We start from the raw sequence: 57671 nt of genomic DNA, 5'->3' as shown, positions 1-57671 counted from the left end.
GCGTGTCAAAATCATCCCCTTCGCCAGCACCTGCGGCAGGTGAAGCGGCTGCAGCTTGTGGTGCGCCAGAAGCTTGCTGAGTTTGTCCTTCAGCATCACTGCCGCCATCAGAGCCTTCAGAATCTTGTCCGCCCACACTTTGTGCGCCAGCGCCTGCTCCACCAGCACCACCAGAACCTGCATCGGTTGTGGCTCCACTGTCAGTCATTTGACTATCGACAACGCCTGACTGAGCGCCTTCGGAGGTGGCTGCTTCACTATCTACAGGCTGAGCAGATTGCGCACCACCGGTATCATCACCTTCACTTGACGCACCGGCGCCGCTAGGATCATCTTCCATTGCTTGGTTAGCATCGTCAGCTGCATCGGCAGCATCAGCCCCCGTTGCAATGGTTGTCGCTATCGTGTTTTGTTGGTTCTGCTGAGCCTGCTGCTGCTCCGTACCATCATTACCGGTTTCTACTTGTTCGACCGCATCATTGAGAGGGTTGTTTTCGTTGTTGTCAGCCATGTTGCCTCCGTCGCGTTGTCAGCGCTTTAAATCAGACACTTCCTAGTAACGCAGTAAAGGACAACAAACACGAAAGACAAGGCATTTTTTGCGATAAAAAAGCAAAAAGTTTAGATGAAATATTAGGAATCTGTGAGTGATAAAAATACTTAGTTACGCAACTAAACACAAACTACAGATTAACAAGGATTTTTTTTTGAAAAATGAGCATTGTTATACTTAGCTATTAGTTAAGGTGATTTATGTGCAATCTAAACCTAAGATACTGTTATCACGTATATTTAATACTATAGTTTAGGTTGTTATCCGGGAGGCGGTCGTGAGTAAAAGTAATATCGAACATCACATCAGAAATGCCTTAATTCAAAACACGGATAAATCCGAGTCTGATTATGTTGAAGCGGTTGAAATAAAGAGTGCAATGACTACAGTTCATAAAACCCTACTTTTGACTTTCTTTATCATTCTGATTCTGCTTGGTATTGCGTCTCAAGCTCGTATCGATATTGTGGTTTCGTCTAGAGGTGAGCTTTTACTCGAATCTGATATAGAGAAAGTTCAGCACCTTGAAGGCGGAATACTTGATTCAATGCTCGTTAAGCCGGGTGACATTGTTTACGAAGGCCAGCCAATCGCTAAGCTTAGAGCCATCGAAAGAAACTCACAGCTTTCAACAATGAATGCGGAAATCGCTCAACTTGAACTCGATAGGCTTCGCTACTTAAGCTTAATCGCTCAAAAAGAACCTGACTACACGCCCTATTCCGATTTTCCCGATCTTGTGCTGGTGAATCAGGAGACATGGCTTAAAGAGAACGCTAAAAATGTCTCTGCGGAAGCATTGATCAAACATGATATCGAACACAAAGATCGCCTTATTGCATCAATGAAGAAAAGACGCGTCAGCTCTCTTAACCAGCTTAAGTTAATCCGTAAACAGCTTGAAATTAAGCAAACGCTGTACAACGAAGAAATGGCCTCTTACGTAGACGTACTAAACATGCAGGTTCAAGAGTCTAATATGGTGAGAGAAATCGAAAACCTCGATGAATCTCTCATGAATGAAGATTTTCAGCTGCTAAGGTTAGAAAAACAGCTTAACGATCTGATTGTAAATAGGAACGCGGAGTATCAAGCACAAATAATTCAAGCTAATAAAGATCTCGACATTAAACGAATACAGCAGCCTCAGCATACGGATAAAGTCAATCGTCTCGTAGTTTATTCTCCCGTAGATGGCGTTGTTGATAAAGTGCATTTTAATTTTCGCTCCGCGGTGGTGCCTCCGGGCGAAAGTATTGCCGATATTGCACCTTTAAATAATACCTTACACGGCGAAGCGAAGATCCCTCGTAAAGAGATGGGTTTTGTTGAAGTTGGTCAAGAGGTAAAGCTTAAGTTTGATACCTACAATTTTGCCAAGTACGGTTTTATGCCAGGCAAGATTTCCTCGATCAGTCGCTCCTCTTATGAGGAAGAAGAAACGGAGTACTATTTAGCGAAAATTACGATAGAACATGATTTTCTTGAACGTTCTGGGACTAAGTACAGTCTCTCACCATTTATGGAGTTTACGGCAGATATAAAAACCGGCGATAGACGCGTCATAGAGTACGCTGCGAAACCCGTAATGTCGGCAATTGAAGATGCATTTGACGAGCGTTAAACCATGAAGCCGCGGTACAAAGTATACAGCTTCCCAGTGATCAAATTAGGCATAGTAGTTTTACTGTGCCTTTCGGCTATTGGTCTCTGGTTTGCGTATCAGTACTACACAGCGGCTCCCAAAGAAAGCACATTCACTACGCCATTAATTGCTCAAACCGAGAAGCTAAACACAGCACTCGAATCCACTATCCTTACCCTAGATATGTGCCTTCAAAATACTGAATGTGATGACGTTAGCCAACAAGCTCAGTCATTAATGAATGAAATGACCGCGTTCAAAGCGTTGGCCGCATTGGACAAAAAACAAGTCAGTTTAGTCGGTGCTGTGGAATACAGTAACGTGCAGCTCGCGATCAATCGATATTTCGCCCAAGACTCTCCTAAGAGAGAACACTACCACCTGCTTCGGACAACCCTTAGCAACAATTACGTAGAGATCCGTAACCGGTTTGACGATCTGTTCTTTGTTGAGCACAAACAAGTTGTTGAGGATATTCGATCTTCTGTGAACATTATTATCGTTATTTTTCCGATGCTTGCTATTATTGCCATTGCTGTCGTTCTTGGAGGCTGGAATCGACTAAAGAAAACGGTTCGTGATCGCCGTTCTGTAAATCAGAGTTTTGAGTCTCTCGCTGAGCGTTTGGATGAACTAGACTCATCAAAAATCGAAGAGATACTCAGTACTACAGAGATTGACCCCATTGAGCGTAGCATTTATTCGAAGTTGAGATTGCTCCATGAAAAGGTAGACAAGCAGCAACAAGATGCCGACTTGAATCAACAGCTCTACGGGCTAATTGGTTATGAAATTCGCGGGATAACCAATACCATCAAAGGCGGAATTCATTATCTTGTCCAAGATGCAGATGAGAACACAGCCGTTCTCGCTCAGGACATAACTTCTGCTGCTAATACCCTCTCTGAACTAGCTGAAAACTACAATCGACTCCTCTCTCAAGGTCGGGATAAAAGTAGTAGCGCGTTTTCTTTCTTAGATGTCGTTTCTGAACTGACAATCCATATGAAGTCTAAACTCCAGCGTGAAAACCTAACTCTCGAGTGTGCGTTCATTGGAAGTGTACCTGCTATGGTGCTGGGTCACCAAACTAGCCTGTTTTGGATGCTTTTCCTAAAGCTCTCCAACGCTTTGCAAGTTCAAACCGACAGAAACGTGCTGTTTAAAGTAGAGACTGGTAGTGGTCTAGACGTCGAACGCTCAAGAGTTACGTTGTCACTTACATTTCTCACCAACACAAATGTGAAAATGGCTAAGGTTGATTCGCTACACTGGTCTGAACGTGCAGATTCAATGGGAAGCAATGACGAATGGACAAAATCAATCCTTGGTAATGTTGGTCACTTTAATTCTAAATGGTTCGAATCTGGTAAGCAGCGACGCTTCCAAGTAGAAGTTGATCTTGAAGCTCAAAGCTACTTCGCACCTAACTCAAGTACATTAGAAGGTAAGAATCTCATCGTTTGTAGCTCTGGTATGTTATCGCTGGAGATATTAACCAATGTACTTACGATGAATGGTGCTAAGTTTACCGTCTGTGATGATCCGAATGAGCTTTTCCGTCTTAACCCCTCTGAAAATAAAGTAGATGGCGTCATCATCACAGATGCCATTGAAGGTATCCAAATAGCGCCTTTCAGTAAAACGCTAAGCAAGCGACTAAAACCCACCGGCACTAAGCTGTTTTTGATGTCGAGCACCTCCGAACTGGCTCAGATCACTCATGAGTTCGTCGATAAAGTCTTTTTCAGCCCCATCTTACCCCATGAGTTTATTCCTCACTTACGTGAATCTTTGGAAGCTGAGTCCGTTGAAGAGACCTTAGAAAACAGCTCATTCTTAATTGTTGAAGATGACAAGGTACAGCAGTTCCTACTCAAGCGTATTTTGATGAAACAAGAATACAACGCCGATACCGTGGGTGATGGCTCAGAAGCGGTCGAATGGGTTAAGAAACAGCGCGCTGACATCATCTTTATGGACTGTATTATGCCGGGCATGGGTGGCATACAGGCAACTCGCCTGATACGTGAACACGAAAAAGAAAACGATATTTCCATTCCTTCTACGATCATCGGAGCAACTGCATTGACCAGCGTTGCGGAACATAAAGCATGTATCGAAGCCGGTATGGATTACGTCATTAGCAAGCCTTACAAAAGCGATGAAATTCTCAAGGTGATCAAAAAATATGTGGCCTATCAGAAGATTAGTTAGTTGTGCTTTTATCGTTGTTAGCTTTCCTTCTCAAGCATTAACGTTGCTGGAGGCGGTACAGATCGGTTTGAACAACAATGTGTCGCTTATTGCGAGTCGAAAAGGTGTTGAAGAGAACGCCTACAACATTGATGTCAGCCGTTCAAAATTTCTCCCTACCGTTTCAGCCAATGCGACCAGCACCTGGAGTGGTAACCGTACCGTTCTTAGTAACACCGATGACACCACTAATAGCTACAATGACCACGGTTATAGCGTTTCACTTAGTCAAAGTTTGTTTAATCTTGCGGATATCTACAAGTACGGCACGGCGAAACTGGACTTCAATATTGAAGAGATTAAGAACGAGAATAAAACTCAAGAGATCATTCAAGAGATTGCCGTTCAGTACTTTGAGTACTTAAAAAATGGCGCTCAAACTCGAGCTACGAAAGCAGAGCTTGACTCTTCGCTCGCGAGACTCAAACAAATGCAACGTAATGTGGAGCTTGGAAATGTAGCTGCAAGTGAGCTTTATGAGGTGGTGGCGCAAAAGGAAGGGATTGCCAATCGTTTAAGAACCCTAGGTAAAGACAAGGATGTGATCCTCAATACACTGGAGTTACTCACACAATATCCTGTCATACCAACTCAAGATTTAGAGCGAAGCCTGATATTGTCAGAAATCACGTTTGAACGCAGTGGCGATTTACTTGAGCAAGCGATGCAGTACAACAACGACATTATCGTCTCTGAGAAAACACTTGAGCGAAGCTTCAGATCGCTGAAAGAAACAGGCTCCAATTTTGCACCAAGTCTGTCCGCGAGCGCCAGTTATCGACATGACGACACCAACAACTTCGATCCGATTACCTCACCCGGTGCGACAGGGATTAGCGACTCTAAGTCTCTTGGGCTTACGCTAACCGTTCCAATCACGACCGGTGGCTCTGATTACTATGCTTATAAGAAGAATGAAAAAACAATAGAGCGCAATGAGCTGCTGCTTCTCGACACGCGTAACACTGTCAAAAATGACTTAGAAACCTCCATTCTTAACATCAACGATTTCTCTCAATCGATTTTCACCTTCGAAAATATTATTCGTGCTAATTATTCTTCCTACAATGGAATTAAGAGGGCTTACGACCTGGGCACGCGCACCCTCACCGACTTGCTTGCCGCAGAGAGCAAGTTGTTTAGTGCCATTCGGGATTATGAAAGCGCAAAATACGATTATGTTATTGAATCAATTCGACTTGATAAAACGGTGGGGAATTTATCCCCACTGAGCATAGAAAAAATAATGGCCTTGATGGTCAATGAGTCCAGCATTCGCGATATGGATGTGATACCCGAGCACTTAAAAAACTGACAGTGATAAAGAGTTTTCTTTCAACAACGAGTAGCAACAGGACAGGTCGATGAGTAGCGAGCATTTCTCCCAACGAATCACATTTGCCGATACGGTGTATCTCACCTTTTCGACCGTCATGTCGACTCTGTTTGCTTTGGTCTTACCCTTTTCTATCTTGATCATCTTTGACCGTGTTTTACCCAACCAAGCCAAAGATACCCTCTCCTTACTATTCGCTATCATTCTTGTTGCTATCTATCTGGACTACTTACTCAAGAAACAAGAAGAAGTGATCACGTCGACACTGATGAAGGACTTTGAAAGCGATTTGACCAACCGTGTGTTTAAGTCTGTGTGTTTGGCTGAAATAAACAGGTTTAATCAACTCGAGCCAGGTCAGTACTTAGAGCGTATTTCTACTATTCCTGAGATTAAAAGCTTCTTCGGTGGGGAAACCGTACGAGCTGTCATCAACGCTGTAGTGAGTGTGATAACCATCATCATTATTGGCCTTATCAATGTTGGTGCGGGTCTAACGTTGGTCGTGGCTTCAATCATTCTCTATGTCGCCGCGCTGCGTATTTCTAATCGAAAGATTGTGACGCTTGAAGAGAAATCTGAAATTGAAGGTCTTACCAACTCCAAAATCATAGAGATTGTTTCAAGTCCTCTAGACAATAAAAGCCGCACTATGGAGTACCGTTTAGAGAGCCTAATGACCGATATGGTCAAGGAGCGAGAGAGTAAAAATATTGAGTACGAAAATTTAGAGTCTCAGTTTAACTTGGTACTTGCGCTGATTCAGCAACTGTCTATAGCTTGCGTTGTGGTACTGCTCGCGATGTCAGTGATTAACCTGGCAGCAAGTCAGGGTGTAATGGCGGCCATTATCATGCTAACCAACCGATACTTTGCTCCTTATCAACAAGTTATGCGTACGATTGGCCGCTGGAAGCTTAACAAACTGCACATAGAGAAAGTGTCTGAGTTATTGGAGTTGGAATACAAGCAGCAACGTGATATTGCGTTGGTTGAAAGTCGCGATGAATCACTCCCCGCTCCGATTGACCAAGACATCGGCAATCTCATTGAAGTGAAACTCTCCACGGGACAGCGAATCGAGTTCACATTAGGTAGACCAACGGTTATTCGAGGACTCTCTGGCAGTGGCAAGAGTCACATTACTCGCTGTCTCACACGAGATGTTGAATGTGAAAAATCAGAAATCTACATTAATCACAAGCCTCTTCATGATATTCACTATCATACTTGGCGTGAAGCAGTCCATAGAGTAGATGGAAACAGTACCTTTGTTGAAGGCACCATCATCGATAACCTGACGTGTTTCAGGCCGATCTTAAACAGTGCTGCGTTTACCATTTGCAAGAACCTTGGCATCAAACATGAAATCGATGCGCTTACCGATGGTTTCTACACTCAACTTACCGGAAACAAAAACGCACCTGTTTCGAGGCAGGTTCAGTACGCTCTCTTAATAGTGCGAGCGATGCTAAGCCAAAAAAAATTACTTGTACTGGATGATATCGACGCTGTTTTTGACACCGCTTTTGGCGAACGAGTGGTTTCAACACTAATACCCAAAGCAAACCAACAGTTCCTAATTATTGTAAGTAACAAACTCAACAGCAGAAAGTATGGGCTCAAGTCGATTCGATTGACCGGTGAAGAGGTAGCAGCATGAGTATTCTTGTCGACTTCAACAACATCGGGCAACGACTCTCCGACTTTGAGTCCGAGCAGTTTCAGGAGCGTTACCTAGGCTCCCCTTTGCTTCGAGGGCTAGCTTATACGCTTATCGCTATGGAATGGGAAGGTACGCCCGAACTCCTATCTGATGCGTTTATGCCTGGAGAGTCAGATTCAGACGGTTTTGAGGCAACGTTAACAAGACTCGGCTATCAATGCCGCACCACTAAATATGAAAAAGCCGAGCTTGCTCAGACGCAGGGGTTACATTTACCCTGCTTTATCGAACTAGATAAGCTTGAAGCGATACTTCTTTCTGTGCGCGATGGCGTTGCTACGCTGTTTGATTACAAGAACAATAATAGCGTTACGGTGACATTGGTGGATGCAACATACTCAATTACCGTTATCTCTGAGTATTCTAAGCTGTTCCGAGAGCCGCCACCTGAGTCACAAGATAAGTCCAACTGGATCAAGTATGCGTTCTATCGCTACAACGATGAGTTTAAAAGTCTGATCTTCCTTTCGCTGGTTATCAATATTTTCGGTGCTTTGCAGCCATTCTTTATCATGAGCGTGTATAACTTCGCGCTCGCTTCTAGTTCTGTTTCTACATTGTATTGGCTGACCCTGTTTGCCGTCTTCCTAGGTTTTGCGGAATATGCCGTAAAAAAGGTTAGGATGAATATTCTCGCCACCTCTGGACAAGATTTGGCCGTTCACATCTCCCGGAATGTGATCGCAAAATTATTATGGCTGCCCTATTCGATGACCTCTTCTGCCGGTGTTTCATCTCAGTTGGCACGCTTAAAAGATATCGATCAGTTCAGAAAGCTCGTCACCGCTGAAGCGACACTGAGTTATTTCGATATGCCGTTTATCGTTATTTTCATTTTAGCGGTGACCATTCTCTCTGGATACGCTGCACTTACGGTCTTAGCGGGCATATTCCTAATGATCGTGTTCTGTATCTATTCGCGTTATATCTATTCTCAAGCGACGGCCAACAGCTCTAGAGCAAACGCGATGGTCTCTTATCAATGGAACGAACTACTTCGCGGTATTAATACAATACAGGGACTTCCTCTTCTTCGTGTAATTCAGTCTCGATTCAATGCATCCCACGAACAGAGCTCAAATGATGCTGCGCACGTTGCAATGACTAACAGTAAAATTCAAGCGATTGGTGGCGGCCTAATTCAGGCGATTGGTACGGCCTCGATTGTTACCGCCGTTATTACTGTGATGGATGGCAACTCTGATGCCGGCGCTATGTTAGCCACGGTCATTTTGGTTTGGAAAGCACTCGGTCCAATCATGGGCATATATAACTCTATTACTAAGTTTCAAACCATCAAATCTTCAGCTGCTCAGATCAACGCGCTAATGTCGCTTAACGACGACAAAACGTCTCTAGAGAAAAGTCCGCCTATTCGTAAGTTCGTCGGTGAAGTGGTGGGTAGCGGCATCACACATCGATACCAAGGTGCGCAAACCGGGCTAACTAACTTAGGATTTAAGCTCATGCCCGGGAGTAAAACCGCCATTTCTGGTCCTGCGGGTAGCGGTAAAACAACGCTGCTGATGATCATTGCTGGCCTAGAAGAGCGTTATCAAGGTGCGGTTTATATCGATGGTTACAATATCAAACAGTTCAACAACTATCGCTACAGAAAGGCGATTAATTTCATTCCGTTTGATATGCACCTTTTTGAGGGGTCTATTCGATCGAACTATGTTCTGCACAACGGAGTGATCTCGGAATCGCAAATGAACTACACCTTTAACCTTCTCGCGCTTTCTAAATGGTTTTGTGATGGGCTGGATACTCACTTAAATACCGATGTACTTAAGAATCTCCCCAGTGGCGTCATTCAAAAGCTGAAAATAGCGATCGGTCTCGGCGATATGTCGCAGAACCTATTCATTATTGATGAGCCTTTTGTCGGATGTGAGGCAGAGCACGCTGGGTATTTAAATCAACTCTTCACCGGAGCGTTAAAAGATAAGACCGTGGTGTACACAACGATGGATCCTGCGCTCATCACCAGCTCCACTCATTGCTTATTGTTAGAGCCTGATGGCAACCAGAAGTACTTCGGTCTGCCGGATAAAGTAATGAACGCTATGGGATGATGCCGTAAGCACTTTTCGAAACTAGCGAATAACGACTTGTCTTGATTCACCAGATGACGAAGTTACTGTGATAGTAACCGGCGCCTCAACACCTTCAAGTGTTGATTGTTTGACCGATTTTATTAACACATCATCCATATTCAGAACTTTAAATGTTAAAAGTTCTGATTTTGTGACGTTCAGCACCTTTGTCGAAGAATGATACAAAAATGTGATGTTTTCCTCTCCCACTTTCAGCTCGCACTGTTCGTTAACTGAACAATCTACCGTATTGGTCACATCGTGCGTCATCGTACGGTAACTAAATGCGGTAATGAGCACCAACATCATGATGATTATTTGTACAAGCCTTGCTTTTGTTAGCTTCTGTGCTGCCATTGTGACGAGTTCTCCGTGTAACAAACTTCAAAGTTTTGAAATAAATGGTCATAAACCAGACCAAGTGTAAGGTTACTACCCTGTTCTTGATTTGTTAATTGAAGTATTATTGTCGCTTGAAAATGCTACTTTTTGTTAAATCCGGCAAGAGAAGTAACGTTTTGATTCGACGTTAGTTCTTTTGATGGGTTGGGTAGCATTACGACATGTGTCGTGTTGGAAGTAAAGTGTAGTTAATTAGAAAATTGGAAGCATGTTAATGAGCCAAGAAAAGCAGCTTGAACAAGTCTACAACTATACCGTAGTACGCCAGTTCACATTAGTGACGATTCTCTGGGGTATTGTTGGTATGGCAGTAGGTGTTTTGATTGCCGCTCAATTAGTTTGGCCACAGCTCAACTTTGATACGCCGTGGTTGACGTACAGTCGTTTACGTCCTTTGCATACTAATGCGGTAATCTTTGCGTTTGGTACCAGTGCTCTGTTTGCAACGTCTTATTATGTTGTGCAGCGTACCTGTCAAACGAGATTATTTGGAGGCCCTCTTGTCGCATTCACCTTTTGGGGATGGCAAGCAATTATTTTAGCCGCTGCAATTACTCTGCCGTTAGGTTTTACCTCAGGTAAAGAGTATGCAGAATTAGAATGGCCAATCGATATCGCTATTGCAGTGGTATGGGTGTCTTACGCTATTGTGTTCTTCGGAACGCTCATCAAGCGTAAAACGTCACATATCTATGTAGCGAACTGGTTCTTTGGTGCGTTCATCATCACCGTTGCAGTACTTCACATTGTGAACAGTATGGCAATTCCTGTATCGATGGGTAAATCTTACTCCGTCTATTCAGGGGCCGTCGATGCGATGGTTCAATGGTGGTACGGCCACAACGCGGTAGGTTTCCTTCTTACAGCCGGTTTCTTGGGTATGATGTACTACTTCGTACCAAAGCAAGCTGAACGTCCTGTTTACTCTTACCGTCTATCGATCGTTCACTTCTGGGCGCTTGTCTCTCTGTATATTTGGGCTGGTCCTCACCACCTACACTATACAGCTCTACCAGACTGGACTCAGTCTCTAGGTATGGTGATGTCTTTGGTTCTATTTGCTCCTTCTTGGGGTGGTATGATCAACGGTATCATGACGCTGTCAGGTGCTTGGCACAAGCTGCGTTACGACCCAATTCTTCGTTTCTTGATCGTTTCCCTATCGTTCTACGGTATGTCAACGTTTGAAGGTCCGATGATGTCTATTAAGACGGTTAACGCTCTGTCTCACTACACCGACTGGACAATCGGTCACGTGCACTCAGGTGCTTTAGGTTGGGTTGCGATGGTTTCTATCGGTTCTGTTTACCACCTAGTACCTCGCCTATTCGGTCAAGAGCGTATGTACTCTGTCGGCCTTATTAACACCCACTTCTGGCTAGCAACTATCGGTACAGTTCTGTACATCGTTGCGATGTGGATCTCTGGTGTTATGCAAGGTCTGATGTGGCGTGCAGTTAACTCGGACGGTACGCTAACTTACAGCTTCGTTGAATCTGTACAAGCGTCGTACCCGTTCTACTTCGTTCGTTTTGTTGGCGGCTTCATCTTCTTAGCGGGTATGTTCTTAATGGCATACAACACGTATAAGACAGTAACAGCAGCTAAAGGTAGCTTGAAAGCTGCCCCTCAACCGGCTTAAGGAGATTAAAGATGAGCTCAAACTCTAACAATCGCCATGAAGTCGTTGAACGTAACGTTGGCTTACTGGCTATTTTAATCGTATTCGCAATCAGTTTAGGCGCGCTTGTTGAAATCACTCCGTTGATTTTCCAAAAGCAAACTACTGAACCTGTGAAAAATCTTCGTGCGTACAGTGCACTGGAAATGGAAGGTCGCGATATCTACATTCGTGAAGGTTGTAACGTTTGTCACAGCCAAATGATCCGTCCTTTCCGTTCAGAAACTGAGCGTTACGGTCACTACTCTGTCGCTGGTGAAAGCGTTTGGGAACACCCATTCCTATGGGGTTCTAAGCGTACTGGCCCAGATCTCGCCCGTGTTGGTGGACGTTACTCTGATGAGTGGCACCGAGTTCACCTAATCGATCCTCGCGAATTGGTTCCAGAATCAAACATGCCAGGTTTCCCTTGGCTAGAGGAAAACGTACTGGATGGCAAATTGACACAGAAGAAACTAGAAATCTTCCGTAACCAGTTTGGCGTTCCATACACGGATGAGCAAATCGCAAACGCGGCTAAAGACGTAGAAGGTAAAACAGAGATGGATGCCATCATTGCTTATCTTCAATCTTTAGGCCATGCGATGAAATAAGGAGGGGCTTATGGATATCGGTACTATTCACAGTATTTGGACCATAGTGTTGTTCGCAAGCTTCATTGGTGTTGTGTGGTGGGCCTTTGGCAAAAGCCGCAAAGCACGCTTTGAAGAAGATGCAAACTTAGTGTTCGCGGACGAACAAAAAGCCACCTCCGAAGAAAAAGGAGTGACTAAGTAATGACTACATTCTGGAGTCTATGGATTATTGTCATCACAGTCGGTACGCTGGTTGGTTGTGCAGCGATCCTATATTGGTGTGTTCGCGACAAAATGGGTGTCGAAGAAGGCGAAGATATGGGTCACGAATACGATGGTATTCGTGAGTTGAACAACCCACTGCCTAAGTGGTGGACTTATTTGTTTGTCGGTACGTTCATCTTTGCCGCTATTTACCTTGCTATGTACCCAGGCTTGGGTAACTACAAGGGTCTTCTTGGCTGGCAAAGTTCGGATCAAACCGTACGCTCACTTGAAGAGTCAAAAGCTTCTATTGCCGCTGCTCAAGAAAACAAAACTCTTGTTCAGTACGCAAAAGAGCTTGATGACGCAGATGCCTACTTCGGTGAAGCATTTAACCGCCTAGCAAAAACATCGGATGGTGCGCTACGCCCTATCCCTGAAATTGCTACCGACAGTGAAGCAATTAAAGTAGGTCAACGTTTGTTCCTACAAAACTGTTCACAATGTCACGGTTCGGATGCTCGCGGTCAAACTGGCTTCCCTAACCTAACGGACAATGCATGGCTATACGGCGGTGAGCCTGAGGCTATCGTTACTACTGTTATGCAAGGTCGTATTGGTCAGATGCCAGCGTGGAAAGAAGCGTTGGGCGAAGACGGCGTACGTGAAGTAGTTAGCTACACGTTAAGCCTTTCAGGTCGTAAAGTGAACGCTCGTGAAGCAGAAGCGGGTAAAGCTCGTTTCGTCGTGTGTGCAGCGTGTCATGGTACAGATGGTAAGGGCAACCCTGCTGTCGGAGCGCCAGATCTTACCGACCAAGTATGGTTATTTGGCGATTCTCGCGCGGCTGTAACAGAAACTGTTATGAATGGTCGCTCGGGTGTAATGCCAGCATGGAAAGACATCCTAGGTGAAGAAAAAGTACAGCTAGTATCAGCGTACGTTTGGAGCCTAAGTAATTCCGACAAATAAGTAACATTTCAATAACAGCCCCTTGTAAGGGGCTGTCTTTTCTAGATAAATTATAATTTCTTTCTTAGTCAGCTGTTGAGAACTTTTTTATGGTAAAGCCTTGGTATAAACAATTCTGGCCGTGGTTTCTAATCGCGTTGCCTCTGTCTGTTGTGATCGGAACTGGTTATCGAATCTCGCTGTTAATGGACAACCAAGTCAGCTTAGTTGCCGAGGATTACTATAAAAAAGGAAAAGGGATTAATGTTGATTTAACCAAGATAAACGTTGCTAGAGAGCTTGAACTCAATGCAGCGGTATCGTCAGCAGGCGATACTATTTTGATTAAGTTCCAAAAAGGTCAATTGCCTCACTTCCCTGCTCTTACTGCTACGTTTACCCACCGCACACTGCCGGACCGTGATTTTGAAAAGCTTGTCACTGCAGATGCTAAAGGCACCTACCGACTAACACTTGATCACGATGTTCAAGGTCCTTGGTTTGTAGAGCTACAACCACATGACCAAGCTTGGATGGTTCAAGGCCGAGTAACATTCCCAACTGAAACTGATGTAGTGTTGTTAGATTAAATTATGAGTAAGACGTGTTATCACTGCGGTGAAGATGTACCAGCCAACACGAACTTCAACGTAGAAATTTTAGGTGCAGACCGGGAGATGTGTTGTCCCGGCTGCGAAAGTGTGGCTCAAACGATTGTCGATAGTGGCTTAGTCTCCTATTACCAATATCGCACTACCACAGCAGAGAAGGCTGATTTAGTGCCCGAGCAGCTAAGAGCACTCATTCATTACGACAATGAAGATGTGCAAGCTGAGTTTGTAAGGAATCACGAAGACACCAAAGAAGTGACATTGTCACTTGAGGGGGTTTCCTGTGCAGCCTGTGCTTGGTTAATAGAAAAGCGCATGTCCGTCGAGCCTGGTGTTGTTTCTATTCGGGTTAACACCACGACAAACCGTGCTCTCCTTAAATGGGACAAAACTGCCACCCAACTCAGTCAGTTACTCTCCTCTATCCATACCCTCGGCTACAAAGCTGCACCGTTTGAGGCAGACAAGCAAGAAGCGGCTTATCATGCCACAATGAAGCAATACCTATATCGATTAGGTATTGCTGGCCTTGCGACCATGCAAGTGATGATGCTGGCAGTAGCCCTGTATCTAGAAGTATTTGGTAACCTTGAACCTGAGTTCAAAAGTTATTTCCGTTGGGTTAGCTTGATTTTCGCAACGCCTGTTCTCCTCTACTCTGCTCTTCCGTTCTATATCAATGCTTGGCGAAGTATCAAAGGCCGAACCCTTGGCATGGATGTCCCTGTCTCTATTGCTCTGATATTCGCTTATGTAGCGAGTTTAGTCGCAACAGTAACAGAGCAAGGGGAAGTGTTCTTCGAGTCTATCTCGATGTTTACGTTTTTCTTACTGATTGGCCGTTATTTAGAGATGCGAGCGCGAAGAAAAGCCGCCGCGGCAAGTGGGAACCTTCTAAAGCTTATTCCTGCCATTGCCAATAAACTCAATGGTGAACAAGTCCCGGTTAAGTCGCTTCAAATTGGCGATCAAATAAAAGTATTACCTGGGGAGCACATTCCAGCGGATGGTATCGTACTTAATGGCCGTATTCACATCGATGAATCAATGCTAACGGGTGAATCACTACCGGTTGTAAAAGGCAAAGACGACTTTGTCTATGCCGGTACGCTAAATGGTGATGAAGCCTTTGATCTTGAAGTGCGCTCCACCAAAGCCGACTCAATGATTTCTAGCATTGTTCGATTGCAAGATGAAGCCCAATTGAGCAAGCCTAAAATTGCCGAAATCGCTGACATCGTGGCACGTTACTTTGTTGCTATCATACTCGTAATTGCTGCAGGCACATGGTTGTTCTGGCATCAAACGGAACCTGATGATGCGTTTTGGATCATGCTGTCTGTGCTCGTAGCAACCTGCCCTTGTGCTCTATCATTAGCTACGCCGACCGCAATCACTTGTTCAAGTTCGCGTATGGGGACGTTAGGTATTCTATCTCGACGTGGACACGTATTTGAAACCTTGTGCAAAGTTAACCATCTCGTTGTCGACAAGACGGGTACTCTCACTCATGGGGACATTGAAATTGCTCGTACGCACGCGTTTGAGGAGCAATCTGAAGCGGAATTACTCAGCATTGCTGCATCCCTAGAAAGTCACGCCAACCACCCTATTGCTCGTGCATTCAAACCATACCTGAACCATTCAGTCTTGGTGACAGATGTAGAAAACGTTATCGGCTCAGGTTTGCAAGGTATCATTGATGGTAAGCTGGTTAAAATTGGTAACGCGCACTATGTATTAGGACGTGACGATGCTGCTCTAAACAGCGTTTATATGTCGATAGATGGTCAACATGTAGCAACATTCGAGTATCGTGACCCAATTCGTAAAGAAGCGGTCGAATTTATCAACAAGATGCGTGAAGCCGGTGTGAAAACAACACTACTTACTGGTGATACACTCTCCAACGCCGAACCTGTCGCGAAAGAAGTCGGTATTGATGACGTCATTGCCAGTGCTTCACCTAGCGATAAACTGAATTACCTCAAATCTCTCGATTCTGATGACATTACTATGATGATTGGTGATGGCATTAATGATGCTCCGACTCTAGCCGGCGCTCACCTATCTATAGCTATGGGTGGTGGTACCGATGTTGCCAAGGCTTCTGCTGATCTTGTTTTACTGGGTGACAGGTTGGATAAAATACTCACTGCTCGCGAACTCGCGTTAAGAACTCGCAAGATCATCAGAGAGAACTTAGCTTGGTCTTTAGGGTATAATGTTTTGATTCTACCATTAGCAGTCGCAGGACTCGTCGCGCCTTACATTGCGGTTGTGGGCATGTCAGCAAGCTCCATTATTGTCGTTTCAAACTCGCTACGCTTGCTTAAAGAAGAAGGTAAGTAACATGGAAAGCATCTATATCCTCATTCCCATCGCCATTGTTTTGGTGTGTGTGGCTGTTGCCATCTTCTTATGGGCGGTGAAAAGCGAACAATTTGAAGACCTAGAACGTCAAGGCCACAATATTTTGTTTGACGAAGACACCGACCAAAAAGCTAAAGCAAAACAAGCGAGTCACAAGCCGAAACAGGAAGACTCGCGTGAATCTTGACCTAGTTGGTGCTTTTACCATCGGCCTTTTAGGAGCAGGCCACTGCATGGGAATGTGCGGTGGTATTGCATCCCTTCTTTCCATTGGACAATCGAATAAAACCCCCACCGCACTTATAATCAATTACAACCTTGGCCGTTTGCTAAGTTACACGTTGATCGGTAGTGTTGTGGGTGGAACGATTGCAGGGATTGCATCGCTTTCCCAGTTCAATCAATCGCTTGCGTTTGTTCGTATCATCGCCGCTTTGTTTATGGTGTTGCTCGCTTTCTATGTTGGGCGATGGTGGAATGGACTACTAAAGGTTGAAGCTCTGGGTCAGTCGTTATGGAAGCGTATCTCGCCTCTCGCCAATAAACTACTGCCACTAAAACACAGTTCTCATGCCATACCGTTTGGTTTTTTATGGGGCTGGTTGCCATGCGGCCTTGTCTACTCGGTATTAACCTGGGCAGCCGTATCTGGAAGTGCATTGGGCGGTGGCGCCACCATGTTAGCTTTTGGTCTTGGTACCTTGCCCGCTATGTTGTTGGTAGGCACGAGCGCTACAAAATTAAAATCCCTGCAAAATTCACTTATTTTCCGCAACATCGCCGCAGTTTCGATACTCGTTTATGGACTATATACAGGTTACGAGTCGGTGATGATTTTTAGCGCAAACTAATAGATGATTGTTTTATCATTGATTTTTTAGCTACCCTTTGGGGGTAATGAATGATAAAATCTTGATGTACATCAAATAGTGAAAGGTTGTTATGATTTCTGAAAAGCCTGTAGCAAAACGTGTTCAGTCTGGCGGCTGTGCGATTCATTGCCAAGATTGCAGCATTAGTCAGCTCTGCATCCCCTTTACTCTCAACGAATCTGAGCTTGATCAACTAGACCAAATCATTGAGCGTAAAAAGCCGATCCAAAAAGGCCAAGAGCTATTCAAAGCAGGTGACGAATTGAAGTCACTTTATGCTATCCGCTCAGGGACAATTAAAAGTTACACCATTACCGAACAAGGCGACGAGCAGATCACTGCTTTCCACCTAGCTGGCGACCTAGTGGGTTTTGATGCCATCACCGGTGATGAACACCCAAGTTTTGCGCAAGCTCTTGAAACTTCGATGGTGTGCGAAATTCCTTACGAAATTCTAGATGACCTTTCAGGCAAAATGCCGAAACTTCGCCAGCAAATCATGCGTTTGATGTCGAATGAAATCAAAGGCGATCAAGAAATGATTTTGCTGCTTTCTAAGAAGAATGCTGAAGAGCGTCTTGCTGCTTTCCTATATAACCTATCAACTCGCTTCTCACAACGTGGTTTTAGCCCAAGGGAGTTCCGCCTGACTATGACTCGCGGTGACATCGGTAACTATTTGGGTCTAACGGTTGAGACCATCAGCCGCCTACTTGGCCGCTTCCAAAAAGCAGAAGTACTGAGTGTTAAAGGTAAATACATCACTATCATCGACCATGATGCACTGATGGAAATGGCCGGCGTTTCTAAAGAATAAGCTCGTCAGCTCACTAATTGTCGCAACCTTTCCTAAGTGGCTCTACAATGAGCCACTTCAAATTTTCTTCCCTTTAAAATCCAATTTTTCTAAAAAAATTCATAGATTTGCGCTAAAGTGTTTATAGGTAATGGCCCAATTAGGTAGGGAGTATCTATGAGCATCTACAGTAAAATCCTCGTCGTAGCGAATCTTAATAGCGATGAGCAGCCTGCCCTTGCTCGTGCGGTTCAGCTTGCTAAGAAGAGCAAATCCAGGAGCCACATTCGTTTCTTCTTATCTATCTACGATTTCTCTTACGACATGACTTCTATGTTGTCACATGAAGAACGTGACGCAATGAGGCGTGGTGTAATACACCAACGTGAAGAATGGATGAGAAGTGTCGCTAAACCTCACCTCGATGACAGCTTCGATTTCGACGTTACGGTTGTTTGGCATAACAGACCCTATGTAGCGATCGTGGAGGAAGTTTTTGAGGGACAGCAAGATATTGTCATCAAAGCCACTCGCAAACACGACATTCTCGAGTCGGTGATTTTCACACCAACAGATTGGCACTTACTTCGTAAATGCCCAGTACCTGTTTTGTTAGTTAAGAATGCCGATTGGCCAGAGAAAGCCAATATTATTGCATCGGTTCACGTTGGCTCAGAAAACCCAACCCATATCGATTTGAATGATTGTATGGTGAAGCAACTTGATAGCTTAACCGAACGTCTCGACGCAACGGGCTATCTCGTTAACGCCTACCCGGTTACACCTGCAAACATCACTATTGAGCTTCCAGAGTTCGATCCAGCAACCTACACCGACGCTGTTCGCGGTCACCATTTGACGGCTATGAAAGCGCTGCGTCAAAAACATGGTTATGCCGAAGACCAAACGATCGTTGAGCAAGGATTGCCAGAAGACATCATTCCGGATGTGGCTCGTCAGCTGGATGCTGGCATGGTGATTCTTGGTACTACTGGTCGCACTGGTTTGTCCGCGGTGTTTATTGGTAATACAGCAGAGCATGTGATTGATAAGATCAATTGTGATGTGATGGCGCTTAAGCCAGATGGCTATATTAGCCCTCTAGATCCAAGCCAATCTTAATAATCACATCACATGTCCAGTATTTCGTCACCCCTGCGCAGGCAGGGGTCTACTTAACGCATGCACCAAGCCTCGATTAGATTCCTGCCTGCGCAGGAATGACACGAGTACCCACCAAGCCTTGGATGAATGAGCTTAACTTCTATGTAACCAACATAAAAAAACGCCCCTCAAATAAGGGGCGTTTTCTTCAATCTAGCGGTGTACTAAACATTAGTCACATCAATAAACATAGACTCATCGATGTTTGTCGACGAAACCGTCGCTTCACTAAACTCATACTCTTCACGTGAGCCTTCACGATCCAATGGAAGGTTTACGAAATCAAACAATTCACGGTCAGCCAACTGACTTGGGCTAACGTTTTGAATCGATTTGAAGATAGCTTCAACGCGTCCCGGAGTCTTCTTATCCCAATCAATCAACATCGCCTTAATCGACTGACGTTGTAGGTTCTCCTGAGAACCACACAGGTTACAAGGAATGATTGGGAAATCTTTATGTTCAGCGTATTTGATCAGATCTTTTTCACGGCAATACGTTAGCGGACGAATCACCACGTTACGACCATCATCAGAACGAAGCTTAGGAGGCATCGCTTTTAGGCGAGAGCCGTGGAACATGTTCAAGAACATGGTTTCCACAATGTCATCAAGGTGGTGACCTAGTGCAATTTTAGTCGCGCCAATTTTCTCAGCAAATGAGTAGAGCGTTCCACGACGAAGACGCGAGCATAGACCACAAGTCGTTTTGCCCTCAGGGATCTTCTCTTTAACGACTGAGTACGTATCTTTATCAACGATGTAATAAGGAATGTTCAGTGTTTCAAAGTAATCTGGCAGGATGTGCTCTGGGAAACCTGGCTGTTTCTGATCAAGGTTAACCGCAACCACATCAAACTTGATTGGTGCTGCTTTTTGAAGATTCAATAGGATATCCAGCATCGCAAATGAATCTTTACCACCACTGATACACGCCATCACCACATCATTTTCTTCAATCATGTTGTAGTCGATAATTGCGTTGCCAACATTTCTTCTAAGACGCTTTTGAAGTTTGTTGAACTCTAGGGTTTCTTTTCTTGTATCTGTCTGATTCATCACGTGCTCTCACATTGCCGACAATGTCGACGATAGGATTTCCTACTGGGAATAATCTGGGGCGTGGATTATACGAGCTTTTTGATAAAGATTAAATGGTTGTTTGACCCCCTTTCGATTGGGAGTCAAACAATTCTAGAAAGATGCGCAGGCTTATTTGGCGCCAGGAAGGTAAGGTAGGATACGAAGTGTCTCTCCAGGGAGCGTCATGTACCCCCCCTCACCGATATCACTGAGACGTACTTGAGCTTTACCGTTTTCTAATGCTACCGAGTCACCATTCGAATAAGAAATCACGCCTTCCATATTAGGCGCGAACTCTAGAGTAATACCTTCAACATCCGGAGTGAACCAACTGGCAAACATGCCTCCTAAATCTTCTAGCATCACCTGCATTTGTGGCAGAAGTCTTTCAACCTCTGCATAAGTCACTTTGCCTGACATAGGTTCGGTCGTCATCACCACCATAGAGAAGTCGCAACGCTGATCTTGTGGAGTGTGTACAAACACCAACGGATTCGCTGACTTGAGGTTGTTATCTAGCGGCACTACGAGTTCGTTGATTGGACTCGCTGGCAACTCTTCATAATGCTCCTCTTTTTCCATCCAAGCTTTTTCAATAGGACACAAGCTTTTTGAGTCCGCATCGACAAAGAAGAAACCCACCTTCACATCCTCATGCCCTTCTTTCGCATTGTTCTTCATCTGCGAAAACAGTTTTGAATAGGTGAACATGTACTCTTGGGCAAGAGTGGGAACCGCAAATGTGGCTGCGGCAAAACCTAAAAGGGCTAACTTTACTACTTTCATGTTTAATTCTTTGATTATTATTGTGTTGTCCAGAACTTGTCATTATGTCGAATCATGGCTTGCAGGTCTTTGACGTATGCCTCACCCCGCTCCGAATAACGCAGTAATCCATTAGTGAGTTCCAGTGCAGCCGTCTCTGACAACAAATTTTCACCTCGATCTCTAATACCAGCACGAATATCACGCAATTCTTGGTAAGCGCGGTTGCGATTCACATTCATAAAGTAACCGTGGATAGATTGCTGAGGAGAGCTGAACTTAGCCACTTCATGCGACATTCCTTCGCTACGTTTCAACGGAACAAGGCCGCATCCCTTCGTATAACACCATTGACCAAAATAGTTATTGGCTTCGTTGGCAAAGCGCGATGTTCCCCATGCCGATTCGTTAGCCGCTTGCGTCAGTACCAGTGCTTCAGGCAGAACATCTACCCTTTCAAGCATTGCATTGACCCAATCATAGTTCACCTGTGAAGGCTCTAATGAATAGAGTTTACCAAGGCGCTTTGCCGTAGCTTGTTGTTCACTCGTCAGAGACTGCTCATCCAGCGCTAGTTTAATGCCAAGTAATCGTCTGCGCTCTTTTTCAATTCGCGCGTTTTCAATGGCGATTCCGGGTCTCAAGTAATCAAAAAAAGTCTGCTTCTTCTGATTGGTATCGGTAATGCTCGCGATATCTGGCTTGTCTTCCGCGATGGCAGGCAGCGTGATGGCTTCATCTTCATGGTCATCGGCGGATTTTTCAGAAAGGAACAAAAAAGCGCTCCCAGTCAGGAGCGCAGCTATAGAAAGAAATTTATGCGAACTACGCATCAAATACCTCAGGGTTCTTATTAGGCTTATCGTCGTTTCTTGGTGGTGTATTGTCGTTGTTATCGTCGTTGCTGTCGTTACCAGAGTCGTTTGAGCCATTATCTTCAGTGGCAACAATCTTTAGGGTGATACCAAACATCTCGCGATAAACAATGCCTTTTACATGGAAGAAAAACGGCAATACAAAGATAAGGCCAATACCGTAGAACATCGCGCCGACAATGAACATCAACATCACTAAGGTGTAGATACCTGCCAGAACGAAAATCTTCTTGTTTACCGCACGCAGTGATAAAAGCAAAGACTGGAGTGGTGAAACCTTTTTCTCGCAGATAAGCAATATAGATTGGCTAAACGCAAGAGATAGATACATCGAAAGGAATGGCAAAATCATGCTCACCACGCCTTGCAGCATCAAGCTAAACAGCGTAGCGATAATGACAGGCACGGTAAACTGTAGACCTTTGCCGATGTGTCTGGTTTTTGTTGTAAGACCCGCTGCGTGGCTCATTGCCATAAGTGAGATACCTGCAAATACAGGTGCACTCACTACTTCATAACTAAAATTGGCAACAAAAATAGCCTGAAAAATGCTCTGATCTAGCAAGCTTGGGTCCTGGAACGCTTGCAAGATAACGGATGGATCGCCAAGTTGTAATTGCAGTGCGATATAAAAAATACCCACTTGCACAAAAATGAGGGCAATAATTGCAGGAGAGAAAGACAAAAAATGCTTGATGGTTTGCTGCCACGCTTCTTGGAACACAGCCCCAGCCTTGAGGTCATATTTCCCTGAGATAGCGCGCTCAATTGAGCCACCTAAGTTGAAGTCTCTTTCAAAATCGTTTTTCATATGTTTTCCAAGTGACACTCTATACGAGTACATTTCTTCGTTGAAAAGGCTGCGACATTATAGCGGTAACGAGATTGTATTATCACTGTTATCACCTTGCTTTTCAGTCTTTTTGGGTGATAATTAACCAATTGATAAGGCAAAATATTCAACTCGACGCGCTCTAAACCTAGTATGGTAAATAATGTTTAGTTTTACCTGCGAAATTTTTTCGTTTCGGGATAAGAAAATGCTTTGATTTCACCCAATTGGTGATTATGATGCGCGCCTTAAATGTGTATAGCAACTGGCCGCTAAATTTTCGGCCGAGGTGGAGAAAAACAGACGTTGAACGCTAAACATTCAGAAGGAACACCAGTCGTACAGCTTGCTGGTGTGAGTAAAAGTTTCGATGGTAAGGAAATCATCGCAAATCTTAACTTAAACGTTAATCATGGTGAGTTTCTCACTATTTTGGGTCCTTCGGGCTGCGGTAAGACCACAGTACTAAGAATGATCGCCGGCTTTGAAACCGTCGACAGTGGTAGACTCAATCTCGCTGGCCAAGATGTAACGGAAGTCCCCGCTGAACAGAGACACGTCAATACTGTTTTCCAGAGCTATGCCCTCTTTCCTCATATGACCGTTTTCGAAAACGTGGCATTTGGTTTGCGTATGCAAAAAGTGCCAAATGCTGAGATTGAACCTCGCGTTCTCGAAGCATTGAAAATGGTTCGCCTAGAGAAAATGGCTCAGCGTAAACCGCACCAGCTTTCTGGTGGTCAGCAACAACGTATTGCGATTGCTCGCGCTGTCGTGAACAAGCCAAAGGTTCTACTTCTTGATGAATCACTGTCTGCACTTGACTACAAACTGCGTAAGCAAATGCAGATTGAGCTTAAACAGCTTCAGCGCCAACTAGGTATTACTTTTATTTTCGTTACTCACGATCAAGAAGAAGCATTGTCGATGTCGGATCGTATCATCGTAATGCGCGATGGCGTGATCGAGCAAGATGGTACCCCTCGTGAAATCTACGAAGAGCCGAAAAATCTCTTCGTTGCTCGTTTTATTGGCGAGATCAACGTATTTAACGCAACGGCCATCGACCGCATTGACGATAAACGTATCAATGCCGAAATAGAAGGTCAGAAGAGCATTGTTTACTACGACAAAGCGTTTGAATCTGGTGAAAAGCTTCAAGTATTGCTTCGTCCAGAAGATTTGCGTATCGAAGAGATCAAAGAGTCAGAAAATAGAGGCATCGTTGGTCACGTAGCAGAACGTACCTATAAAGGTATGACGCTAGATTCTGTCGTTGAACTAGAGTCTGGTATGCGTGTAATGGTGAGTGAATTCTTTAACGAAGATGATCCAGATGTCGACCACTCTCTAGGTCAAAAGGTTGCCGTTACTTGGGTTGAAAGCTGGGAAGTGGTGCTAAAAGATGAGCAAGAAGTTTAATCTACAGAACGCCATTATCACTCTGATTGTCGGTTGGTTGGTACTGTTTGTACTGATTCCCAATGTGATGATCATAGGTACAAGCTTCCTAACTCGAGACGAAGCTAACCTGATTGAAATGACGTTCACACTCGAGAACTACGCTCGATTACTCGACCCTCTATACGCTAAGGTCTTATTCCACTCGTTCTACATGGCGATCGTGGCAACCTTTATCTGTTTGGTGGTTGGTTATCCATTTGCGTATATCGTAGCGAAGATGCCAGAAAAATGGCGTCCGTTTATGCTGTTTTTGGTGATAGTTCCGTTCTGGACCAACTCGTTAATCCGTACCTATGGTTTGAAGATTGTTTTAGGTACCCAAGGCATCTTAAACAAGAGCTTAATAGCCTTAGATATTATCGATAAACCTTTGCGCATTATGTACACCGAGACCGCCGTGATGATCGGTTTGGTCTATATTCTGCTGCCTTTCATGATTCTTCCGCTCTACTCAGCGATTGAGAAACTGGACGGTACATATATTGAAGCAGCGCGCGATCTCGGTGCTAACAAATGGCAAACACTAACGAAAGTAATCTTGCCATTAACTATGCCAGGAATTATCGGCGGCTGTCTGCTTGTGCTACTTCCTGCATTAGGTATGTTCTACATCGCTGACCTATTGGGCGGCGCGAAGAACCTTCTAATTGGTAACGTGATTAAGAGTCAGATACTCAATGCTCGTGATTGGCCGTTTGGCGCGGCGACGAGTATCGCCCTAACTGCCGCGATGGCAGTGATGTTGTATGCCTACTACCGTGCAGGCAAGCTCTTAAACCGTAAAGTGGAGCTCGAATAATGGGACGCGCTGTAAGATTTAGCTTTATGACGGTAGTGTACGTGTTCTTGTATCTACCGATCATTGTTTTGATCGCTAACTCATTCAATGCCAACAAATTTGGCATGAAATGGGGGGGCTTTACGACCAAGTGGTACGACGCTCTGGTTAACAACGACAGCTTGATGCAAGCCGCTTGGCACTCGCTCAATGTCGCTGTTTTTTCGGCAACCGCTGCAACCATTATTGGTAGCTTAACCGCGGTTGCGCTGTTCCGTTACCAATTTAAGGGTAAAGGCGCAGTAAGTGGCTTACTCTTTATTGTGATGATGTCACCAGATATTGTGATGGCCATTTCGTTGTTAGCGATTTTCTTGGTGCTTGGTGCCCAACTAGGCTTCTTTAGCTTGTTGATCGCGCATATTACATTCTGTTTGCCGTTCGTGGTTGTGACTGTTTACAGCCGTTTAAAAGGCTTCGATGTAAAAATGCTTGAAGCGGCAAAAGATCTTGGTGCTGGTGAATGGACTATTCTTAAACAAATTATCTTGCCACTCGCTAAACCGGCAGTGGCGGCAGGTTGGTTATTGTCATTTACACTATCGCTAGATGACGTGATTGTGAGTTCGTTTGTGACAGGGCCGACGTACGAGATTTTGCCACTTAAGATTTATTCAATGGTAAAAGTCGGTATTTCACCAGAGGTGAACGCCCTTGCGACCATTATGTTAATTGTCTCTCTTGTCTTGGTTGTGACCTCTCAATTACTGGCTAGAGAAAAGGTCAAGTAAACCGCTATTTTACTAATGGAGCAGAATGGCGTTGTCATTCTGCTCTTTTTCTATCTATGCCTTAAAGGCAGCGTTTGTTTTGGAGCTAACGTCAATGAAAAAATGGGCTACTTTTTTAGCTGGTAGTGCATGCGCACTTTCTCTTCTATCTGGAGCAGCTAGTGCAAAAGAAGATAAAGAATTGGTATTTATGAACTGGGGGCCTTACATCAACAGTAATATCCTCGAGCAATTTACCAAAGAAACTGGCATCAAGGTCATCTACTCAACATACGAGTCAAACGAAACCTTGTATGCAAAGCTAAAAACGCACAATAAAGGCTATGATCTCGTCGTTCCATCGACCTACTTCGTAGCGAAAATGCGTGATGAAGGTATGCTACAAAAAATCGATAAGTCAAAGCTATCGAACTTCAGCAACCTGGATGCAAACTACCTAGACAAACCATACGATCCAAACAACGACTACTCTATCCCGCACGTTGTCGCGATCACCGGTCTTGCTGTAAATACAGACATGTATGATCCTGAAGAATTTACAAGTTGGGCTGACTTGTGGAAGCCAGAGCTTGAAGGCCAGCTAATGATGATGGATGACACGCGTGAAGTGTTCCACATCGCGCTACGTAAATTGGGCTACTCTGGTAACACGACTGACAAAGCACAAATTGACGAAGCTTACGCAGAACTGCAAAAGCTAATGCCAAACGTATTGGTGTTTAACTCAGACAACCCAGGTGCACCATACATGTCTGGTGAAGTTGGCTTAGGTATGCTTTGGAATGGCTCAGCAGCGGCTGCGCAAAATGAAGGTCTACCAATTAAGCTTGTATTCCCGAAAGAAGGCGGTATTGGTTGGGTAGACAACTTCGCGATCAGCTCAGGTGCGAAAAACGTTGATGCAGCACACAAGATGATCGACTTTTTGCTTCGCCCAGAAATCGCAGAGCAAATTTCTCGCGACACTGGCTACCTAACAGCAGTAAAAGCGTCAAACGAGCAGTTTAAAGACAGCCCTGCTCTATTCCCATCTCAAGAAGATTTGGATCGCGTAGAATGGCAAGATGCGGTTGGTGACAGCACGGTAGTTTACGAAGATTATTTCCTAAAACTAAAAGCAGGTCAGTAATCTTTACTCCTTCAGTGTAAAAAGGTGGCAGTAGCCACCTTTTTTTATGGCTAACGTTCTATATCCTTCTAAACGTTTAATTTTTGTAAACTCCAACATAGAGTATTCAATCATTGGCTGATATAATGTTGTGATGCACATCAAATAATGATGGCGTGCAAAGTAGTGTGGGAAGCCCTACTTTCCCATATCGTCATGTCTCTTAGAGACTCTTTGTTTACCAAAACAAACGGAAAAGTAATGAAAAGCAAATTGTATGCAGGCGCACTATGTGCGGCGACTCTCTTCACTACCCCGGCGTTTGCAGCCAACGAAGAACTTTACTTCTACAACTGGTCTGAATACATTCCTAGCGAAGTACTAGAAGACTTTACTAAAGAAACTGGCATTAAAGTCATCTACTCTACTTATGAATCCAATGAGAGCATGTATGCGAAATTAAAAACGCAAGGCTCTGGCTACGACCTCGTGGTTCCTTCTACCTACTTCGTATCTAAGATGCGTAAAGAAGGCATGCTTCAAGAGTTAGACAAAGAAAAGCTAGCTCACTATCAAGATCTGGATCCAAACTATCTAGACAAGCCTTTTGACCCAGACAACAAATTCTCGATTCCTTATATCTGGGGCGCAACCGGTATCGGTATCAATACAGATATGCTAGACCGTTCAGCGGTAAGCTCTTGGGGTGATTTATGGGATCCTCAATGGGACGGTCAGCTGATGATGATGGATGACTCACGTGAAGTATTCCACATCGCACTAACGAAACTTGGTTACTCGCCAAACACCACTAATCCAGATGAAATCAAAGCTGCATACGAAGAGCTTAGAAAGTTGGTACCAAATGTATTGGTGTTCAACTCAGATTTCCCGGCAAACCCATACCTTGCAGGTGAAGTATCACTGGGTATGCTTTGGAATGGTTCAGCATATATGGCTCGCCAAGAAGGCGCTTCTATCGAGATCGTATGGCCTGAAAAAGGCACGATTTTCTGGATGGATAGCCTAGCCATCCCATCAGGTGCGAAAAATACAGAAGCCGCACACAAGATGATTGATTTCCTACTTCGTCCAGAAAATGCTGCGAAAATTGCAGTGGAAATTGGTTACCCAACACCAGTTAAAACAGCTTATCCGCTACTACCAAGAGAATTTGCTGAAGATCCAAACGTGTTCCCACCTCAAAAAGTGATGGACTCGGGTACATGGCAAGATGAAGTTGGCGAAGCTGGCGCGCTTTACGAAGAATACTTCCAAAAGCTAAAAGTCGATAACTAATTTCTAGTATTGACTAAAGACAAAGCCCTCCTACTGGAGGGCTTTGTTATATCTAGTTTTCCTAAAAGTCGTCATCCCCTTTAAAAAGGGGATCTTCTATAGCGCGCTTTAGCCAACTTCAATGACTGTTACCACCCTGCACGCTTCGGGAGCTCCTCGATATCTCGAGGATGACGTAATGGTGGTATAGCACAATACACTACAGGTAATACGTAGTAGGTTTGGTTTTAAGCAGTATTACCTTGAGTCTGCAACTCTAAAATCTCTTTGACCAACTTAGGCACTTCAATACTCGCCTTTCCATATCGCTTCTCTTCAAACTCACTCTGTACTGCGCTTGGCTCTAGATTGATCTCTATGGTGTGAGCGCCATGCATTTTAGCATCATGAACAAAACCCGCAGCTGGATACACTACGCCTGAAGTACCAATGGAAACAAACAGGTCAGCTTTCTCAATAGCGGCGTAAATATCACCCATTCGAAGAGGCATCTCACCAAACCAGACGATATGTGGTCTCATTTGCGAAGGAATTTGGCAACAGTGGCATAAATCTCCAGTAAGGATATCGTCTTTGGTATCGATCACCTGCCCAGACTCTTCACAGCGTGCTTTAAGAAGTTCACCATGCATATGAATGATGTTTTCGCTTCCGCCGCGCTCGTGGAGATTGTCGATATTTTGAGTAATAACAGTAACCGTGCCGTCTAACTCTTTTTCAAGGTTTCCTAACGCGATATGAGCGGCGTTAGGCAAAATAGACTCCTGTTGGAGTTTGCTACGACGCTGATTATAAAAATTTTGGACAAGTTCTGGATTGCGTACAAAACCTTCTGGAGTGGCCACGTCTTCAATTCGGTGGTTTTCCCAAAGTCCGTCTTGTGCACGGAATGTTTGAATACCTGACTCCGCAGAAATACCCGCACCGGTCAAAACAACGACATTTTTGTAGGGAAACTTCATAGACCTTCCTTGTGCTGACTTATTGTTGTACCAACAAGAGTAACATGGAACGAATAACATCAATAGTTTTAGGGATTAGACCATGGTCTAATCCCTACGTGATTTCAGTTACTTAGAAGCAATAAGATAGTATTAATCTTCGTTTGTGGCTGAGATCTTGTGAATCGCCAAGTCCGCGCCTTTGTATTCCTCTTCTTCAGATAAACGCAAGCCAGTGAGCTTATCAAGAATGCCGTACACAAGACCAGCACCAATCACGGCAACAACGATACCAGCAGCTGTGCCAACTAATTGGGAGGCGAAGCTTACACCACCCATACCACCTAGTGCTTGCTGACCAAAAATACCTGCCGCGATACCGCCCCAAGCGCCACAGAGGCCATGTAGCGGCCATACACCCAATACGTCATCAATTTGCGTTTTATTCTGTAGATAAGTGAACACCCAAACAAACAATGCGCCTGCTACACCGCCAGTAATCAGAGCACCAATTGGATGCATCAGATCCGAACCCGCACAAACCGCTACTAAGCCTGCTAACGGTCCATTATGGATAAAACCAGGGTCATTTCTACCCGCAAACAGAGAAGCTAAGATGCCGCCTACCATTGCCATCAGTGAGTTCATCGCAACAAGACCACTAATTCCTTCGAGCGTTTGCGCAGACATCACGTTAAAGCCAAACCAACCAACACTTAGGATCCACGCCCCCAAAGCCAAGAAAGGAATATTTGACGGAGCAAAGTTGGTATGTTTACCAGCGCGAATACGCCCTTTTCGCATACCAAGGAAGATCACCGCAACCAAAGCAATCCAACCACCAACGCCATGCACCACCACTGAGCCAGCAAAGTCATGGAAACCCGCACCAAAGCTTGACTCTAAAAGGCTTTGAAAGCCAAAGTTACCATTCCAAATCATCCCTTCAAACAACGGGTAGACAAGACCCACGGTAAAGAAAGTCGCTAACAACACAGGGTAGAACCTTGCGCGCTCTGCAATACCACCAGAGACAATGGCTGGAATTGCGGCCGCAAACGTCAACAGGAAGAAGAACTTAACCAGCTCATAGCCATTTCCTTGCGACAAGGTTTCCGCATCCGCGAAAAATGTACCACCATAAGCTACCCAGTAGCCTATGAAAAAATAAGCAATCGCTGAAACACCAAAATCAGCCAAGATTTTCACTAAAGCATTCACCTGGTTTTTATGCCTTACCGTCCCCACTTCAAGAAATGCAAACCCAGCATGCATTAAGAACACCATAATGGCACCCAATAGTAAGAAAAGCGTATCTGAACTCTGAGTGAGTGTTTGTACTGCACCATGTACGTGCTCTACAGAGGGGGTCATAAGTCGATTACTCCTTTATCGTTTAGTTATGACACGCACCAAAAACGTGCCACACCTTCTTGCTTTACACCAATTTGGTGAGAGCGATTTTTTATTGAACGACAGTTAGAGCAAAGAACGTTCCAAGTTGACAGAAATAACAGATACGCATCTAAGTTATTGATTAATAATAAACCTTGATGGCACTGGCTTTAAAGAGTTACGACGTAGCACGTTTCTGTTGCACCATGGAAGGGATGACGCACCAATTTGGAGTGCACTAATAAGTTGCAATTATGTTGCAAAAAATAGGTCAGACAATAAAAAAGGAGTTGTAGTTAGCTACAACTCCTTTTCGATAGGACTACCAGTATTTACGGTAGATGCTTAATTGGCTCAGCAGTTTCACCAAACGTCATTGGTATGTTTTGCTTCAGTTTGTTCATGCCAGCAAACATACGAATAATCCAGACCACAATTGCGACCGAGGCAAACAACATACCAACATAGGGAATGAAGTTTGCAATCTGGTCGAGCCACGTTGCCTGATACCAATAGTGCGTGACGCCTTTGAGCAAGCCGTTAGAGGTTGCTACAGTGACGATTAACACAACAAAGAAGGTCAGATTGAGAAAGAAGGTTCTAATCAACCCGTAGTAATGAGAGTTAATCACATCACTATCCTCACCTTTGTCCAAACGATAACCAGCATAGACAATAGCAATAACGCCTGAGATTAATAACGTAAAAGGCGTAAAGAGGCTAAGAATGTAAGCTATCCAAATACCTTTGTGTTGTTGGTGCATATCTTAGTATTCTCCTTTAGCTTAGATCGCTTCGCGTCTTGCCATCAACGCCAGATGAAACTGACTCTTCTTTAGGCTTGGGGTTGTCCAGCTCATGTTTGACTTCCTCATACCAAAGATCGTGATGCTCTTTCGCCCACGTTTCGTCAACTTCACCCGTCACCATGCCTTCCAACGCTCCTTCCATCCCGAACAAGCCGATGTAAATATGGAAAATGAAACCACAGATCAGTATCAGTGCAGCCAGCATATGGATTAAGTTCGACCATTCCATATCACGACGTGTTTGACCAAAAATAGGGAAATCTAGAATAAGGCCACTGGCGGCGACAACAGCACCAACAATGATCAGCATCCAAAACAGAACCTTCTCACCCGCATTAGAAAAACCAGCAGAGGGGTGACTGCCTTTATGCTTGCCTGCCATACCGCCAAACTTCATAAACCACTGTACATCCACCTTAGTGAAAATAGATTTACTCCACCACTTAAAGAGCAGGGCAACGAGTAGCACTAAGAACATTGGCCCCATATAGTTATGGTACTGCTTCGCCAAATAAACGGTCCAGCCCCATAAGTCTGTAGGTACATAAGGCTTCATAAAGTGCTTACCGTAGACCAGCATCAGACCACTGAAGGCAAGCGTTAAGAAGACAAACGCCATACTCCAGTGAAGCGCTCTGTCCATACGGCTCCATCTTTGCAGTTTACGCCCAGTTCTCGCGCCAGATAGCTTCATTGGGCCACCAATGAAATACGCGAGCATCACAAGGGTAATACTACCGAAAATGGCTACTGCACCAGCAGGAGACATCCACTTTTCTTTCAAGATATACCACGTTTCACCAGGCGTACTGATTAACACACCGTGCTCAGGAGACGCAGAGGTGGTTGTCCCCTCTACCCCTTCTTTCACCATGCGCCAATAGTCAGCACCAGCAAGCTGTGTCATCTCACCTTGAACAACTTTATTGCTCTTACTTTCTTCAGCATGAACGCCAAACGACATTACAAGAACCACTGCTGCCAACACTGGCAGCAGCAATTGGAAGACAGAGCCAAGCAAACCTTGTTGTTTAGACAAAATAGCCATCGCTCTCTCCATTAGCTTTTAGTCGCATCGTAAGCGAGGTCATTCCCATCGGTCCAACCTGCATCTTTCGCACCACGCTCTACTACACGTTGACGGAAGATATCCGATACTTTCGCAGCGTCACCGGCTAGTAGAGCTTTTGTTGAACAAAGCTCGGCACACATTGGCAGCTTACCTTCAGCAATACGGTTTGCGCCATACTTAGCGCGCTCTTCTTCTGAATTATCTTCAGTTTCAGGGCCGCCCGCACAGAAAGTACATTTGTCCATTTTACCGCGTTCACCAAACGCAGCTTGTTTCGGGAACTGAGGTGCACCAAATGGACAGGCAAACAAGCAGTAGCCACAGCCGATACAGAGATCTTTGTTGTGAAGCACAATGCCATCTTCTGTACGCTCGAAGCAATCTGCAGGACACACAGCCATACATGGCGCGTCGGTACAGTGCATACAAGCCACAGAGATCGAGTTTTCACCGGGAAGACCATCGTTCAAAGTAACAACACGACGACGCTGGATACCCCATTGAAGCGCGTCATCATTTTCGTTTTTACATGCCGTGACACAGCCATTACATTCAATACAACGTTTGGTGTCACATAGGAATTTCATATTAGCCATTAGGTGACTCCTTACGCTTTCTTAATGTTACAGAGAGTGACTTTGGTTTCCTGCATTTGAGTCACTGGGTCATAACCATAGGTGGTTGCTGTGTTAGCGGCTTCACCGATGACGTAAGGCACGGTACCCTCTGGATACTTATTGGTGAGGTCTTCACCTTGGAACTTACCGCCAAAGTGGAATGGAATGAACGCCAGACCCGGTTTCACACGAGGTGTCACCATCGCTTTCACCTTAATACGCCCTTTTTCTGCACCTTCAACCCACACCATGTCACCGTCTTTGAAGCCAATGTCATTGGCATCTTTCGGGTTCACCTCAACAAACATTTCACGCTGAAGTTCGGCTAGCCATGGGTTAGAACGCGTTTCTTCACCACCACCTTCGTACTCAACCAATCGACCTGACGTTAGAACGATTGGATACTCGCCCGACACATCTTTGTCTTGAATTGATTTGTACATGGTAGGAAGACGGTAGATAGACTCACTGTCATCCCATGTTGGGTAATCTGCTACTAAATCACGTCTTGGCGTGTAAAGTGGCTCACGGTGCAAAGGCACTCTATCTGGGAATGTCCAAACAATGGCACGCGCTTTGGCATTACCAAAAGGCATACAGCCATGCTTAATCGCTACGCGCTGAATACCACCAGATAAGTCCGTCTTCCAGTTTTTACCTTCTGCTGCTGCTTTTTCTTCCGCCGTTAAGTCATCCCACCAACCTAATTGTTTGATGAGTTTATCCGTAAACTCTGGATAGCCATCTTCAAGTTCACAACCCAAGGAATAACTATCTTCAGCGAGTAGACTATTGCCTTCGAACTCAACACCAAAACGAGCACGGAAGTTACCACCACCGTCAGCGACTGCTTTAGACGTATCATAAAGAATGTGGGTACCTGGGTGTTTCATCTCAGCTGTGCCCCAGCATGGCCAAGGTAAACCGTAGGTTTCGCCATTGATTGGGCCGCCTTCCGCTACCAGTGAAGTTTTGTGGAACGTATGCCAGTTTTGTTGGTGCGCTTTAATACGCTCTGGGCTTTGGCCGGTGTAACCAATCGTCCACATGCCTTTGTTAAACTCACGCGTGATGTCTTCGATGTTTGGCTGATTGTTCTCAACCGCAACATTTTTGAATAGCTCTTTCTCGAAACCCAACTTCTTAGTTAGAAGGTACATGATTTCGTGGTCAGGCTTAGAGTCGAAAAGTGGTTCAATAACTTTGTCGCGCCATTGCAGTGAACGGTTAGAAGCCGTAACAGAGCCATACGTTTCAAACTGGGTGGTTGCAGGAAGCAGGTAAACGCCATCAGTACGGTTATTCATAACCGCTGCATGTGTTGGATACGGGTCAACGATCACCATCATATCCAGCTTCTGCATCGCTTTTTGCATCTCTACGCCACGGGTTTGCGAGTTAACCGCGTGACCCCAATAGAACATGGCACGAATGTTATCGTTCTGCTCGATATTGTCTTTATTCTCTAAAACACCATCAATCCAACGGGACACTGGAATGCCCATGTTGTTCATTGGCTTCTTGCCGCGGTATTCATTCTGGTCAAATCGCTCTTTGATCCACTCGTAGTCAACATCCCACACTTTTGCCCAGTGTTTCCATGAACCATCTGCTAGACCATAGTATCCAGGTAGAGTGTGAGAGAGTACGCCAAGGTCAGTAGCGCCTTGAACGTTGTCGTGACCACGGAAGATGTTGGCACCACCACCAGACTTACCAATGTTGCCCAGAGCAAGCTCGAGTACGCAGTAAGCACGTGTATTGTTATTACCTGTAGTGTGCTGAGTACCACCCATACACCAAATGATACTGCCAGGGCGGTTTTCAGAAAGGATCTTCGCCGCTTTGTAAACATCCGCTTCGCTAACGCCAGTAACGCGCTCCACTTCTTCTGGATTCCATTTCGCTACTTCAGTACGGATCTCATCCATACCGTAAACACGCTGGCGAATGAACTCTTGATCTTCCCACTTGTTTGCGAAGATATGCCACAAAAGACCCCAGATAAACGCTACGTCGGTACCAGGGCGAAGCGAGCAGTAGTGGTTGGCTTTTGCTGCGGTGCGAGTACGACGAGGATCTGCAACCACGATCTGACAGCGGTTTTTCTCTTTTGCGATCAGGATGTGCTGCATAGCCACCGGGTGTGCTTCCGCCGGGTTTGAACCAATGAACAGCATCGACTTACAGTTGTGCATGTCGTTGAACGAGTTGGTCATCGCCCCGTAGCCCCAAGTGTTAGCAACACCGGATACTGTGGTCGAGTGACAAATACGCGCTTGGTGGTCAACGTTGTTAGTGCCCCAAAGCGATGCCATTTTACGGAACATATACGCTTGTTCGTTGTTGTGCTTGGCACTACCCAGCCAGTAAACAGAATCTGGGCCTGATTCTTTGCGGATCTCTAAAACCTTATTACCGATCTCTTCAATCGCATCTTCCCAGCTAAGCTTCTTCCACTTACCGCCTTCGAGTTTCATTGGGTACTTAAGACGACGTTCACCATGACCATGCTCACGCAAGGCTGCACCTTTCGCACAGTGACCACCAGCATTAAATGGGTGGTCAAACGCTGGCTCTTGGCCAGTCCACACACCGTTTTGTACTTCGGCATAAACGCCACAGCCCACCGAACAGTGAGAACAGATGGTGCGCTTAACTTCCGTCTTTGCATCCACAGGAACCGATTCAGCCTGTGCTTTTCTGATCATACCTGGTGCGAACGTATAGGCACCCGCAGCCAAACCACCTGCAGCGATAGATGAATTGCGCATAAATGCACGGCGGCTAAGACCGAGCTTGTTTTCATTATTGCTCACATTGTCGGAGCGTTTCGTTAATTTCATGCTTTGCTCCTACAATGTGTCGTAATAATCTTTAACGTGCTGCGTTTCACGATAACCGGTTTTCTGATCGTTATCGGGCTTTGCTTCAACTAACTCAGTATTAGTCGTGGCATGTGCAGTACCTGAAATAACAGCGCCGGCGACAGCCGCAGTAGTCAGGCCTTTTAGTAGGTTTCGACGATTTTCGTTAAAATCACTTTTATCGTCACGTTTGGTTTGTTTACTCATAGTTTGCTCCCTGAGTGGATACCTATCCGTTGTGATGGCATCTCTCGTTAGCTGACATTACTTAGTGGTTATATTTTTTACGTCTATCTTCATTTTCGTCTGCGTAGTGCCTGGGTTTTGCGCATAGCTCACCTGCTCTACATCGAAAAATGCTTGCATTAATACCGCAACAGATGGATAAAACTGACCACTCGGCGCAGTTTCAATCTGGCGGCATAAATCTGTGTACCAAGGAGAAAGATGGTGGTTAAAGAAGGCTTTCGCTTCTTGCTCTTTCTGTTGGTCAATCAAGTGCGCTAACACTTCGCACACGGCTGAAATATGATCTTCTGGCTCTTTAACTGACTCTTCACGCTCTAGGCCTAAATGGCTAAGATCTTGGCGAAGCGCCGCCAGCGGCTTATCCATCAGAGAGCCGGTCAAATGCCAAGAAGCAAAAGGAATCACCTCACCTTTTCCGACACCTATGAACAAGTCTTGATACTCATCTTCAAGCGCACTGACTTCAGCGACTTTTGCAGCCTCAGCTAACCCTTGCCATGCACTGGTCATTTGATTAATGCCCGACTCGATCTCCAATGTTGATAGAAAATCAAGTAACTCACGCTCAGGCGCCCCACGGCATAGCGTTGAAATGAGTAGGTAGATGTCACTTCTTAGTTGGTTATTCTCGTTATCCATTGACATACGTTCCTAGTATTTAAGTTGTTGTTCAGGGTTTTCAGCCATATTTTCAAACATATCCACGACTCGACAATCTTCACACATCGCAATACGACGCAGTGCCGCTTCATTGTCAAAGTGAGAGTGACCGCGTAACTTATCTTGCAGCATCGTAATCATGGATTGCGGTGCAAATGGCTTACCACAACTTAAACATTCCGCCGCTTTCTCTTCATGAAGCGCAACGACTTTGGTGCGCGCTTCTTTGTCCCAATTGATTTGCTGAGTAAGGGATAACGCAGATTCTGGACACGCTTTTTCACACATGCCGCACTGCACGCAGTCTTGCTCAACAAAGTCTAGCGCAGGTCTATCACCCTTGTTGTAAAGCGCCTTCGTTGGGCAAACCGCTACACAGCCCATACACAAGGTACATTTGTCCGTATCACATTGAACAGTGCCATAAGGTGCGGTCGTCGGGAGTGGCTGAATGTTGTCAGTCACGCCTTGTTTGGCAGACAACACATCCAAAGAATGGAATAGTCGTTGACGTTTGTTGCCTTCAACATCGCCAATACGAAGCTCAAGGTCTAACTCAACTAATGTCGGCATACCTTCGCGCAATGACTCAAGGTACAAGATGTCGATGGTCTCACGTGCTAGACCTAGGTTTTCTAGAAGCTGCTGCGCCATACCTACTTCACGATTCAGTACCGTTTGAATGGTTTCTGGCATATGACGACTTGCAGAAAATATGACTTGAGTCGCGCCATTGGCCAACGCAGCGAACCAAGTATCAATTCCTACCGATGGTAGCTCTTCGACCACTACTGGAATCACATTGTCTGGCAATACTTTCAGCGCCATCACGTTATAGCTTTCATGACGTGAGCTACAGATTAGAACAATGGCATTCTCACCACCCTGCTGATGATAATTTGCCAGCGTACGTTCAATGAACTTTTGGGTATCTTGTGGTGTAGGAAGTGCGTAGTGAATCGCTTCCGTAGGACATGCTGTAGCGCAAGTACCGACACCTTGGCAAAGGTAAGGGTTGATTTCGATCTTATGACCAATTTTATCGTTACCTTGGCTGCTAAGCGCTCCAGCAGGACAAGCGTCTACACATCGCTCACAACCCTTTACACCTCGTGAGCTGTGGGCGCACAAATCCGTATCGAGTCGAAAATACTTTGGCTTATCAAACGTCCCCATTAAGCCCGGAATTTCTTCCAGTGCATCGGCAAGTGTTGGGTAACCACGACCAACTGGGTAGTAACCAGGTACAGGCACTTCTTCAGACATACAGCCGTTGAGAGAGTGATCCAAAACAATGTCGAAACAGTCTCGACCGATAGAGACTTCCGCTAAATTGCTGTGCGTGTGCTTATTTTGGATGTGAACGCTAAACGTACCCAAGAATCCAGTGATTTCGATGCTGTCAGCATAGTAGAGGTTACTATGCTCAGAGGGCTCGCCGTCAGTCGACAGTAGTGTTACCGAATGCATCGTCGTCAACTGCTCTGCTGTACTGGTGATAATCGCCGTAGGCCCAACGATTAACGTGTCACCATGACTTTCATAGCTCACCGTTGGTGGTATTAAGTTCGATAACTCAACGGTGTTTTCAAAAGCAAAGCTACGCGCGCGTCCGTTTTTAGATGTCGCTTGTTGTAATAGTTGTTTTATCATCGCTTGTTTCCAGTGGTGGAGTCTTTGCGCTCCGTTTTTTGGTTTCATATGAACCAACTACACAGGTTTGCAATTACTGTTCCAACTATAAATACGATAAAAAAACGCTATTAATTAATGCATTACCTCAGTTTTCCCTCAGATCGTTGAGGCTATTTGTCGCGTGAGACATTTTGTCTCATTCATTGAGAAACTAAAATGAGACAAAATGTACCTACTTTCTATGTGGTAAATTTTGTCTCAATATCAGCTTGTTAGGTAGGCTTGGTATCAGGCTTTATCTCAGAAATAGTTTCATCACCCGATTTGGTTTGCTGATCTGTTCTAGGGCTTTCCACAGACGCGTTCGCAACAGGCTCACTATCATCGGAATCAACACTTTCGGCATTACGCTCGGCATCACTCGATGTCAGTGTTGTTGAGTTCTGGGGGGCTTCTTCAGGTTCCAATTTCTCATCAATCTCTTTTACCCAGCCCCTAAGCGTTTCAGCGACTCCTGTAGCTAGGGGTTTAACGGCTGAGTAGTCATGGTCATAGTCATTTAACCCATCGACAACATTAAATTCTGGCTGCATAAAGAGCTTTCTAAGCGCGGCTTTTTTAACAGCTTTGTCCACTTCAGTATTAGCAAGAAGCTGAGATATAGAGAGATCCTCCTCCTCTGTATCAACTGTGGTTTCTGTCTCTACCTCTCCTTCCGTCTCTGATTCCAGCGAGTCATTAGACGCATCCAGTACAACATCCTCTTCTGCGACTGACTCCCCTGTTTGCTCATCTTCAATGGTCAGCAATTCTGGCTCAGTCTGTTGTTCGGACTGTTCCTCTAATTTACGCTGAGACCAACGTGATAGAAAACTATTTGCCACTTGAACGCCCCGCTCCTTTACGTTTTTTCCGTCTTACTTCGAGCAGTTCACCATGCCGACCGATGAACGCTTCCATCCATGCTTGGATAGGCAACGGAATAGGTTTAGAAAGCACCAAGTAGTCACCATCCATAAAAGATCCGGCTACAGCTTGTGACGCTGTGACGACAATCGGCTTTAGGCTGAGCTCATCATGGCTATCCAAAACAACGAACAACATTGGGTTCTGGGAACTTAGATTAAATCGGTAATCGGTACGCTCATCTCGATAGAGTTCTAAGATGGCATGAGGCTTGCTGTTATCCGTGACTTCTAATTGAAAACCCTCAAGCTCGCGCTGGGTGCTTGTCCAGCGTCCTACTTGCTTTTCAACAACAGACAAGTCGATTTGTATCGGCCATTGATGCTCGTTTTTTTCAATAAGCTGAGCATCAAAAGTAGAAGAATGGTTAGGAATGGGTTCAGGAGTTTCTGACTGCATTTCATATCCCTAAATTAGCGTAAGTTATTTGCGCGCCCAAACTTTATTGGTAATAATCGTTTAAGCATTAGTGAAAACTAAGCAAATATCAAGCCAATAGCCAAGTGCTACTGCCAGACCAAAAGGATATACGCGTGGTTAAACCCAACATTATTAGAACAAGCGAAAATCCCCTCCAAACTATCGAAGTCGACGTGTTCGACGAATATGGTGAAAAACTTACCAAGCAGATCGCCTGCGAACGCCCTCTTACTGTCATGCTGAACTGGAAAGAGATCGTGACGTTAATGACGCTCGGCTCAAGGCCTGACTCTCTCGTATTGGGCTACTTAAAGAACCAAGGCTTTCTGTCTGATCCTGCTGCCATTGAGTCATTAATAATCGACTGGGAAACGCATTCAGCGGCCGTGATCACCAAAGAAAATACGGACTTTCTTGAAGAAGCCTTGAAAAAGAAAACCGTCACCTCAGGCTGTGGTCAAGGCACCATGTATGGCAACGTTATGAAGCAACTTGAAGGCTATCAAGTGCCACAAACGCCCCTCAAGCAGTCTCAGATTTACGCGACGCTCGAAGCTCTGACCCATTACAACGACACCTATAAAAAAGCTGGCGCAGTTCATGGCTGTGCGATTTGTAAAGGTGACGAGGTTTTATCGTTTGTTGAAGATGTGGGCCGCCACAACGCAGTCGACACCCTTGCTGGTGAAATGTGGATCAATGAAGAAACGGGCGATGACAAAATCTTCTACACTACGGGTCGATTGACCTCAGAGATGGTGATCAAAGTAGCGCAGATGGGGATCCCAGTGCTGCTGTCTCGCTCTGGTGTGACTCAAATGGGGTTAGATCTCGCTAAACAGTTTGGCATCACCACGATCGCTCGAGCTAAAGGCTTACGCTTCCAAGTGTTTACTGGCGGTGAAAAAGTCGATTTTGATGTTAAAGGCAATAGCTAAGCTTGGTGCCAGTCAATTGAACCAAACAGCCTCCTAATTTAGGGGGCTTTTTTAATGAAATTGTCACCCAATAAGAATCGCCTCGCAGCCTTCACTCGTCTCCCCAATACAATCAAATTACTCTGTAACGAAACACTCAACCATTGCAGAGTCAGCATGAATCTTATCGTCAATGTTCACAAAGGTGTCCGTAAACTCGGATTTGAATGGGCTACACGCCAAGCGTGGAAATGCGGCATGAAAGCCAACCTAGTAACACGAGTTGTGGGTGTCGCCAAAGGACAAATCGTTTGTGTGATTGAAGGCGTGCGCGCTGAACTTTCAACCGAGATCAACAACCCACATCATAATGATGAAAAGCAAGGTCGATATGTATTTATTGGTGGCGAACTTTGGGAACCCAATAACCTACTTGCCCCTGCGTTTCCAAGTTTTATGTTTATGCATGTGCGCAATCTCGGCAATAAGCATAAGTACATGACGGATGATGAACTGCTGTTTAACTTAGCGTAATCCAAAAATGGTCGCTCTATTTCTCAAATGCTTAATTGGCGCAGCGGCTGTGATGCTGATTGCCATTCTATCTAAAAGTAAGAACTTCTTTATTGCAGGGTTGGTGCCACTGTTTCCAAGTTTTGCTTTGATCGCCCACTACATCGTCGCAACCGAGCGTAATATGGAAGCGCTTCGTATGACAGCGCTATTTGGGCTTTATTCGCTTATGCCTTATGCCGCTTATTTGATTGCAGTTTATTACTTTAGTTATCACTTGTCTGTTGTTGGGACGCTATTGTCGGCGGTGTTGGTTTGGGTGATGTTTGCGTATTTGTTGTTGATGGTTTGGGTTCGGGGTGTGGTTGTGGGTTGATTTTGGTGTTGATATCGAAATTCAAAAGAGCACCCCTCCTAGCCTCCCCTTATAAAGGGGAGGAACTACTGGCTCGCTAACGCATCGCCTAATATATCCGTGCAATGTTACGCCAGTAACGAGCACTGATTCTCCCCCTTTATAAGGGGGAGCTAGAGGGGGTGCTCTTAAGGCTCTAATCCCCTAAAACAAATACAAAAAAGCCCCGCATCCGCGAGGCTCCTATCAAAGCAATCTATCTGATTACCCATCAATACCTTTCGATTTCAAGAACTCAGCATACGTGCCGCGGAAGTCATTAATCTTCCCGTCTTTGATCTCTAGAACACGAGTCGCTAGCGAGTCTACAAACACACGGTCGTGCGATACGAAGAATAGCGTGCCTTTGTACTGCTCAAGCGCGTTGTTCAGCGATTCGATAGATTCCATATCCATGTGGTTGGTTGGTTCGTCCATCAGTAGCATGTTTGGTTTGTGCATCATGATCTTGCCAAGAAGCATACGACCTTGCTCACCACCTGAAAGTACTTTTACAGACTTCTTAATGTCGTCTTGACCAAATAGCATACGCCCTAGGAAGCTGCGGATAACTTGCTCGTCATCGCCTGCTTGACGCCATTGACCCATCCAGTCCATTAGGTTCATGTCTTCTTCGAAGTCATGTGCGTGATCCTGTGCGTAGTAACCGATGTTGCTGTTTTCTGACCACTTGTACTCACCAGTACGAGGCTCAAGTACGCCAGCAAGTGTGTTGAGTAGCGTAGTTTTACCCACGCCGTTCTCACCGATGATAGCAACGCGCTCGCCTACTTCGAAGATAGCATTGAAGCCAGTAAACAGATCGTTTTCGAAGCCTTGGCTCAGGTTTTCAACGTTTAGTGCGTTACGGAATAGCTCTTTCTCTTGGTCAAAACGAATAAACGGGTTTTGACGGCTTGAAGGTTTCACTTCTTCAAGTTGGATCTTATCAATCTGCTTAGCACGAGATGTTGCTTGCTTCGCTTTAGATGCGTTTGCAGAGAAACGCGCTACAAAGGTATTTAGCTCAGCGATTTGTGCTTTCTTCTTCGCATTGTCTGCCAATAAGCGCTCACGAGCTTGTGAAGCCGCAACCATGTATTCATCATAGTTACCTGTAAACAGACGAAGTTCACCGTAATCCAGGTCAGCCATGTGCGTACACACAGAGTTTAAGAAGTGACGGTCGTGCGAGATGATGATCATGGTGCAGTTGCGTTGGTTTAGCGTTTCTTCTAGCCAACGAATCGTGTCCATATCTAGGTTGTTGGTTGGTTCGTCGAGTAGCATGATATGCGGGTCAGCAAAAAGAACCTGAGCCAATAGCACACGAAGTTTCCAACCTGGAGCTACTTCGCTCATTAGGCCAAAGTGCTGCTCTTCTGGAATACCTACTGCCAATAGTAGCTCGCCAGCTTTCGCTTCGGCCATGTAGCCATCAAGTTCAGCAAACTGAACTTCAAGATCAGCCACTTTCATGCCATCTTCTTCGCTCATCTCTGCTAGCGAGTAAATACGGTCACGCTCTTGTTTGATTGCCCAAAGCTCTTTGTGACCCATGATAACAGTGTCGACAACCGTGAACTCTTCGTAAGCGAACTGGTCCTGGTTTAGCTTAGCTACGCGTTCGTTCGGATCATAAGAGACGTTTCCGCCTGTTGGTTCCAACTCGCCGCTCAAGATCTTCATGAAAGTTGATTTGCCACAGCCGTTTGCGCCGATGAGGCCATAACGGTTGCCTTCGCCAAACTTAATAGAGATGTTTTCAAACAGTGGCTTAGCACCAAACTGTTGAGTGATATTTGCGGTCGATAGCACGAGCGTTACCTATGTGAATGAACAAAACTGCGCAACCCTACAGTCTCTTGCTCCGAGATGCAAGTAGGAACCGCTTTAACGATAAAAACAGACTGTTTTTTCTGTTCTCAAGAGCAGAGCGCTTAGAGTCAAACTACACTAATAACAAATCAATAAGACTCAATCAGTTACGGGTGGGAAGCTGACAATGATAAAACAGACATTCTGGTTATGGTTGATGGTGATAACGCTGAGCTTCCCCTGTCACGCGCGCTGGGATTATCAAGACGATACGCTACCCACAGCATCGGAAGATGCGCTTTCTTTACAACAAGAAATTACCACCCTCCCAAAAGCGCTGTTTATGACGCCATCCGATATCAACAAAGTACGGCGCCTACTCTCCTACACCTTAGATCAACAAGATCGTAGCATTATTGAGTTTAATGAAGCTCTCGCAGTGTATAGAGATGAACCAAATGATGACCATTGGTTTGATGTTCAAAGTGATTATTTAACTTTAAACAGTTTAAGTTTGAGCAAACAGTCTTTATTGGAGTTGGCCTCAGAAAAGACCTTCGCCCAGTTAACTGGCTTTGGACCCGACGGTGTCACGCAGTTCAAACAAGAGTGGCGAATTACGCAGCTCAACGCGGAATATTTCCTGTTCTTTCAGCTTCGCAGTCTCAAGACTCTGATTAAAGAGATATTCATCTCTCCTGTCCCTGTTATTTGGGTTGGTGTGCAGGTCTTTATCATCTATTCGCTACTCATGTGGTGGTTAGCCAACCAGCGCCGGTTGTTTGAGCAATTCAAGGCTCATGTCTCGACCTCAATGAACAAACCTCCTGTATGGGTACGCTTGATCTGGTATATAGGGCGTGCAAGCAATGCGATCGCTTGGTTAATTGCTATTACCGTCTCTTTGCGAGTACTCAGCAGTATCGAAGCACTTTCACAGCTTTACTACATCGAACTGTTTACTTGGTGGATACTGGGTGGCTCAATTGCCATCTCGTTTATTCTTGAGTTTGTACAGCGCAATAGTCTTGCCACCAATAAAACCGTGGCTGCACTGAGGTTGTCTACGGTTAGACGCTATGTATGGAGCTTTATTGTTGTTGGCCTAGTTCTTCAAATTGCCTCACAGACGCTTGGCAAAGGCACTATCTATTATTGGATAACCAGTGTCTTTTCTTTCTGGTTTGCACTCATCACTCTCAGCGTCATCATCATGTGGAAACAGGTGGTGTTCGAATCGTTAGACAAAATCTCCGAGAAACCGATCATTGTTGTCTGGGCTGCGGCAAAAAAAGACGTATTCATTATCGGATGGATAGCAACCGCCATTGCGACTTTATGGATCGCTTTACATCATTTGAAAAATCGTCTCATTGGGCTTTTGTCCCGCTACACTATGTTCAATCAAGCGCTCACCTATCTGTTTAGGATTGAAGTGGCTAAGCAAACCAGCAACAGCGCCGACGAAAACCTAGTGCGCATTAAAGGTGATGCTGCTTTTGAATATATCCTCCCGGGTGATGACAGTAGCCCTTTGGTCGACTTTGCAAAACAGGAAATACAGCAACTTTCCAAATACCTGCTAACCAATAGCCCAGCGATTTGTATCGTCACTGGTGAGCGCGGTATCGGTGCTACCCGCTTACTTACTCAAATTCTTAGCAAAGTAAAAAACGCTGAGCCGATTTACATAAACTGCCCTAATTCCGGTTACAACGATCTGCTGATGCACTTGGCGGTAAGCCTAGGGCTAGAAGAAGAAACCAGCGAAGTAAAAATTCTCAGCCACCTAAGAAAGAGCGACACACATTACCTAATCGCAATTGATAACTGCCAACGAATGGTAAAACCAAAGGTGGGAGGATTAAACGACTTAATCCGATTCACCAATCTACTTCGCCGTTCCAAGAAAAGTCATCGAGCAGTATTTTCTATTGAAAAAGCCAGTTGGCGCTTTATCGACAGAGCGCGCGGCGAACGTTTGCTTTTCGACTGGGTGGCCTTTTTGCCAAGGTGGAACGAGGAACAAATGTCGGCGCTTCTCGACAGCCGTATTAATCCCAATATTAGCCACTCAGTAAGCTTCGAAGGGCTTGTCGTACCGAAACAGTGGGACAACGACAGTGAGTCTGAAGAAGACCGCGCGAAACAAGGCTTCTATCGAATCTTGTGGCATTACTCAGACGGCAATCCAACGGTAGCGTTACGATTTTTCCGTTTCTCGCTAAATCGAAACAAAGAAACGGAGCAAGTTGCAGTACGCCTATTCCACGCTCCTGAATCCGAGGAACTCGATAAAATGCCCAAACCCATGTTGGCTATTTTGCGCTCCATCGTCCAGCTTGAATCCGCTTCGCCAGAAGATGTCTCTGATTGTACTCAGCTCACCATATCTGAAGTCATCGGTTCTCTGAGATATTTCCAGAGCAGAGGCTATATTGAATGGCGCGAAGATAAGGCAAGGATTTCCGATCATTGGTTTAGACATATCACCAACGTATTAGACCGTCAGCATTTACTGGTTAAGTGAGCAGCTCAATGATGAAAAGAATGATGATAAAGCGTCTACTCCTACTTCCTTTGGTTTTGCTCGCATCGATAACTTGGGCAAGTGAGGAAATCCCATCTGTGGACAGTATTTCTCAGTTTGCCTCACTCATTCGCTGGTCGGGTGTGCTGGCGAGTATTCTTATTATTATGGCGACGTGGCTGCTGATTAAGTTCATGAACTCTATGGTAGACAGTATTGGCGGCCAGTTTGTTCAATATCGAATGCTACTGCAAAAGCTACAATCCTTCCTACAATTCTTTATTTACATGACTGCGGGCATCGTGGTTTTCATGCTCAGCTTTCGGATAAACGACCACATACTCGCCCTGATTGGTGGAACATTAGCTGTGTCTGTTGGTTTCGCGATGAAAGATCTCGCTGCCTCTTTTATTGCCGGATTAACGGTCATGATCGACAGGCCATTCCAAGTTGGTGACCGCGTCACATTTGAAGGCAATTATGGTGATATTTTGACGATAGGTCTGCGCTCCGTTCGGATGCGAACCCTCAATGATGACATCATCACCATCCCAAACAACAAGTTCTTAAACGAAGTAACCGTCAGTGGTAACTATGGCGCGCTTGACATGCAGGTTGTGATTCCATTTTATGTAGGAATGAATGAAGACATTGTATTGGCGCGTAACTTAATCCAAGAAGCCGCGTCATCGAGTCGTTATATTCACCTACCCAAACCCGTCACCGTACTCGTCAAACAAACCATTACCGATAACTATTTAGCGATTCAGCTGACCTGTAAAGCCTACGTCGTGGATACCGCGTATGAGAAGCTATTCGAAACGGACATCACGCTTCGGGTCATGAGCGAATTTCAAAAGCATGGTATCCATCCACCACAGATAGCCGTTAAGAATAGTTAGTAACTATAGGGGCTTAATGCATAGGCCATTTAGCCCTCATGAAAACACTTTAGTAACAAAGTGAGGGTTTGCGGTTAATACTTCTATACTCGCGATCTGATCGAGTTCGACTAGTCGCTCACCGCTTTGCTGGCTAAGCTTAATACACTCGGCTTTAACGTCATTCCGAGTGGTATCGAGCGCTGTACCTTCAATTTTGTGACCATTTTTCATAGATAACCTTACCGGATATCGATGCATGCACGCGATTTCTACATAGTCATAATCACTACAGCTAATCATTAGAACTCCTTGTTTATGAGAACTTGACTTAGTTATTGCTTTAACAGGCTCGGCCAGTTTAGATCTGCGCTGGCAATGTTGCCCGGAATATTCTGCTGCCATGTGCTTTGCACGGACTTACTATAATTAAGATACAGCTTGTCGTCGTGAATGTACCACGCATTAGGGTCGATTTTTGCCGTATAGCCTTTACTCACTGCCCAAGCGCAGTAACCACCGTACTGGGGTGCGTAGCGGTCTGGATTGGCAGTGAACAGGTCTTGGTTTTGCTTGGATGAGAAGTACCAAGTCGCGTCATTCCAATCATAGGTATAGTCACTATTACCTTTGACAGGTTTGCCTTGTGTAAAGTAATCCACTGGATCATAACCGCGAATCGCCTTACCAAAAAAGTCGCTATAAACAGGCTCGAGAGCATACGCGCTAGCGGCTAACACCAGCCAAAGATATAGAGAAGCAAACAGTTTGAATAGTGGCATGGGCTCTCCTTGTTTTGAATACGTATCAGCATAAGTAGACAGGACGAGATAGGATTATCTTTCAGCAACAATGGAGTTTCGCTGCGTACTATTAAGTCGAAAATAAAGTCACGTTTCAGGAGGCAGTTATGAAGTGGTTTTATATACTCGCGCTCACTATATCGAGCACTGCATTTGCAGGGGGAAACACAGGTGGTACCCCTACCGTTCCCTGCTGGGTCAATGGGGACTATCAAGGCAATATGTTGATCACTAAATGCTGGGATATGGGTGGTTTACCTAATAGAAAACGGTCAATGGAAAACTAAGGAACGTTTATCAAGGCAATTGCTCGAAGTGATCACGTTCCAACAGACCCCTGCTAAAAACAATAAAATTTGTCGTTTTCACAAAAACATCAAGTTGATACCTAGTGGTGCGCTACCTACTATTCCACGCACGTAACGCTGCATTCTTTACCCTTGGATGCAGCGTCGTTATAAAACTTTGGAGTAGTTGACTTGAACAAGTTATCACACATAAATTTCGATAAACTGGGTAAACAACGTATTAAGCGTGAGCACGACCTGTTGATGTTAAACCGTGTTACCGACCGCGAATTCGAATCTAGAATGGCCATCTGGGATGCGCTTTCTCTAGCAAGCGCACCATTTGGTGAAGCAAAACAGTTTATCGAAACAACCTTCAATAAACTTCAAAATGACATTATCCAAGCGCGCAAAGAGTTCACCATGAGCTTCAGTGATTTTGAAGTCATGGCGACCGAGGAGATTAACTACATTCGCGTCAATGTCGCCGATACCAAGTCTCAGAAAATTTGGTATGCCCTAATTACAGTAATGGTGCTTGGCACCGTTGCTATTTGTATGCAGTAAGCCATAAGCACGTATTAAACTTATCGCTACTGATAAAAAAACGCGAGGCTTACCTCGCGTTTTCTTTATGCACTCACCAACAGGTGATGGTCAGTTTTGTTCGGCAAATACAAAGTAAACTGACTGCCTTCCCCTTCCACTGACTGTACCTTTATCTCACCCCCGGTTTGACTCAAAATGCTTTGCGACACAGATAGACCAAGCCCAGTGCCGTCACGCTTTGTGGTAAAGAATGGGTCAAAAATACGCTTAAGATTTCGCTTCGAGATACCACAACCCTCATCAATCACGTGAATCAGTGCGCCCACGCTCTCTTTGCCTTCAATCCAATCTTCAGTGAGTACTGTCAAGCGCCCTTTACCACTCATTGCATGAATAGCGTTCATTTGTAAGTTCACCAATATTTGCAGCAGTTGATGACGATTCACCTCTACTGGCGTTTTGGCATGCAAGTCCACCACAAACTCAACATTGCGCTTTTTCGAGCCAGTTCGAACTAAGGTGACGCTCTCATCAACGATTGGATTCACGTGCTGCCAGGTGATTTCATCCTGAACGCCCCCCTGACGACTGTATTGCAAAAGGCTTCTAGTGATATTTCTAATGCGATCAATCTGCGCCAAAATGGCATCGACTTCCTCTTCGACACGCTCGATGTCGGAGCCAAGCTCAAACTTAATCAGCTCAACGTTACCTAGGATTACAGCCGTCGGGTTATTGATCTCATGCGCTATACCAGCGGTCAATTCACCCAACGCCGCTAACTTTTCATTGATAACGAGTTTATCTCGGGTCTGATTCAGAAGTTGAATGTGCAGTTCAAGCTGCTCGGTTTTCTCTTTGAGACTAGCAGTACGAGAATGAACCTTAGCCTCAAGTTCATGGGCAGCTTCTTGAATCTGTTCGTTTCGATATTGGAGCTGATTGAGCATATTGTCGAACTGGGTAGCAAGCTGACTTAGCTCGTGCTTAGAGTTCAACCCCAGCTCTCCAATACGTTCTTCATCCTTGCCAAGCTGCACCATTTTTACAACGCGGTGTATTTGCTCAATAGGTCGGAACAGATCTCTTGCACCTCGATACACAATGAACCCAGAAATGAGCAATAGCGACAAAATGATGGCGGTGACTTCGCCTAAGTTAGTGATATAGGTTTTAATCAAAGGCCAGACTAAGTACCCGGTGTAGGTGATACCTACTGTATTACCATGCCAATCCACAATGGGGTTATAACCGGCGATATACCAAGAGTCATAGACAAACGCTTTATCAATCCAAATCTCACCGCGCTCTAATACTGCCTCCCTAACCTGCTCTGACACAACCGTACCAAGAGCTCGCCTACCTTCGTAAGAGTCCTCCATAAAAACATTGGTCGCGATCCGCAAGTCATCAAGAAACAGCGTCACCGTGCCCTTATAGCTATTGCTTGAATAAATAGTGCTCTTTATCTCATCGACAAGCGCCAAATTATTATTCATCAGCACGCCACCATCGAGGTAACCAAGTAACTTGCTATTGAAGTCATACACTGCGGTCACTGTCCGACTAACAAGGGCGCGAGTTTCATTGATATGTTTAGCTTGGTGCCATACTTCTGCATGATCAGAGAGCATAGGGTCGATGGCAACTGCTTGCGTACGCGTCAGCACATCGAAGAAGCTCTTTTGCCTCGCCATCTGCGCATAATCGGTCAGATTGTTGATTTTTTGCTTAGGTATCCAACGTAAGTAATCCAGGCTATAACGCTCACGTTGAGAGCTGACCCAAGAGTCAAATTCGTCGTGGGTTTGTAGGTGGTCTAAACGGGTTCGAAACTCATAAGAGGAAGCAAATGCATCCAGATGGTCGTACTGACGGGTTTGCAAGCTTTCTATCTTGTCCTCAACGATGTTGAGGCGCTCTGCCACATCAACTAAAGCACTTTGCCAAGTGTAATGCACGGACCAATATGCAGTGATGCCAAATAGAGCAATCAAGGTCAAAAATATCGGTGCTGAAGTGAGAAACAGCAAGCGATATCGCACCATTGAAGTGACGCGGTAACGCCACTTGCTGATAAAGCGATTTTCTCTATTCATCGAACCCGCTCTCGTCCCATTCTTTGAACTTGCGCTCTAAAGTCTTACGTGCAACACCAAGATCACGCGATGCAGCAGATTTATTACCAGAGTGAAAGTCCACTACTTGTTGAATGTGTGACTTTTCAACGTCCTTTAATGACCAAGAATTTGGATAACCAAAATCTCCCTCAACGACTTCGCTGGTGCTAGGCATAGTGGTGAGGTCGTTTACCGACATAGTGATGGATGTATTCACCGTACCACCTTTCATTTCGTTGAAATGGTGAGCAGGTGGTTTGTTAAGCAAAATGCAGCGCTCAAGCATATTTTTAAGCTCTCGCACATTGCCAGGCCAATCGTAGTCTTGCATCGCATGCATGTCTTCGTGCGCCCATTTGGGTTCCACAACACCCAACTCTCTCGACAGTTGGCGAGTAAAAAATGGGACAAGATCGGATAGATCAGCAAGACGCTGCCTTAGTGCTGGTACATCTATCTTGAGTACATTCAGTCGATAGAAAAGATCTTCACGAAACTCTCCACTGGCCACTTGCTCGCGCAAATTTCGGTTAGTGGCTGCAACAACACGAACATCGATACTGATCTCTTTCTCGGTACCAACAGGTCTGACGGTTCGCTGCTCCAACACCCTCAACAACGAGGCTTGCATTGCTAAAGGCATCTCTCCAATCTCGTCTAAGAACAAAGTACCACCACTGGCCACGCGAAATAGACCCTCTCGGCTTTTCTTAGCGCCGGTAAAAGCACCCGCGGCATGTCCAAATAGCTCACTTTCCAATAACTCAGGAGCCAAAGCGCCACAGTTCACAGCAACAAAAGGGCCTTGTCTTTGACTGGCAGTATGAATTCCTCTTGCGACGAGCTCCTTGCCCGTACCCGATTCCCCTTCAATCAATACCGATGCACGTGAAGGAGCATATTGAGTAATCAGTTGCTTAAGCTGTTTGGTTTTCTCTGAGCTACCAATTAAGTCTTTGCTAACGCGGCGACTAATGTCATGGCTAAGCGCTAAATTCATTCTTTCGGTCAAACGCTTGTCCATACAGCGTTTAACCGCTTGTAGCATCTGCTCCAAATTGAAAGGCTTCAAAATGAAATCGGAGGCGCCAAGCTTTAACGCGCTAATCGCGACTTCTAAGTCAGCATAGCCCGTCATAAATATCACATCCGCTTTGCGCTCTTGATCGTTAAACGCTTCTTTCCACTCAATACCAGAGCGACCTGGAAGATTGATATCGAGAATGATCAGATCATAGTGGTTCTGGATACGAAGGCTTTCTGCTTCTTCTACACTATTCGCAGTGTCAACATGGCCAAAGCCTTTGCTGAGCGCCTTTTTAAGAACGGTTTGCATGCCGACTTCATCATCGACAACAAGCACCGAGAAAGCCAAATAAGGCGAAGATTGTTGGTTGGGGACATCAGAGGTTTGAAATAAAGTCATAAAGCGTTGTTATTGTTCCTATTTGAGACAGAGTGTACCAATCTATTGCAAAACATCATGGGTAAAAGTGCGACATTTTGTCCCAGCTCAAATTAATTGTAGTTTACCCTATGAAATTTTTAGCAAAATGTCGCACTTTGCCTCTTTTTTCCTATGGAAATTGTGGCATTGTCTTTGCTTAAGGATAGGGCTCGCAAAGAGCACATGGTTTACGATAAAAACAACAATGGACAATACTATGACCACCTCTCTATCAATTGCCTCTCGTTTGAAGGCTCCTCAATTAATAGTGACTGCAGTATCAATGGCAACACTGTCTGTTTCGGCTTATGCAGACAATGGCGAACAATCCCGAGTCCGCCTTGCTACCACCACGAGTACGTATCACTCAGGACTGCTCGATTACCTATTGCCGGAATTTACCCAAGAGACCGGTTACCAAGTGGATATCATCGCCGCGGGTACAGGGAAATCACTCAAAATGGGTGAAAATGGCGATGTAGATGTCGTGATGACCCACGCTCCCAAAGCAGAAGCGAGCTTTGTCGAGTCAGGCTTTGGCATTGAACCTCGCAGTGTCATGTACAACGATTTTGTGATTGTGGGTCCAGAGAAAGATCCAGCAGACGTTCACGACCAAAAAAGCATTGAAGAAGTCTTTGACCATATTGCCAAAACCAACGCGATTTTCATTTCACGCGGTGATGACTCAGGCACACACAAGAAAGAGCTGCAGATTTGGAAACAAGCCAAGATTGAACCAGACTTTGGCGGCTATCGCTCTGTAGGCCAAGGTATGGGGCCAACACTCAATATGGCGTCAGAAATGCAAGGCTACACCATGACCGATCGTGGTACCTGGCTCGCTTATCAAGCTAAACTTGAATTAACCGTCCTTTTCCAAGGTGATAAGCAATTGTTCAACCCTTACCAGGTTATCGTCGTCAACCCAGAGCGTTACCCTACCCTCAATACTAAAGGTGCTCGCGCACTCAGCGACTGGCTGGTGTCAGAGAAGGGACAATCGATGATCAATAACTACCGCAAAATGGGCGAACAACTGTTTGTCGCTGATGCTGAGAAAAACAACAGTTAATGAGCATTACTGAAACAACAATGGAGGCGTTAAGCCTCCTATTTAGCCTAGACAGAGACCTGTGGCGCATTGTGGCTGTCTCGTTCAGTGTATCTATCTCTGCGGTCTCTCTCGTCGTGTTGCCTGCGATAATCGCTTCCTACTTTTTGGCTTACACCAACTTTCCGGGTAAGTGGTTTTTGTTATCCCTAGTAAATACCATGCAAGCAATCCCAACGGTGGTGATCGGTCTTCTGCTGTATATGCTGCTATCTCGTTCTGGACCACTGGGTGATTGGGAAATGTTGTTTACACAGCGAGCGATGATCGTTGGACAGATCTTAATTTGCTTCCCTGTGTTGGTTTCTATGATGCACGGCGCACTGCAAAGTACCGATAAACGCGCACTTGAAACTTCGGTCACGCTTGGCGTATCACGTTTTCGCACCCTCATGACCTTGATTTGGGAGTCGCGATTTCCACTCATGGCAGCGGTCGTTGCAGGATTTTCACGCATAGTGACCGAAGTCGGCTGCTCAATGATGGTGGGTGGCAATATTATGGGGCTCACAAGAAACATCCCAACGGCTATCGCGATGGAAAGTCATAAAGGCGCATTTGCTCAAGGTGTTGCTCTTGGCATCGTTCTGCTCGTATTGGCTTTAGTGCTCAACTTCCTACTGTCTTCGATGCGAGGTAAAGGCGTACTTCGATCCTAGAAAATTCTCTATATATACAAGCCTGACTTTGCCTCTCAGGAAAAACGTCAGTTTTTGATACCCAAACTATAATTAACCCAAGACACTGCTTAAGGGACAACAATGACAATACAATTAAAAGCAAAGCAGGTTTCGATGCGGTTTAAAGATCGTGTCCTTTTTCATATTCCCAGTCTCACTATCGGCCCTAATGAAGCTGTGTACCTAAAAGGTGATAACGGCGTTGGTAAAACCACTCTACTAAAAATTCTTGCCGGACTTCTTAAGCCGACTTCCGGCACTATTGAACCACGCAGTCAGTCAATTGTTTCACGACTATTTAGTGGTTCTGGCCGCAAGGATGTTACCTATCTTCATCAGTCTCCCTATCTGTTTGATGGCACTGTCTATCAGAACGTCGTCTATGGTATTAAGCACAAACGCATCGACATTCACGATAAGCGCGCTGAAGTGATTTCTGCGTTGCGACTCGTTGGTTTAGAGACGTTAGCGGATGAGCATGTCTCTGTATTGTCTGGTGGTGAAAAGCAACGGGTTGCGATGGCAAGAGCGTGGGTATTAAAACCGTCTATATTGCTGATGGATGAACCCAGCGCCTCTCTCGATCAAGAGTCGATTGAGCGCTTGGTCTTTATGGCACAAGACCTATTGGAACATGGTTCTAGCATCGTGGTGACCAGCCACCAAACCAACGCCCTCACCCGCTTGTGTCGAAAACAATGGTGGATTAAAGACTGCACCTTGATAGAATCACCGCTGCTTCAAATCATCGATAAAAAACAGAAAGATAAAGAGAGTATTTATGTTGCATCCAACTCAGACTAGTTGGGTTATTCTTGCTGGTGGTCAAGCTTCTCGTATGGGTGGCAATGACAAAGGATTAATTGAGTTCAATGGGAAGCCGCTTATTGAACATGTGATGGAGCGCCTTAACGCGCAAACCAGTGACATCACTATCAATGCCAATCGAAACCAAGAGCGTTATCAACAATACGCCCCCGTCATTAGCGACTCGTATCCTGATTATCCCGGTCCGTTGGGTGGCATACATGCCGGACTTAAAAATTCAAACTCAGATTGGGTTGGTTTTGTACCTTGTGACAGTCCCTTTATTGATGCTGCGGTCGTAGAGCGATTCTGCCAATCTGTGACGGAGCAATCCGACATCCTAGTCGCTCACGACGGCGATTTTCATCAACCTGTATTCACTATGTTCCATAAACGTGTGCTTCCAAAACTAGAAGCCTTTTTGGAACGTGGCGATCGCAAAATCATCTTACTCTACAAAGAATGCCACACCGACTATGTCGACTTCTCAGACAGCCCCGAGTGTTTTGTGAATCTCAACACGCCGGAAGAATTGGCGAAACTTGCGACATCAAACGATCATCATTAAAGAGCGCACTATGACCATTAAGTCTACCAACAATGTTCCCCTTCTCGGTTTTGCAGCCTACAGTGGTACCGGTAAAACCACGTTACTTGAAGCCTTGCTGCCAAAGCTAACAGAAACTGGCCTGCGCATCGGTGTATTAAAACATGCTCACCACAATTTTGATGTCGATAAGCCAGGTAAAGACAGCTACCGCTTGAGAAAAGCTGGGGCGAGCCAGATGCTGATTTCATCTCGCAACCGTCACGCGCTTATGACTGAAACACCCGATGCTGAAGCGGATTTTGAACACTTGCTATCGCGATTTGACCATCAAGCACTCGACCTTATTTTGGTCGAAGGCTGTAAAAATATCGCTTTTCCGAAAATTGAGTTGAACCGCCAAGAAGTTGGAAAACCTTGGCTACACCCAAGCGATGACAATATTATCGCAATCGCTTCTGATAGTGAGCTTGATGTAGCAATCCCAACCATGAGCATCAATGATCTCGATGCTATCAAACAGTTCATCTTAGATTATGTGACATCGCGGAATGCAAGTTCACCAGTCGCTGCTGCTTGTTGCGATACACTTTCCCCTGCATTTCTATCTGTTGTGCAGGGACAGCAAAAGATACTAGAAGCCATATCTCCTATTGATGCGACAGAAACGATTACACTGGAACGCGCATACGGTCGCGTACTGTCCGAAGATATCAGCTCGCCTATCAATGTTCCGGCTTACACCAACTCGGCGATGGATGGTTACGCTATTCGGGGCGAAGACATTGCTCATGAGCAATTTGATGTAGTAGCGAGCATTATGGCTGGGCACGGTTACGACAAAACTCTGACTAAAGGCCAAGCTGCCCAAATAATGACAGGCGCACCTATGCCGGAAGGCGCTGATACCGTGGTCATGCGTGAGCAAGCGATTGTAGACGGCGAGCGCGTTGGTTTTGCTAATGCCTCAATTAAATTGGGACAAAATGTTCGCCAAGCGGGTGAAGATTTGGCGGTAGGTCAATCCGTATTTACCACCGGGACATTAGTACAAGCACCAGAGATGGGTATGATTGCGTCTTTAGGCATGAATGCCGTTAAGGTAAAACGTGCACTGCGCGTTGCCGTATTCTCGACTGGGGATGAAGTGCAAGCACCAGGTACGCCCCTTAACGCCAACTCGATTTATGACTCGAACCGCTACACCATTATGGCCATGCTTCATAAGCTTGGTTGTGAGATCGTTGACCTAGGTATTCTAGAAGATAACGAAGCCGTTATGGAGCAAGCCATTGTTGAAGCGAGCAAGAGTGCTGATCTTATTATTACGTCCGGTGGCGTCTCCGTGGGAGATGCCGACTTCATCAAAAATGTTTTAGAGAAACGTGGCAGTGTCGATTTCTGGCGTATTAATATGCGTCCAGGTCGCCCGCTTGCATTTGGTGATATCAGTGATGTGCCATTCTTTGGTCTTCCTGGTAATCCTGTTGCGGTCATGGTGTCGTTCATTAACTTTGTTGAGCCAGCCATTAAGAAAATGCAAGGTGTACTGAACTTTGAACCTCTTAAGGTACCGGCAATCGCGACAGAATCTCTGCGTTCACGTCAGGGTCGCACAGAGTTCAGCCGTGGGGTTTACGAAATCGATAGTCTTACAGGTCAGTTGAGCGTTAAAACAACCGGTAAACAAGGCTCTGGAATTCTGCGTTCAATGAGTGAGGCGAACTGTTTGATCGAAATCGCCCCGCATATCGATACAGTAAAACCGGGTGAAAGCGTGACAATCATCCCGCTTCAAGGCAGAATCTAGCGCTTAGATTTGTCAGGTAGCAATTTTAATAGGTAAACCTTATGGCTCGTACCATCATTTATGAATACAAAAACGAAGAGAAAACTCTGCTGTTTTCTTACCAGCAACATCGCAACATCCATGAGGCTGTCGCTGAAGCAGAAGGTATCGACCTGACAGAGTTTCTAAAGATGGAGCAACAGATTGAAGCCATCTCTGACACTAAAGCGGTTCGCAACTATCGTGACAACCACTTTAGAAAGCTTGGTTTTGGTAAGATCACGCTGATGCAGAAAGAAAACTTTGGTTTAGGCAAAAAGCCAAGACAAGACACCTAAAAAGCACTCTATTCGAAAACATCCAAACACCGAGCTGAAGCTCGGTGTTTTTTTATCCGTCATAAATCCTTCACGACACTCTTTGTTTTGCCACGCTAAACTCAAACTAAGGTCATGAAATGCGTGGTATTTAACGAATCATGTTTGCTGCAACTCCAAGAGAGCTAGGTCATATCCATGAATATGCCGAGCGCTACTCTGAACTATCACTCTCAACGCTAACTCACATTGAGCATCAAGGTTTTGAGATGCCAATACAGCAGCTTTC

Annotated in this window: 55 protein-coding genes (1 of these 55 only partly in view); 34 read left to right on the top strand and 21 right to left on the bottom strand. The window is 45.2% G+C overall.

Annotated features, from left to right (window positions below; genetic code table 11):
* The first annotated feature begins 830 nt into the window (after positions 1–830).
* From ACVA6Q_RS18735 to ACVA6Q_RS18715, 5 genes are read left to right on the top strand one after another with little or no spacing between them, the layout of a single operon-like run.
* Positions 831–2177 carry an HlyD family type I secretion periplasmic adaptor subunit gene (locus ACVA6Q_RS18735; protein WP_446648529.1) on the top strand — a complete coding sequence of 449 codons (1347 nt, stop codon included), beginning with the start codon at positions 831–833 and terminating at the stop codon, positions 2175–2177.
* A gap of 3 nt (positions 2178–2180) precedes the next feature.
* Entirely contained in the window at positions 2181–4415 is a 2235-nt protein-coding gene (locus ACVA6Q_RS18730; protein ID WP_446648528.1) for a response regulator, read from the top strand.
* Positions 4390–5769, top strand: coding sequence for a TolC family protein (locus ACVA6Q_RS18725; protein ID WP_446648527.1), 1380 nt, complete (start codon positions 4390–4392; stop codon positions 5767–5769). Before ACVA6Q_RS18730 ends, ACVA6Q_RS18725 begins: the two co-directional genes overlap by 26 nt.
* Before the next feature lie 49 nt (positions 5770–5818).
* On the top strand, positions 5819–7453 hold the full coding sequence (locus ACVA6Q_RS18720) for an ATP-binding cassette domain-containing protein (protein ID WP_446648526.1): 1635 nt from the start codon (positions 5819–5821) through the stop codon (positions 7451–7453).
* On the top strand, positions 7450–9594 hold the full coding sequence (locus ACVA6Q_RS18715) for an ATP-binding cassette domain-containing protein (protein ID WP_446648525.1): 2145 nt from the start codon (positions 7450–7452) through the stop codon (positions 9592–9594). The genes ACVA6Q_RS18720 and ACVA6Q_RS18715 overlap by 4 nt, the downstream gene beginning before the upstream one ends.
* A 21-nt stretch (positions 9595–9615) precedes the next feature.
* Here the strand turns inward: ACVA6Q_RS18715 and ACVA6Q_RS18710 are convergent, their stop codons facing one another.
* Positions 9616–9972 (bottom strand): hypothetical protein, encoded by a 357-nt coding sequence (locus ACVA6Q_RS18710; protein ID WP_446648524.1) that lies wholly within the window; start codon positions 9970–9972, stop codon positions 9616–9618.
* Positions 9973–10231: 259 nt separating this feature from the next.
* Here ACVA6Q_RS18710 and ccoN point away from each other — a divergent pair, with 259 nt between their 5' ends.
* The 10 genes from ccoN (at position 10232) to uspE (ending at position 19202) form a co-directional block, all read left to right on the top strand.
* A complete protein-coding gene (gene ccoN, locus ACVA6Q_RS18705) occupies positions 10232–11659 on the top strand; it encodes a cytochrome-c oxidase, cbb3-type subunit I (RefSeq protein ID WP_042501564.1) in 1428 nt (475 codons plus the stop codon).
* Positions 11660–11670: 11 nt separating this feature from the next.
* Positions 11671–12291: a cytochrome-c oxidase, cbb3-type subunit II gene (ccoO, locus tag ACVA6Q_RS18700; protein WP_103879746.1), complete on the top strand. Its 621-nt coding sequence runs from the start codon at positions 11671–11673 to the stop codon at positions 12289–12291.
* A gap of 10 nt (positions 12292–12301) precedes the next feature.
* Entirely contained in the window at positions 12302–12475 is a 174-nt protein-coding gene (locus ACVA6Q_RS18695; RefSeq protein ID WP_042501559.1) for a cbb3-type cytochrome oxidase subunit 3, read from the top strand.
* Positions 12475–13449 (top strand): cytochrome-c oxidase, cbb3-type subunit III, encoded by a 975-nt coding sequence (ccoP, locus tag ACVA6Q_RS18690; RefSeq protein ID WP_446648523.1) that lies wholly within the window; start codon positions 12475–12477, stop codon positions 13447–13449. Before ACVA6Q_RS18695 ends, ccoP begins: the two co-directional genes overlap by 1 nt.
* 89 nt (positions 13450–13538) lie before the next feature.
* A complete protein-coding gene (locus tag ACVA6Q_RS18685) occupies positions 13539–14018 on the top strand; it encodes a FixH family protein (protein ID WP_353496175.1) in 480 nt (159 codons plus the stop codon).
* Between the two features lie 3 nt (positions 14019–14021).
* Positions 14022–16391: a heavy metal translocating P-type ATPase gene (locus ACVA6Q_RS18680; protein WP_446648522.1), complete on the top strand. Its 2370-nt coding sequence runs from the start codon at positions 14022–14024 to the stop codon at positions 16389–16391.
* Position 16392: 1 nt separating this feature from the next.
* Positions 16393–16599 (top strand): cbb3-type cytochrome oxidase assembly protein CcoS, encoded by a 207-nt coding sequence (gene ccoS, locus ACVA6Q_RS18675; protein WP_446648521.1) that lies wholly within the window; start codon positions 16393–16395, stop codon positions 16597–16599.
* Positions 16589–17263 (top strand): sulfite exporter TauE/SafE family protein, encoded by a 675-nt coding sequence (locus ACVA6Q_RS18670; RefSeq protein WP_446648520.1) that lies wholly within the window; start codon positions 16589–16591, stop codon positions 17261–17263. The genes ccoS and ACVA6Q_RS18670 overlap by 11 nt, the downstream gene beginning before the upstream one ends.
* Positions 17264–17354: 91 nt before the next feature.
* Positions 17355–18101 (top strand): FNR family transcription factor, encoded by a 747-nt coding sequence (locus ACVA6Q_RS18665; protein WP_112460197.1) that lies wholly within the window; start codon positions 17355–17357, stop codon positions 18099–18101.
* A gap of 156 nt (positions 18102–18257) precedes the next feature.
* The gene (uspE, locus tag ACVA6Q_RS18660; RefSeq protein WP_446648519.1) at positions 18258–19202 is read left to right on the top strand and encodes a universal stress protein UspE; all 945 of its coding nucleotides are present in this window, start codon (positions 18258–18260) and stop codon (positions 19200–19202) included.
* Positions 19203–19408: 206 nt separating this feature from the next.
* Here uspE and ttcA read toward each other — a convergent pair whose 3' ends face one another.
* The 4 genes from ttcA to ACVA6Q_RS18640 all read right to left on the bottom strand — a co-directional run bounded on the left by ttcA (position 19409) and on the right by ACVA6Q_RS18640 (position 22777).
* Complete coding sequence (gene ttcA, locus ACVA6Q_RS18655) at positions 19409–20302, bottom strand: tRNA 2-thiocytidine(32) synthetase TtcA (protein WP_353496180.1); 894 nt, start codon at positions 20300–20302, stop codon at positions 19409–19411.
* A gap of 153 nt (positions 20303–20455) precedes the next feature.
* On the bottom strand, positions 20456–21112 hold the full coding sequence (locus ACVA6Q_RS18650; RefSeq protein WP_446648518.1) for a DUF2987 domain-containing protein: 657 nt from the start codon (positions 21110–21112) through the stop codon (positions 20456–20458).
* Between the two features lie 17 nt (positions 21113–21129).
* A complete protein-coding gene (locus ACVA6Q_RS18645) occupies positions 21130–21924 on the bottom strand; it encodes a glucosaminidase domain-containing protein (RefSeq protein WP_353496182.1) in 795 nt (264 codons plus the stop codon).
* Positions 21917–22777, bottom strand: coding sequence for a hypothetical protein (locus ACVA6Q_RS18640; RefSeq protein WP_446648517.1), 861 nt, complete (start codon positions 22775–22777; stop codon positions 21917–21919). The genes ACVA6Q_RS18645 and ACVA6Q_RS18640 overlap by 8 nt, the downstream gene beginning before the upstream one ends.
* A gap of 297 nt (positions 22778–23074) precedes the next feature.
* Between ACVA6Q_RS18640 and potA the strand changes: the two genes are divergently transcribed.
* The 5 genes from potA to ACVA6Q_RS18615 all read left to right on the top strand — a co-directional run bounded on the left by potA (position 23075) and on the right by ACVA6Q_RS18615 (position 28238).
* Positions 23075–24220 carry a spermidine/putrescine ABC transporter ATP-binding protein PotA gene (potA, locus tag ACVA6Q_RS18635; protein ID WP_353498694.1) on the top strand — a complete coding sequence of 382 codons (1146 nt, stop codon included), beginning with the start codon at positions 23075–23077 and terminating at the stop codon, positions 24218–24220.
* The gene (gene potB, locus ACVA6Q_RS18630) at positions 24204–25061 is read left to right on the top strand and encodes a spermidine/putrescine ABC transporter permease PotB (protein ID WP_353496184.1); all 858 of its coding nucleotides are present in this window, start codon (positions 24204–24206) and stop codon (positions 25059–25061) included. The genes potA and potB overlap by 17 nt, the downstream gene beginning before the upstream one ends.
* The gene (potC, locus tag ACVA6Q_RS18625; protein WP_353496185.1) at positions 25061–25831 is read left to right on the top strand and encodes a spermidine/putrescine ABC transporter permease PotC; all 771 of its coding nucleotides are present in this window, start codon (positions 25061–25063) and stop codon (positions 25829–25831) included. The genes potB and potC overlap by 1 nt, the downstream gene beginning before the upstream one ends.
* 94 nt (positions 25832–25925) lie before the next feature.
* Entirely contained in the window at positions 25926–26960 is a 1035-nt protein-coding gene (locus ACVA6Q_RS18620) for an extracellular solute-binding protein (protein ID WP_446648516.1), read from the top strand.
* A 240-nt stretch (positions 26961–27200) separates the two neighbouring features.
* Positions 27201–28238, top strand: coding sequence for an extracellular solute-binding protein (locus ACVA6Q_RS18615; RefSeq protein WP_446648515.1), 1038 nt, complete (start codon positions 27201–27203; stop codon positions 28236–28238).
* Between the two features lie 227 nt (positions 28239–28465).
* On the opposite strand, the gene cobB is transcribed toward ACVA6Q_RS18615, so the two are convergent.
* The 11 genes from cobB to ACVA6Q_RS18560 form a co-directional block, all read right to left on the bottom strand.
* Positions 28466–29200 carry a Sir2 family NAD+-dependent deacetylase gene (gene cobB / locus ACVA6Q_RS18610; protein WP_418642220.1) on the bottom strand — a complete coding sequence of 245 codons (735 nt, stop codon included), beginning with the start codon at positions 29198–29200 and terminating at the stop codon, positions 28466–28468.
* Between the two features lie 132 nt (positions 29201–29332).
* A complete protein-coding gene (locus ACVA6Q_RS18605; protein ID WP_446648514.1) occupies positions 29333–30553 on the bottom strand; it encodes an ammonium transporter in 1221 nt (406 codons plus the stop codon).
* 353 nt (positions 30554–30906) lie between these two features.
* Positions 30907–31338: a hypothetical protein gene (locus ACVA6Q_RS18600; RefSeq protein ID WP_353496190.1), complete on the bottom strand. Its 432-nt coding sequence runs from the start codon at positions 31336–31338 to the stop codon at positions 30907–30909.
* A 16-nt stretch (positions 31339–31354) separates the two neighbouring features.
* Positions 31355–32431 (bottom strand): formate dehydrogenase subunit gamma, encoded by a 1077-nt coding sequence (locus ACVA6Q_RS18595; protein WP_446648513.1) that lies wholly within the window; start codon positions 32429–32431, stop codon positions 31355–31357.
* 11 nt (positions 32432–32442) lie between these two features.
* Complete coding sequence (fdh3B, locus tag ACVA6Q_RS18590) at positions 32443–33051, bottom strand: formate dehydrogenase FDH3 subunit beta (RefSeq protein WP_042501521.1); 609 nt, start codon at positions 33049–33051, stop codon at positions 32443–32445.
* An 11-nt stretch (positions 33052–33062) separates the two neighbouring features.
* Positions 33063–35918, bottom strand: a complete 2856-nt coding sequence (locus ACVA6Q_RS18585) for a formate dehydrogenase subunit alpha (protein ID WP_446648512.1) — start codon at positions 35916–35918, stop codon at positions 33063–33065.
* 9 nt (positions 35919–35927) lie between these two features.
* Positions 35928–36146, bottom strand: a complete 219-nt coding sequence (locus ACVA6Q_RS18580; RefSeq protein ID WP_446648511.1) for a twin-arginine translocation signal domain-containing protein — start codon at positions 36144–36146, stop codon at positions 35928–35930.
* Between the two features lie 57 nt (positions 36147–36203).
* Positions 36204–36827, bottom strand: coding sequence for a TorD/DmsD family molecular chaperone (locus ACVA6Q_RS18575; protein ID WP_446648510.1), 624 nt, complete (start codon positions 36825–36827; stop codon positions 36204–36206).
* Between the two features lie 12 nt (positions 36828–36839).
* Positions 36840–38501 (bottom strand): 4Fe-4S dicluster domain-containing protein, encoded by a 1662-nt coding sequence (locus ACVA6Q_RS18570; RefSeq protein WP_446648509.1) that lies wholly within the window; start codon positions 38499–38501, stop codon positions 36840–36842.
* A 254-nt stretch (positions 38502–38755) separates the two neighbouring features.
* Complete coding sequence (locus ACVA6Q_RS18565; protein ID WP_446648508.1) at positions 38756–39367, bottom strand: DUF3306 domain-containing protein; 612 nt, start codon at positions 39365–39367, stop codon at positions 38756–38758.
* Positions 39357–39848, bottom strand: a complete 492-nt coding sequence (locus ACVA6Q_RS18560; RefSeq protein WP_446648507.1) for a DUF3305 domain-containing protein — start codon at positions 39846–39848, stop codon at positions 39357–39359. Before ACVA6Q_RS18560 ends, ACVA6Q_RS18565 begins: the two co-directional genes overlap by 11 nt.
* 134 nt (positions 39849–39982) lie before the next feature.
* Between ACVA6Q_RS18560 and ACVA6Q_RS18555 the strand changes: the two genes are divergently transcribed.
* The 3 genes from ACVA6Q_RS18555 (at position 39983) to ACVA6Q_RS18545 (ending at position 41675) form a co-directional block, all read left to right on the top strand.
* Complete coding sequence (locus ACVA6Q_RS18555) at positions 39983–40807, top strand: formate dehydrogenase accessory sulfurtransferase FdhD (protein ID WP_446648506.1); 825 nt, start codon at positions 39983–39985, stop codon at positions 40805–40807.
* Positions 40808–40963: 156 nt separating this feature from the next.
* A complete protein-coding gene (locus ACVA6Q_RS18550; RefSeq protein WP_446648505.1) occupies positions 40964–41320 on the top strand; it encodes an acyl-CoA synthetase in 357 nt (118 codons plus the stop codon).
* 7 nt (positions 41321–41327) lie between these two features.
* Entirely contained in the window at positions 41328–41675 is a 348-nt protein-coding gene (locus ACVA6Q_RS18545; RefSeq protein ID WP_446648504.1) for a GlpM family protein, read from the top strand.
* 243 nt (positions 41676–41918) lie between these two features.
* Here ACVA6Q_RS18545 and ACVA6Q_RS18540 read toward each other — a convergent pair whose 3' ends face one another.
* Positions 41919–43511 (bottom strand): ABC-F family ATPase, encoded by a 1593-nt coding sequence (locus ACVA6Q_RS18540; RefSeq protein WP_353496201.1) that lies wholly within the window; start codon positions 43509–43511, stop codon positions 41919–41921.
* Between the two features lie 187 nt (positions 43512–43698).
* Between ACVA6Q_RS18540 and ACVA6Q_RS18535 the strand changes: the two genes are divergently transcribed.
* On the top strand, positions 43699–46041 hold the full coding sequence (locus tag ACVA6Q_RS18535) for an ATP-binding protein (protein WP_446648503.1): 2343 nt from the start codon (positions 43699–43701) through the stop codon (positions 46039–46041).
* 23 nt (positions 46042–46064) lie between these two features.
* Entirely contained in the window at positions 46065–46943 is an 879-nt protein-coding gene (locus tag ACVA6Q_RS18530) for a mechanosensitive ion channel family protein (RefSeq protein ID WP_353498695.1), read from the top strand.
* A 36-nt stretch (positions 46944–46979) separates the two neighbouring features.
* On the opposite strand, the gene ACVA6Q_RS18525 is transcribed toward ACVA6Q_RS18530, so the two are convergent.
* Both ACVA6Q_RS18525 and ACVA6Q_RS18520 read right to left on the bottom strand, forming a co-directional pair.
* Positions 46980–47225 carry a Rho-binding antiterminator gene (locus ACVA6Q_RS18525; protein ID WP_446648502.1) on the bottom strand — a complete coding sequence of 82 codons (246 nt, stop codon included), beginning with the start codon at positions 47223–47225 and terminating at the stop codon, positions 46980–46982.
* Between the two features lie 32 nt (positions 47226–47257).
* The gene (locus ACVA6Q_RS18520; protein ID WP_446648501.1) at positions 47258–47704 is read right to left on the bottom strand and encodes a YHS domain-containing (seleno)protein; all 447 of its coding nucleotides are present in this window, start codon (positions 47702–47704) and stop codon (positions 47258–47260) included.
* A 128-nt stretch (positions 47705–47832) separates the two neighbouring features.
* Here ACVA6Q_RS18520 and ACVA6Q_RS18515 point away from each other — a divergent pair, with 128 nt between their 5' ends.
* Together ACVA6Q_RS18515 and ACVA6Q_RS18510 are read left to right on the top strand one after the other, a co-directional pair.
* Positions 47833–48012, top strand: a complete 180-nt coding sequence (locus tag ACVA6Q_RS18515; RefSeq protein WP_353496205.1) for a hypothetical protein — start codon at positions 47833–47835, stop codon at positions 48010–48012.
* 192 nt (positions 48013–48204) lie between these two features.
* Positions 48205–48579, top strand: coding sequence for a thiamine-phosphate diphosphorylase (locus ACVA6Q_RS18510; protein ID WP_446648500.1), 375 nt, complete (start codon positions 48205–48207; stop codon positions 48577–48579).
* Between the two features lie 65 nt (positions 48580–48644).
* Here ACVA6Q_RS18510 and ACVA6Q_RS18505 read toward each other — a convergent pair whose 3' ends face one another.
* Positions 48645–50660: a sensor histidine kinase gene (locus ACVA6Q_RS18505; protein ID WP_446648499.1), complete on the bottom strand. Its 2016-nt coding sequence runs from the start codon at positions 50658–50660 to the stop codon at positions 48645–48647.
* On the bottom strand, positions 50653–52107 hold the full coding sequence (locus ACVA6Q_RS18500) for a sigma-54-dependent transcriptional regulator (RefSeq protein ID WP_353496208.1): 1455 nt from the start codon (positions 52105–52107) through the stop codon (positions 50653–50655). The genes ACVA6Q_RS18505 and ACVA6Q_RS18500 overlap by 8 nt, the downstream gene beginning before the upstream one ends.
* A gap of 304 nt (positions 52108–52411) precedes the next feature.
* Here ACVA6Q_RS18500 and ACVA6Q_RS18495 point away from each other — a divergent pair, with 304 nt between their 5' ends.
* The 7 genes from ACVA6Q_RS18495 to ACVA6Q_RS18465 form a co-directional block, all read left to right on the top strand.
* On the top strand, positions 52412–53203 hold the full coding sequence (locus tag ACVA6Q_RS18495; protein ID WP_446648535.1) for a substrate-binding domain-containing protein: 792 nt from the start codon (positions 52412–52414) through the stop codon (positions 53201–53203).
* The gene (locus tag ACVA6Q_RS18490) at positions 53203–53901 is read left to right on the top strand and encodes an ABC transporter permease (RefSeq protein ID WP_353496210.1); all 699 of its coding nucleotides are present in this window, start codon (positions 53203–53205) and stop codon (positions 53899–53901) included. Before ACVA6Q_RS18495 ends, ACVA6Q_RS18490 begins: the two co-directional genes overlap by 1 nt.
* 102 nt (positions 53902–54003) lie before the next feature.
* Positions 54004–54726: an energy-coupling factor ABC transporter ATP-binding protein gene (locus tag ACVA6Q_RS18485; protein WP_446648498.1), complete on the top strand. Its 723-nt coding sequence runs from the start codon at positions 54004–54006 to the stop codon at positions 54724–54726.
* Entirely contained in the window at positions 54704–55297 is a 594-nt protein-coding gene (mobA, locus tag ACVA6Q_RS18480; RefSeq protein ID WP_446648497.1) for a molybdenum cofactor guanylyltransferase MobA, read from the top strand. Before ACVA6Q_RS18485 ends, mobA begins: the two co-directional genes overlap by 23 nt.
* A 16-nt stretch (positions 55298–55313) precedes the next feature.
* Positions 55314–57086: a bifunctional molybdopterin-guanine dinucleotide biosynthesis adaptor protein MobB/molybdopterin molybdotransferase MoeA gene (locus tag ACVA6Q_RS18475; RefSeq protein WP_446648534.1), complete on the top strand. Its 1773-nt coding sequence runs from the start codon at positions 55314–55316 to the stop codon at positions 57084–57086.
* A 41-nt stretch (positions 57087–57127) separates the two neighbouring features.
* Complete coding sequence (locus ACVA6Q_RS18470) at positions 57128–57403, top strand: DUF2960 domain-containing protein (RefSeq protein WP_353496213.1); 276 nt, start codon at positions 57128–57130, stop codon at positions 57401–57403.
* A 140-nt stretch (positions 57404–57543) separates the two neighbouring features.
* Positions 57544–57671, top strand: the beginning of a protein-coding gene (locus ACVA6Q_RS18465) for a DUF2817 domain-containing protein (protein ID WP_446648496.1). The gene runs 889 nt beyond the window's last position; only the first 128 of its 1017 coding nucleotides appear in the window; its start codon is at positions 57544–57546; the stop codon falls past the right edge of the window.

This window comes from Vibrio sp. DNB22_10_4 (assembly GCF_052879755.1).
This window is presented reverse-complemented; position numbering and strand designations above follow the sequence as displayed.

Coding starts and splice junctions, on each gene's coding strand:
- ACVA6Q_RS18730 (WP_446648528.1), top strand. CDS start 2,181: ATGAAGCCGCGGTACAAAGTATACAGCTTCCCAGTGATCAAATTAGGC.
- ACVA6Q_RS18725 (WP_446648527.1), top strand. CDS start 4,390: ATGTGGCCTATCAGAAGATTAGTTAGTTGTGCTTTTATCGTTGTTAGC.
- ACVA6Q_RS18720 (WP_446648526.1), top strand. CDS start 5,819: ATGAGTAGCGAGCATTTCTCCCAACGAATCACATTTGCCGATACGGTG.
- ACVA6Q_RS18715 (WP_446648525.1), top strand. CDS start 7,450: ATGAGTATTCTTGTCGACTTCAACAACATCGGGCAACGACTCTCCGAC.
- ACVA6Q_RS18710 (WP_446648524.1), bottom strand. CDS start 9,972: ATGGCAGCACAGAAGCTAACAAAAGCAAGGCTTGTACAAATAATCATC.
- ccoN (WP_042501564.1), top strand. CDS start 10,232: ATGAGCCAAGAAAAGCAGCTTGAACAAGTCTACAACTATACCGTAGTA.
- ccoO (WP_103879746.1), top strand. CDS start 11,671: ATGAGCTCAAACTCTAACAATCGCCATGAAGTCGTTGAACGTAACGTT.
- ACVA6Q_RS18695 (WP_042501559.1), top strand. CDS start 12,302: ATGGATATCGGTACTATTCACAGTATTTGGACCATAGTGTTGTTCGCA.
- ccoP (WP_446648523.1), top strand. CDS start 12,475: ATGACTACATTCTGGAGTCTATGGATTATTGTCATCACAGTCGGTACG.
- ACVA6Q_RS18685 (WP_353496175.1), top strand. CDS start 13,539: ATGGTAAAGCCTTGGTATAAACAATTCTGGCCGTGGTTTCTAATCGCG.
- ACVA6Q_RS18680 (WP_446648522.1), top strand. CDS start 14,022: ATGAGTAAGACGTGTTATCACTGCGGTGAAGATGTACCAGCCAACACG.
- ccoS (WP_446648521.1), top strand. CDS start 16,393: ATGGAAAGCATCTATATCCTCATTCCCATCGCCATTGTTTTGGTGTGT.
- ACVA6Q_RS18665 (WP_112460197.1), top strand. CDS start 17,355: ATGATTTCTGAAAAGCCTGTAGCAAAACGTGTTCAGTCTGGCGGCTGT.
- uspE (WP_446648519.1), top strand. CDS start 18,258: ATGAGCATCTACAGTAAAATCCTCGTCGTAGCGAATCTTAATAGCGAT.
- ttcA (WP_353496180.1), bottom strand. CDS start 20,302: ATGAATCAGACAGATACAAGAAAAGAAACCCTAGAGTTCAACAAACTT.
- ACVA6Q_RS18650 (WP_446648518.1), bottom strand. CDS start 21,112: ATGAAAGTAGTAAAGTTAGCCCTTTTAGGTTTTGCCGCAGCCACATTT.
- ACVA6Q_RS18645 (WP_353496182.1), bottom strand. CDS start 21,924: ATGCGTAGTTCGCATAAATTTCTTTCTATAGCTGCGCTCCTGACTGGG.
- ACVA6Q_RS18640 (WP_446648517.1), bottom strand. CDS start 22,777: ATGAAAAACGATTTTGAAAGAGACTTCAACTTAGGTGGCTCAATTGAG.
- potB (WP_353496184.1), top strand. CDS start 24,204: ATGAGCAAGAAGTTTAATCTACAGAACGCCATTATCACTCTGATTGTC.
- potC (WP_353496185.1), top strand. CDS start 25,061: ATGGGACGCGCTGTAAGATTTAGCTTTATGACGGTAGTGTACGTGTTC.
- ACVA6Q_RS18620 (WP_446648516.1), top strand. CDS start 25,926: ATGAAAAAATGGGCTACTTTTTTAGCTGGTAGTGCATGCGCACTTTCT.
- ACVA6Q_RS18615 (WP_446648515.1), top strand. CDS start 27,201: ATGAAAAGCAAATTGTATGCAGGCGCACTATGTGCGGCGACTCTCTTC.
- cobB (WP_418642220.1), bottom strand. CDS start 29,200: ATGAAGTTTCCCTACAAAAATGTCGTTGTTTTGACCGGTGCGGGTATT.
- ACVA6Q_RS18605 (WP_446648514.1), bottom strand. CDS start 30,553: ATGACCCCCTCTGTAGAGCACGTACATGGTGCAGTACAAACACTCACT.
- ACVA6Q_RS18600 (WP_353496190.1), bottom strand. CDS start 31,338: ATGCACCAACAACACAAAGGTATTTGGATAGCTTACATTCTTAGCCTC.
- ACVA6Q_RS18595 (WP_446648513.1), bottom strand. CDS start 32,431: ATGGCTATTTTGTCTAAACAACAAGGTTTGCTTGGCTCTGTCTTCCAA.
- fdh3B (WP_042501521.1), bottom strand. CDS start 33,051: ATGGCTAATATGAAATTCCTATGTGACACCAAACGTTGTATTGAATGT.
- ACVA6Q_RS18585 (WP_446648512.1), bottom strand. CDS start 35,918: ATGAAATTAACGAAACGCTCCGACAATGTGAGCAATAATGAAAACAAG.
- ACVA6Q_RS18580 (WP_446648511.1), bottom strand. CDS start 36,146: ATGAGTAAACAAACCAAACGTGACGATAAAAGTGATTTTAACGAAAAT.
- ACVA6Q_RS18575 (WP_446648510.1), bottom strand. CDS start 36,827: ATGGATAACGAGAATAACCAACTAAGAAGTGACATCTACCTACTCATT.
- ACVA6Q_RS18570 (WP_446648509.1), bottom strand. CDS start 38,501: ATGATAAAACAACTATTACAACAAGCGACATCTAAAAACGGACGCGCG.
- ACVA6Q_RS18560 (WP_446648507.1), bottom strand. CDS start 39,848: ATGCAGTCAGAAACTCCTGAACCCATTCCTAACCATTCTTCTACTTTT.
- ACVA6Q_RS18550 (WP_446648505.1), top strand. CDS start 40,964: ATGAATCTTATCGTCAATGTTCACAAAGGTGTCCGTAAACTCGGATTT.
- ACVA6Q_RS18545 (WP_446648504.1), top strand. CDS start 41,328: ATGGTCGCTCTATTTCTCAAATGCTTAATTGGCGCAGCGGCTGTGATG.
- ACVA6Q_RS18535 (WP_446648503.1), top strand. CDS start 43,699: ATGATAAAACAGACATTCTGGTTATGGTTGATGGTGATAACGCTGAGC.
- ACVA6Q_RS18530 (WP_353498695.1), top strand. CDS start 46,065: ATGATAAAGCGTCTACTCCTACTTCCTTTGGTTTTGCTCGCATCGATA.
- ACVA6Q_RS18525 (WP_446648502.1), bottom strand. CDS start 47,225: ATGATTAGCTGTAGTGATTATGACTATGTAGAAATCGCGTGCATGCAT.
- ACVA6Q_RS18520 (WP_446648501.1), bottom strand. CDS start 47,704: ATGCCACTATTCAAACTGTTTGCTTCTCTATATCTTTGGCTGGTGTTA.
- ACVA6Q_RS18515 (WP_353496205.1), top strand. CDS start 47,833: ATGAAGTGGTTTTATATACTCGCGCTCACTATATCGAGCACTGCATTT.
- ACVA6Q_RS18505 (WP_446648499.1), bottom strand. CDS start 50,660: ATGAATAGAGAAAATCGCTTTATCAGCAAGTGGCGTTACCGCGTCACT.
- ACVA6Q_RS18500 (WP_353496208.1), bottom strand. CDS start 52,107: ATGACTTTATTTCAAACCTCTGATGTCCCCAACCAACAATCTTCGCCT.
- ACVA6Q_RS18495 (WP_446648535.1), top strand. CDS start 52,412: ATGGCAACACTGTCTGTTTCGGCTTATGCAGACAATGGCGAACAATCC.
- ACVA6Q_RS18490 (WP_353496210.1), top strand. CDS start 53,203: ATGAGCATTACTGAAACAACAATGGAGGCGTTAAGCCTCCTATTTAGC.
- ACVA6Q_RS18485 (WP_446648498.1), top strand. CDS start 54,004: ATGACAATACAATTAAAAGCAAAGCAGGTTTCGATGCGGTTTAAAGAT.
- mobA (WP_446648497.1), top strand. CDS start 54,704: ATGTTGCATCCAACTCAGACTAGTTGGGTTATTCTTGCTGGTGGTCAA.
- ACVA6Q_RS18470 (WP_353496213.1), top strand. CDS start 57,128: ATGGCTCGTACCATCATTTATGAATACAAAAACGAAGAGAAAACTCTG.